The sequence below is a fragment of the Dyella monticola genome, assembly GCF_003363155.1.
GTDB classification, from domain to species: domain Bacteria; phylum Pseudomonadota; class Gammaproteobacteria; order Xanthomonadales; family Rhodanobacteraceae; genus Dyella_B; species Dyella_B monticola.
This window is the reverse complement of sequence record NZ_QRBE01000002.1, coordinates 1-57,671: the sequence shown is the minus strand read 5'-3', so window position 1 is coordinate 57,671 and position 57,671 is coordinate 1. Positions and strand designations below refer to the sequence as shown.

Annotated in this window: 49 protein-coding genes (1 of these 49 running past the window's edge); 25 read left to right on the top strand and 24 right to left on the bottom strand. The window is 59.8% G+C overall.

Annotated features, from left to right (window positions below):
• On the bottom strand, nt 1-1,891 hold the 5' portion of the coding sequence (locus DWU98_RS04135) for a M61 family metallopeptidase (protein ID WP_115494244.1). The gene continues 74 nt to the left of window position 1, outside the view; only the first 1,891 of its 1,965 coding nucleotides appear in the window; it begins with the start codon at nt 1,889-1,891; the stop codon falls past the left edge of the window.
• Nucleotides 1,892-1,980: 89 nt separating this feature from the next.
• Between DWU98_RS04135 and DWU98_RS04130 the strand changes: the two genes are divergently transcribed.
• Nucleotides 1,981-2,616: a helix-turn-helix transcriptional regulator gene (locus tag DWU98_RS04130; RefSeq protein ID WP_158544954.1), complete on the top strand. Its 636-nt coding sequence runs from the start codon at nt 1,981-1,983 to the stop codon at nt 2,614-2,616.
• A gap of 428 nt (nt 2,617-3,044) precedes the next feature.
• Complete coding sequence (locus DWU98_RS04125) at nt 3,045-4,226, top strand: right-handed parallel beta-helix repeat-containing protein (RefSeq protein ID WP_158544953.1); 1,182 nt, start codon at nt 3,045-3,047, stop codon at nt 4,224-4,226.
• Nucleotides 4,227-4,313: 87 nt separating this feature from the next.
• On the opposite strand, the gene DWU98_RS04120 is transcribed toward DWU98_RS04125, so the two are convergent.
• A complete protein-coding gene (locus DWU98_RS04120; RefSeq protein WP_230474670.1) occupies nt 4,314-5,876 on the bottom strand; it encodes a hypothetical protein in 1,563 nt (520 codons plus the stop codon).
• Nucleotides 5,877-6,273: 397 nt separating this feature from the next.
• Between DWU98_RS04120 and DWU98_RS04115 the strand changes: the two genes are divergently transcribed.
• The 3 genes from DWU98_RS04115 (at nt 6,274) to DWU98_RS04105 (ending at nt 10,769) form a co-directional block, all read left to right on the top strand.
• A complete protein-coding gene (locus tag DWU98_RS04115; protein ID WP_115494240.1) occupies nt 6,274-8,490 on the top strand; it encodes a TIR domain-containing protein in 2,217 nt (738 codons plus the stop codon).
• A gap of 70 nt (nt 8,491-8,560) precedes the next feature.
• Nucleotides 8,561-9,004 (top strand): hypothetical protein, encoded by a 444-nt coding sequence (locus DWU98_RS04110; protein WP_115494239.1) that lies wholly within the window; start codon nt 8,561-8,563, stop codon nt 9,002-9,004.
• Between the two features lie 13 nt (nt 9,005-9,017).
• Nucleotides 9,018-10,769, top strand: coding sequence for an MOSC and FAD-binding oxidoreductase domain-containing protein (locus DWU98_RS04105; protein ID WP_115494238.1), 1,752 nt, complete (start codon nt 9,018-9,020; stop codon nt 10,767-10,769).
• A gap of 33 nt (nt 10,770-10,802) precedes the next feature.
• Here the strand turns inward: DWU98_RS04105 and DWU98_RS04100 are convergent, their stop codons facing one another.
• Nucleotides 10,803-11,369: a DoxX family protein gene (locus DWU98_RS04100; protein ID WP_230474669.1), complete on the bottom strand. Its 567-nt coding sequence runs from the start codon at nt 11,367-11,369 to the stop codon at nt 10,803-10,805.
• A gap of 24 nt (nt 11,370-11,393) precedes the next feature.
• The gene (locus tag DWU98_RS04095) at nt 11,394-13,022 is read right to left on the bottom strand and encodes an alpha/beta hydrolase (protein WP_147293206.1); all 1,629 of its coding nucleotides are present in this window, start codon (nt 13,020-13,022) and stop codon (nt 11,394-11,396) included.
• 394 nt (nt 13,023-13,416) lie between these two features.
• On the opposite strand from DWU98_RS04095, the gene DWU98_RS04090 reads away from it, so the two are divergent.
• Nucleotides 13,417-14,625 carry a DUF2252 family protein gene (locus DWU98_RS04090; RefSeq protein ID WP_115494598.1) on the top strand — a complete coding sequence of 403 codons (1,209 nt, stop codon included), beginning with the start codon at nt 13,417-13,419 and terminating at the stop codon, nt 14,623-14,625.
• A gap of 387 nt (nt 14,626-15,012) precedes the next feature.
• Nucleotides 15,013-15,429, top strand: a complete 417-nt coding sequence (locus DWU98_RS04085; RefSeq protein WP_147293205.1) for a hypothetical protein — start codon at nt 15,013-15,015, stop codon at nt 15,427-15,429.
• Between the two features lie 50 nt (nt 15,430-15,479).
• Here the strand turns inward: DWU98_RS04085 and DWU98_RS04080 are convergent, their stop codons facing one another.
• Nucleotides 15,480-15,695: a hypervirulence associated TUDOR domain-containing protein gene (locus DWU98_RS04080; protein WP_115494234.1), complete on the bottom strand. Its 216-nt coding sequence runs from the start codon at nt 15,693-15,695 to the stop codon at nt 15,480-15,482.
• Between the two features lie 320 nt (nt 15,696-16,015).
• Between DWU98_RS04080 and galA the strand changes: the two genes are divergently transcribed.
• The gene (gene galA, locus DWU98_RS04075; protein ID WP_115494233.1) at nt 16,016-18,559 is read left to right on the top strand and encodes a beta-galactosidase GalA; all 2,544 of its coding nucleotides are present in this window, start codon (nt 16,016-16,018) and stop codon (nt 18,557-18,559) included.
• Between the two features lie 41 nt (nt 18,560-18,600).
• Here the strand turns inward: galA and DWU98_RS04070 are convergent, their stop codons facing one another.
• A complete protein-coding gene (locus DWU98_RS04070; protein ID WP_115494232.1) occupies nt 18,601-19,509 on the bottom strand; it encodes a LysR family transcriptional regulator in 909 nt (302 codons plus the stop codon).
• A 119-nt stretch (nt 19,510-19,628) separates the two neighbouring features.
• Here DWU98_RS04070 and DWU98_RS04065 point away from each other — a divergent pair, with 119 nt between their 5' ends.
• The 4 genes from DWU98_RS04065 to DWU98_RS04050 all read left to right on the top strand — a co-directional run bounded on the left by DWU98_RS04065 (nt 19,629) and on the right by DWU98_RS04050 (nt 21,960).
• Nucleotides 19,629-20,369, top strand: coding sequence for an SDR family oxidoreductase (locus tag DWU98_RS04065; RefSeq protein ID WP_115494231.1), 741 nt, complete (start codon nt 19,629-19,631; stop codon nt 20,367-20,369).
• A gap of 21 nt (nt 20,370-20,390) precedes the next feature.
• A complete protein-coding gene (locus tag DWU98_RS04060; RefSeq protein WP_115494230.1) occupies nt 20,391-21,296 on the top strand; it encodes an SDR family oxidoreductase in 906 nt (301 codons plus the stop codon).
• 48 nt (nt 21,297-21,344) lie between these two features.
• On the top strand, nt 21,345-21,563 hold the full coding sequence (locus DWU98_RS04055; protein WP_115494229.1) for a tautomerase family protein: 219 nt from the start codon (nt 21,345-21,347) through the stop codon (nt 21,561-21,563).
• Between the two features lie 85 nt (nt 21,564-21,648).
• Nucleotides 21,649-21,960 carry a DUF3861 domain-containing protein gene (locus DWU98_RS04050; protein WP_158544952.1) on the top strand — a complete coding sequence of 104 codons (312 nt, stop codon included), beginning with the start codon at nt 21,649-21,651 and terminating at the stop codon, nt 21,958-21,960.
• Nucleotides 21,961-22,014: 54 nt separating this feature from the next.
• Here the strand turns inward: DWU98_RS04050 and DWU98_RS04045 are convergent, their stop codons facing one another.
• The 7 genes from DWU98_RS04045 to DWU98_RS04015 all read right to left on the bottom strand — a co-directional run bounded on the left by DWU98_RS04045 (nt 22,015) and on the right by DWU98_RS04015 (nt 30,232).
• A complete protein-coding gene (locus DWU98_RS04045) occupies nt 22,015-23,199 on the bottom strand; it encodes a thiolase family protein (protein ID WP_115494227.1) in 1,185 nt (394 codons plus the stop codon).
• A gap of 27 nt (nt 23,200-23,226) precedes the next feature.
• Nucleotides 23,227-24,720 carry an efflux transporter outer membrane subunit gene (locus DWU98_RS04040; protein WP_115494226.1) on the bottom strand — a complete coding sequence of 498 codons (1,494 nt, stop codon included), beginning with the start codon at nt 24,718-24,720 and terminating at the stop codon, nt 23,227-23,229.
• An 11-nt stretch (nt 24,721-24,731) separates the two neighbouring features.
• The gene (locus DWU98_RS04035; RefSeq protein WP_115494225.1) at nt 24,732-26,309 is read right to left on the bottom strand and encodes a DHA2 family efflux MFS transporter permease subunit; all 1,578 of its coding nucleotides are present in this window, start codon (nt 26,307-26,309) and stop codon (nt 24,732-24,734) included.
• Entirely contained in the window at nt 26,306-27,415 is a 1,110-nt protein-coding gene (locus tag DWU98_RS04030; protein WP_115494224.1) for an HlyD family secretion protein, read from the bottom strand. Before DWU98_RS04030 ends, DWU98_RS04035 begins: the two co-directional genes overlap by 4 nt.
• A gap of 14 nt (nt 27,416-27,429) precedes the next feature.
• A complete protein-coding gene (locus DWU98_RS04025; protein ID WP_115494223.1) occupies nt 27,430-27,957 on the bottom strand; it encodes a winged helix-turn-helix transcriptional regulator in 528 nt (175 codons plus the stop codon).
• 167 nt (nt 27,958-28,124) lie between these two features.
• Nucleotides 28,125-29,510, bottom strand: coding sequence for a histidine kinase dimerization/phospho-acceptor domain-containing protein (locus DWU98_RS04020; RefSeq protein ID WP_158544951.1), 1,386 nt, complete (start codon nt 29,508-29,510; stop codon nt 28,125-28,127).
• A 29-nt stretch (nt 29,511-29,539) separates the two neighbouring features.
• Nucleotides 29,540-30,232 carry a response regulator transcription factor gene (locus DWU98_RS04015; RefSeq protein ID WP_230474716.1) on the bottom strand — a complete coding sequence of 231 codons (693 nt, stop codon included), beginning with the start codon at nt 30,230-30,232 and terminating at the stop codon, nt 29,540-29,542.
• Nucleotides 30,233-30,412: 180 nt separating this feature from the next.
• On the opposite strand from DWU98_RS04015, the gene DWU98_RS04010 reads away from it, so the two are divergent.
• Entirely contained in the window at nt 30,413-30,679 is a 267-nt protein-coding gene (locus tag DWU98_RS04010; RefSeq protein ID WP_115494221.1) for a hypothetical protein, read from the top strand.
• A gap of 127 nt (nt 30,680-30,806) precedes the next feature.
• On the opposite strand, the gene DWU98_RS04005 is transcribed toward DWU98_RS04010, so the two are convergent.
• Together DWU98_RS04005 and DWU98_RS04000 are read right to left on the bottom strand one after the other, a co-directional pair.
• Nucleotides 30,807-31,805, bottom strand: a complete 999-nt coding sequence (locus DWU98_RS04005; protein WP_230474668.1) for a YncE family protein — start codon at nt 31,803-31,805, stop codon at nt 30,807-30,809.
• Nucleotides 31,806-32,111: 306 nt separating this feature from the next.
• Entirely contained in the window at nt 32,112-33,992 is a 1,881-nt protein-coding gene (locus DWU98_RS04000) for an aspartyl protease family protein (RefSeq protein ID WP_115494220.1), read from the bottom strand.
• 331 nt (nt 33,993-34,323) lie between these two features.
• On the opposite strand from DWU98_RS04000, the gene DWU98_RS03995 reads away from it, so the two are divergent.
• On the top strand, nt 34,324-34,731 hold the full coding sequence (locus DWU98_RS03995; protein ID WP_147293204.1) for a hypothetical protein: 408 nt from the start codon (nt 34,324-34,326) through the stop codon (nt 34,729-34,731).
• Between the two features lie 39 nt (nt 34,732-34,770).
• On the opposite strand, the gene DWU98_RS03990 is transcribed toward DWU98_RS03995, so the two are convergent.
• The 6 genes from DWU98_RS03990 to DWU98_RS03960 form a co-directional block, all read right to left on the bottom strand.
• Nucleotides 34,771-35,103, bottom strand: coding sequence for a LytTR family DNA-binding domain-containing protein (locus DWU98_RS03990; protein WP_230474667.1), 333 nt, complete (start codon nt 35,101-35,103; stop codon nt 34,771-34,773).
• Between the two features lie 170 nt (nt 35,104-35,273).
• On the bottom strand, nt 35,274-35,840 hold the full coding sequence (locus tag DWU98_RS03985; RefSeq protein ID WP_115494217.1) for a c-type cytochrome: 567 nt from the start codon (nt 35,838-35,840) through the stop codon (nt 35,274-35,276).
• 14 nt (nt 35,841-35,854) lie between these two features.
• Nucleotides 35,855-36,721, bottom strand: a complete 867-nt coding sequence (locus DWU98_RS03980) for a copper resistance protein B (protein WP_230474666.1) — start codon at nt 36,719-36,721, stop codon at nt 35,855-35,857.
• 131 nt (nt 36,722-36,852) lie between these two features.
• Entirely contained in the window at nt 36,853-38,589 is a 1,737-nt protein-coding gene (locus DWU98_RS03975) for a copper resistance system multicopper oxidase (RefSeq protein WP_115494216.1), read from the bottom strand.
• 632 nt (nt 38,590-39,221) lie between these two features.
• Nucleotides 39,222-40,271, bottom strand: coding sequence for a tellurite resistance/C4-dicarboxylate transporter family protein (locus DWU98_RS03965; RefSeq protein WP_115494214.1), 1,050 nt, complete (start codon nt 40,269-40,271; stop codon nt 39,222-39,224).
• Nucleotides 40,272-40,388: 117 nt separating this feature from the next.
• Nucleotides 40,389-41,474 (bottom strand): GGDEF domain-containing protein, encoded by a 1,086-nt coding sequence (locus DWU98_RS03960; RefSeq protein ID WP_115494213.1) that lies wholly within the window; start codon nt 41,472-41,474, stop codon nt 40,389-40,391.
• A gap of 237 nt (nt 41,475-41,711) precedes the next feature.
• Here DWU98_RS03960 and DWU98_RS03955 point away from each other — a divergent pair, with 237 nt between their 5' ends.
• From DWU98_RS03955 to DWU98_RS03945, 3 genes are all read left to right on the top strand, one after another.
• Complete coding sequence (locus DWU98_RS03955; RefSeq protein ID WP_115494212.1) at nt 41,712-42,137, top strand: hypothetical protein; 426 nt, start codon at nt 41,712-41,714, stop codon at nt 42,135-42,137.
• Between the two features lie 96 nt (nt 42,138-42,233).
• Complete coding sequence (locus DWU98_RS03950; protein WP_115494211.1) at nt 42,234-43,709, top strand: hypothetical protein; 1,476 nt, start codon at nt 42,234-42,236, stop codon at nt 43,707-43,709.
• Complete coding sequence (locus DWU98_RS03945) at nt 43,702-45,555, top strand: right-handed parallel beta-helix repeat-containing protein (RefSeq protein ID WP_115494210.1); 1,854 nt, start codon at nt 43,702-43,704, stop codon at nt 45,553-45,555. The genes DWU98_RS03950 and DWU98_RS03945 overlap by 8 nt, the downstream gene beginning before the upstream one ends.
• Before the next feature lie 95 nt (nt 45,556-45,650).
• On the opposite strand, the gene DWU98_RS03940 is transcribed toward DWU98_RS03945, so the two are convergent.
• Nucleotides 45,651-46,178: a MarR family winged helix-turn-helix transcriptional regulator gene (locus tag DWU98_RS03940; protein WP_115494209.1), complete on the bottom strand. Its 528-nt coding sequence runs from the start codon at nt 46,176-46,178 to the stop codon at nt 45,651-45,653.
• Nucleotides 46,179-46,409: 231 nt separating this feature from the next.
• Between DWU98_RS03940 and DWU98_RS03935 the strand changes: the two genes are divergently transcribed.
• The 8 genes from DWU98_RS03935 (at nt 46,410) to DWU98_RS03905 (ending at nt 53,954) form a co-directional block, all read left to right on the top strand.
• Nucleotides 46,410-47,495 (top strand): HlyD family secretion protein, encoded by a 1,086-nt coding sequence (locus DWU98_RS03935; protein WP_158544950.1) that lies wholly within the window; start codon nt 46,410-46,412, stop codon nt 47,493-47,495.
• Nucleotides 47,492-49,069, top strand: a complete 1,578-nt coding sequence (locus tag DWU98_RS03930; RefSeq protein WP_115494207.1) for a DHA2 family efflux MFS transporter permease subunit — start codon at nt 47,492-47,494, stop codon at nt 49,067-49,069. Before DWU98_RS03935 ends, DWU98_RS03930 begins: the two co-directional genes overlap by 4 nt.
• 30 nt (nt 49,070-49,099) lie before the next feature.
• Nucleotides 49,100-50,668 carry an efflux transporter outer membrane subunit gene (locus tag DWU98_RS03925; protein ID WP_230474665.1) on the top strand — a complete coding sequence of 523 codons (1,569 nt, stop codon included), beginning with the start codon at nt 49,100-49,102 and terminating at the stop codon, nt 50,666-50,668.
• 23 nt (nt 50,669-50,691) lie between these two features.
• Entirely contained in the window at nt 50,692-51,204 is a 513-nt protein-coding gene (locus DWU98_RS03920; protein WP_115494206.1) for a MarR family winged helix-turn-helix transcriptional regulator, read from the top strand.
• Nucleotides 51,205-51,378: 174 nt separating this feature from the next.
• The gene (locus tag DWU98_RS03915) at nt 51,379-52,164 is read left to right on the top strand and encodes a COG4705 family protein (protein WP_115494205.1); all 786 of its coding nucleotides are present in this window, start codon (nt 51,379-51,381) and stop codon (nt 52,162-52,164) included.
• Nucleotides 52,161-52,940: a transporter gene (locus tag DWU98_RS03910; protein WP_115494204.1), complete on the top strand. Its 780-nt coding sequence runs from the start codon at nt 52,161-52,163 to the stop codon at nt 52,938-52,940. Before DWU98_RS03915 ends, DWU98_RS03910 begins: the two co-directional genes overlap by 4 nt.
• Nucleotides 52,941-52,959: 19 nt before the next feature.
• Entirely contained in the window at nt 52,960-53,268 is a 309-nt protein-coding gene (locus tag DWU98_RS21610; protein WP_147293202.1) for a hypothetical protein, read from the top strand.
• A gap of 14 nt (nt 53,269-53,282) precedes the next feature.
• On the top strand, nt 53,283-53,954 hold the full coding sequence (locus DWU98_RS03905; RefSeq protein WP_115494203.1) for a hypothetical protein: 672 nt from the start codon (nt 53,283-53,285) through the stop codon (nt 53,952-53,954).
• Nucleotides 53,955-53,984: 30 nt separating this feature from the next.
• On the opposite strand, the gene DWU98_RS03900 is transcribed toward DWU98_RS03905, so the two are convergent.
• Both DWU98_RS03900 and DWU98_RS21885 read right to left on the bottom strand, forming a co-directional pair.
• Nucleotides 53,985-55,694, bottom strand: coding sequence for a ShlB/FhaC/HecB family hemolysin secretion/activation protein (locus DWU98_RS03900; RefSeq protein ID WP_115494202.1), 1,710 nt, complete (start codon nt 55,692-55,694; stop codon nt 53,985-53,987).
• A gap of 53 nt (nt 55,695-55,747) precedes the next feature.
• Nucleotides 55,748-57,671: beta strand repeat-containing protein (locus tag DWU98_RS21885; RefSeq protein ID WP_230474664.1), on the bottom strand; the 1,924-nt coding region annotated here is incomplete at its 5' end.

Sequence of the window (57,671 nt, the reverse complement as noted above, 5' to 3'; positions counted from 1 at the left end):
GGGGATAGCGCAACCCTCCCCGATAGTCGATGGTGACGACGCGCTCGTTCCCATTGATATCGCCGCGGATATGTAGCGGTGTCGATCCGCCCGACTGGATCGCCGACAACAGCGCATGTGTCGAAAAGGGTTGCCCATTCACCTCGACCACGTGAGAACCCGGCGACAAACCCGCGCGGAAGGCGGGGCTGTTCCAGCGAACTGACTGAATATCTCCATCCGCACTGACCTGCAGACCGATCGAATAGTCGAGATTGATCACGCCGGCTTCTTCCTCATCCTGACGGAAGGTTTCGGTGGGCGTCGCGGTGTACACGAGTTTCCAGCCCGCACGCGCCAGGCCGGCAATCGCCTCATCCGTGCTGTGGGCGTGGAGATGCCGATCGAGGAACGCCGCCCAATCATCCGCAGCCACTTTATTCAGCGCATCACAGACATCCTGAAAAGTGTAGGTTCGTGTCGTTTGTGCACTGTCTTTGACAAAAAAAACGCGCGAGAAATCGTCCATACCATGTTGGCCGTGGCTCAGTTCGCGCAGCCGTGCGTCCACGTCCAGCCATAGCAGCACCCCTTCGGGGTAGTAGTCTTCGCGCCGCTGCCAATCGCGCCACGCGACATGATGCTTTGCCATGTAGATCGCATCATTCGTGCTGTCTTGCAAGTCTTTCCAGTGCCGCCCGCTACGGTTGGCGACGGTGGCGGCATCCAGCGCCAGTTTGTCCAGCGTCTGCTGGCGATCGCGCAAGCCTGCGCGGGCAGCCAACACGCGTCCCCAGAATTCAGTCTGCCCTTCATACACCCACAATAGCGATCCGCCGATCGGCTGATTGAAGGTGGGCGACCACAAATTGGCCGGCTGGCGCCAGCGGCCGTTCCATGCATGGACGAATTCGTGCGCGATCAGGTCGAGGTTGTTGAGCTGCTTGGCTGCATCGGTGAAGTAATTGGCGGGGAGATTGTTCTCCCCTTCTTCCAGATGTTCGACGCCGCCAGCATTGCCGTCGGGTGATAGGCTATCGCTGAGCGTGACGATCCCATCGTAGTGGCGATACGGCGGGGCACCAAACGTTTTCAGAGTCTGCGCGATGAGCGCTTTCATGCGCGTGATCTCAGGTGGAGTCACAGCAAGGTCGGCGTTCGCGTCGGCCAACAGATCCAGGGCCACCGGCCTGGTGGGATCGTCGTTGAGCAATATTCGACGTGTAAACGCGCCGGCATAGACGGGCGCATCGACCAATTGCTCCAGCGTGACAGGCCGGAAGTGCAGCGTACCGTCATCGACCGCGTAATAAGCCAGGGCCGTGTAAGGTGTCAGACGGTGCCGGAGCGCGAGCGTCGCGGCGATGGGAATATCCCGCACATACCAGCCGGCCGGATAAAGCAAAACGCGCTGCCACGGTACGATAACCATGTCGGGCCGCAACATGTGGGCCGACGCGGGCGCGAGAAACTGAAAATCCAGCACGATGGATTTGGCGCCCTTCGGTACGTCGATGTGGAAGGCATGCATATCCACCGGATCGCGCGTCCAATCCGACGGCTTGCCGTCAACGCGCACCATCAAACCCGCCAACTCCGTCACTGTGGCGGTCGGCGCGTGGCTGGCCGTTTCCCATTCGGGATACAACAAAACGATGTCGCCCGACGATTGAACGGGGATTGTCTCGTGGACGGAAAAAATCTGGTGATCGGTGTCGGTGGCATTGACCGCCAGTTCGATCGTGCCCTGGAACGGCCGATCCATGGGTGTGGGCGGCGGTGGCGGCAACGGGCTGGCGATCGGTCCCGAACCGACCTGTGCTGTGGCGGTCGCTGCCATCAAGAAGGACAACGCCATGGTTGCCAAGCCAATGCGCAAGTATCGGTCAATGCCCATGCGTGGAACGTTCATTGGTTGTGCCTGGACTTTGTGTTTAATCTGGACAATATATCCAGGTTGGCGTAAAAACAAGGCAACTTCGCTCCTCCATGCCAAACGTCATGGCCAAAACTGCAAAAACAAAACGCGCGGCGCTAACCCGTTTCTTCCCTGTCGCCGATGCTGTGGCTGCACTCTTCAAGCCACATGTCGAAGTAGTGATCCATGACCTGACCACCAACCAGATCGCTTACATCGTCAATGCCTTCTCCAAGCGACGTGTCGGCCAGTCATCTGCGGATGATCGATTCGACGAATCCACGCTGAAACGGGATGTCATCGGCCCCTACCGGAAAGTCAACCGCGATGGGCATAACTTGCGTTCGGTTACCGCCACGCTTCGCGACGATGAAGCGCGGCCGATGGCCATGATGTGCATCAATTTTGATGTGTCGGCACTGGAGCACATTGGCGAACAAGTTGCATCGCTGGCCTTCCTGCCAGGATCGCTGGAACCCCATGCGCCGTTCTTCCACGACAACTGGCGCCAGGCACTTGAGCGTGCCATCGGCAGTTTCGAAGCACGCGCAGGCGTCGCCGCGCCCTTGATGGACCCCGGCACACGGCGGCAGCTCATCAGCGAATTGGATGCGGCCGGGTTGTTGAATGTCCGCAACGCGCCCGCCGTTGTAGCCGAGCGTATGAGCATTTCGCGCGCAGGGTTATATGGCTACTTGAAAAGTATTCGCGAGCGTTAGTCCCTGGCGGTGTTCTGAAGTGGCAACATCACTTTTGATTCACTGATACACGCCTGCGATCAACACGTGCGGCGAGCCAAAGTTGCAGGGACGGCACGCACCCATCAGACCGTGCCGCCTGGGCGCGAGTCGTTGACGGCGACTCGCCTCAAACTTTCCAGAAAGGGGGTGATGGCTTTGTTATTTCAAAGCCTATTGAGGACCTTCATAAGCCGCAATTCCATTTTCTTAATAGACGTATAGGCGTCTATTCATAGATGAAGTTTAGACAAAAAGCGCCCCGCTCCAGCGGCACATTGTACAAAAAACACGATACGTATGCGGTGATTTGACAAACTTGAACCTAACCCAAACTTTCACGTTTGCAATTTCACACGTGGATGACGCACCTTTGTCCCGCCATCCACAGCAAAGAGGCATTTTCAGACGTGAAAAATAGGTCTGCGCTGAAAGGCGCACAGGGGCACTTCTTCCCGCATCAGGGTGTATCCATAGCGAACAAACTCAACCGCAAAATGTTGGTATCCGCAGCGTCGCTTGCACTATCGATGGTGACGTTTCCGGCTTTCGCAACCAATTGGTGGACACAGACACCTAGCGTGTCGATTGGCTCCACCGTCCTCAATGTCCGCAACTTCGGCGCCATGGGAAATGGCTCCACGGACGACACCAAGGCCATTCAGGCCGCCATCAATGCACTGCCATCCAGCGGTGGCACGATCGACGTGCCGGACGGCACATACATGATCAATGCGCTTGACGGGATCAGCTTGCGCTCACACACCCGCCTGTCACTGGCGAGCGGAGCCGCTCTCAAGGCGATCGGAAACAACGCCAGGCGCTACTGGGTTGTGAAGGTCTGGAACGCCAACAACGTCGAGATCGTCGGCGGAGGCATCATTGGCGATCGCTACAGCCATTACGGCAACAATGGCGGCGAATGGGGCTACGGCATCAACATTTCGTCTTCCGACAATGTCTACGTCCATGACATCACCGTGCAGGACTGCTGGGGTGACGGCCTGCTGATCGGCGCGCTCGGCTCAGGCAAAGGCATGGTGGAAGCCACCAACGTAACGCTCAACCGCGTCACGTCCAAAAACAATCGACGCCAGGGCATGTCGATCACACCTTCCAATCGCGTCTATGTTGTGAACAGCACGTTCACCGGCACCAACGGCACGGCGCCGCAGTCGGGCATCGACATCGAACCGCGAGCGCAAGGCTGGGCCTCGCAAATACGCCTGGAAAACACCAACCTCTCAGGCAATGACGGTAATGGCCTTGAGCTTCACCACAACGTGGACGCCCTGACGCTATACAAAGTCACGGCCGAGAACAACAAGGGCTTTGGCGTCTATTCCGGCGGTCCTAAAAACGTAAGCATCACCGACAGCACCTTGAGCCAGAACTACCTGTTCGGTGTGGACCTGGCCGTCGACACGACCTACGTAACGCTTGCCGACAACACCATCAACTATAACGGTGATGCGTGGTATTACGCGCACGGCAAGTCGATTTTCTCGAAGAGTACGACCCCGCGCGACATTGAGATCGCCCCGACGGCGACCAATATCACGCAGTCGAACAACATCATATCTCCGAAGTAACGCGCGAGGCCGCATGGGTCGACCGGAGGCGATCCATGCGGCTTTTTCTGGTGACTTCCTCGGGATGCGATGCTTGCAACAACACGATCAAAACTTACTGTGCTCGACCTGCCGCTCCCGCCGCATCAGTGTCCACTCTGCATGCTCGGTCAGTGCCGCATCGCCCAGCGAACGGAGGATGCTGCGTTTTTCGGTCGGATCATTCGTGCGGTCCAACGCGGTGCGCGCCCCGCTGAAAATGCGCTGCATGAAACGGTATTGCCGGATCAGTTCCTTGTCGGCTTTGCGATACGCATACGCCTCGCGGACAGCGGCCACAATGGAAAAGACGGCCATGATCATCACCAATGTCGTCTTGATGGCTTCTGGCAATTTGAGCGCGAACATGGCCAGAAATACGCTGATGGAAATACCCGTCCATAGGCTGATGGATCCGATGATTTCCGTAAGGTGATGCAGGCCTGCACAATCGGCGGTCTTTTTCTCGAAATAATGAAGTTGCCCTGATCGGCCCGATTCCCCCACCCATTCATTGATAACGCCAGTGAGCGCATCAGGCTCGGGTTTCTTGACGGGCTGCAAGCCCATGGCGCGCATCACATTTCGAATCCAACCCAATTCGACATTTTGTTTTTGGAGGAAATTGTCATGCGCGAACTCGTGATCGGTATCTTTCAAAATACCTGCTCGCCGCCAATAAAGCTGGACGCGCAAGCCTTCGGCCAACGCACGGTAGTCCAGATATTTCCTATGCCACTCGCGCCGGTGTGCAAGCGCGGCAACCAGTCCGCCGCAGGCGAACAGCAGCAGGAAGAAATAGATCATGTTGTCTTCCTGGGTGAGGTGGGCATAGAGCGTAAATGCAATGCCCATGAGCGCTGCGAGCGAGAACGTGATGCGCAGTGCAAGCAGGACTCGCTTCTGGAAATGCAAGGCCAGCCAATCGGCGGATCGAAATAGATGGTCTATGTCATGAATCGCGCTCTTGTCGGCGATTGCAAAGGCATCCGACGCGTCGATCTGTTCGATGTACTTGGCGCAGTCGCCGTTGAATTCGACCATGTGTTGAATCATCAGCTCGAATTCTTGCGGCATACGCTTGTTTGGCGATATGTCGTCTCCTGTGCGCCAGAGTGCCTGCAAAGGGCTCAACCCCTGAGCAACCGCGCCGTTTTCACCTTCGCGCGAACAAACGATGTGATAGAGCAGATGTTCGTCGCCGCCGCTGAGAATGTGCCGCGCCTGGCGAGAGCGTTCGGTGATGCCAGGCAATGAACCGTGGAGGTAATACTTGACGATCTGTCCGGTTCCACCAAGCCGCCCCAAATCTTTGCCATCCCAAATGGCGACGAGAATATGTGCGTGGCTGGCGATGAACACCCCCGCCTTTGCATATTGGCGGTTTCGCGCCTCGCCATGATGCTGCAGCTCCTCCCTCGATTGGCTCTTCAGCAGCGGCAGGCGGATCACATCGGCCCGTTGCAGCAGCTCCTCGAACTGTGCGCGAACCGCACGATCGGCAAAGTCCTCGACGTACATCTCCTTCGGCAGTGGTAGAGGCACCACCAGGCGGGCGCCCGTTGCCAATGCTTCGGCGGCGAAGAGCTGATCCCCACCTTCCGCCAGCGCGGAGAGCACAACCAGCGGCAAGGATGGAAACTCGCTTTTGAGCTGCGCCAGAAATGCGCGTACGCGTTCGCGAATCGGCGCTACCTCGGAGGTCGCGATGTTGCGGTGACTCGTGACGCCAATAACCAGGGGTGTCATGACAACCTCTGCGCAGCGAGGATCGAAAACCCCACCCAAGCGCAGCGCTGCCCGTGCTGGCACTGCACCCAGGAAATCCCGCGGGTGCTGGCCCTCCCCCGCCCTTGCGCAACTGCCCTGGAGCGCCCGCGGAGGCGAGCCTAGCACCAAAATGTGATGTGAATCACACTTTGGTGCTAGGCTCACGCGGTCGCTGAGGATGGGGCTGCACCAACGACTGCCCGGTCTTCCGTGACGTCCATGGCCAGGAAGGCCCAGCCTTCTCCTGGAGCGAGGCGTCATGACGCAGCCACTGGCGACACCGGATTATCGGTATCGCGCATTCATCAGCTATAGCCACCGGGATGCGTCCTGGGCTGCGTGGTTGCACAAGGCGCTGGAGACGTATCGCGTGCCGTCGCGCCTGGTCGGCAAACAGACGGCAGCCGGGAGCACACCGCGCCGGCTTGCTCCCATCTTCCGCGACCGTGACGAGTTGGCCAGCGCCACCGACCTGGGCAACAAGGTGCGCGAAGCCCTCGCGCAATCGGCCAATCTCATCGTCATTTGCTCGCCGTCTTCGGCAATATCCAGATGGGTACAGGAGGAAGTGCTCGCGTACAAACGACTCGGGCGCAGCGAACGTATTTTCTGTTTGATCGTCGATGGAGAACCGGGAGCAAGCGAACGCCCCGACGCTCAGCAACACGAATGCTTTGCGCCCGCGCTGCGCTCGCAGATCGACGCACTAGGAACACTGACGCACGCACCAGCCGAACCCATCGCCGCGGACGCCAGGGCCGGCAAAGATGGCCGGCGCAATGCCAAGCTGAAGTTGATTGCCGGCATGCTCGACCTCAGCTTCGACAGCCTCAAGCAGCGCGAGCTGCAGCGACGCAATCGTCGCTTGAGCATGATGACCGCCATGGCAATGAGCGTGGCTGCCATCACCGCATCACTGGCGATCGTAGCCATGCATGCGCGCAGCGCCGCCGAAGTGGCGCGCGCGGATGCCGAGCGCCGTCAGCGACAGGCCGAAGATCTGGTCGACTTCATGCTCGGCGACCTCAACGACAAGCTGCATCAAGCCGAGCGACTGGACATCATCCAGGATGTCGACAACAAGGCCATGACGTACTTTGCGTCGATGCCGACGACCGATGTTACCGATCAAGTGCTCGCACAGCGCGTCAAGATGCTGGAAAAAATCGGATCGGTGCAACAGGAGCAAGGCCATCTTCCCGAGGCGATCGCGTCATTCGATACCGCATCAACGCTCGCCTCGTCATTGGCAACCAAAGCGCCGCACGATATTGAACGGCAGGTGCAATGGGCGCGCATGCAAGCTTTCGTTGGCATGGCCCACTGGGACGAAGGGCGGCTCGATGCGGCACAGGACGCCTTCGAAAAAGCCCGCGGCATCTTGCTTAAGTCCGAACCGTATGCGCCACAAAATCTCCAATTGACGTTCGAACTTGAAATGGTCGACAACGACATGGGCCATGTGCTGGAAGCACGCGGCCAGCTCGACCTGGCGCGCGGGCCCTACACGAGCGCGCTGGCGTTGTCCCACAAGCTGGTCGCGGCGCAGCCCGAGCGAGCGGATTGGCAATCGGAATTGGGTGGCGCACATAACAATCTGGGCAAGCTGGCCCTGCTGCGCGGCGACCTGGCCGACGCACTAACCGAGTATCAAGCCGATTACGCCATCGAATCGATGCTTGCCGCGCAGCATCCGCAAGACATCAGCCAGCGTGAAACCGTGCTTACCGTGCAAGCCATTCTCGGGCGCACGCTCGCGCTGGCCGGGGCGGACGACGCGGGCATCCGCCGCATGCAGCAATCGGTGGACACGGCGAAAGAACTCGTCAAGAACAATCCGGATAACGGCGACTTCCAGCAGGACTTGGCTCGCTACTGTGGACAGTTGGCCCGTCTCAAGCGTCTGAACGGTGATCTGGATGCAGCAAAAGCGCTTACCGCGCAGTCACTCGCCGTCGTCAGCAATCTGGTTCGACAAAACCCCACGGACGCAGCCGTGCAGCGGCTTCATGGCGAGATACTGACAGAACAGTCGGCCGAGTCGCTGGCGTCGGGTCACGTGGACGACACGCGCGCGCAAGCACAGCTGGCGACGGATGCACTCCAGCCGTTGCTCGCCAAGCAACCGCATGAGCGCTCCATTGTGCTGATGAATATGGCGGCCCAATTGCTGCTGGCTGCCACCAGTTCCAATACAGACGAAGCCAGGCGCGGGTGGTTGGACGTGGTCGCGACCGCGCAGGACCAGCCCAGCGGCCAAGGTGATCCTCGTCTGCTGTCGATGGAAGCTCAGGCGCTCCTGGCGCTTGGCGACACAGCGAAGGTACACGCCTTGACCAAGCAGTTGTGGAATAGCGGCTATCGCGATGCCGAGTGGCTCGCCATCTTGCGGCGCGGGCATTGGGCTTATCCGGTCAACGCGGAGTTCCAGAAACGAATGCTGGCGCAGAGCCAGGGGAGCCAGATTTCCGACTGATCGGATCAGTCGAAGGCATGGAAGCTCGATCAGGTACGGAGCCCATAGATACCAGACTCGGGAGGTCTCCATGAAGCACGGCAATTCCAAAAACATCGACATGAACGTAGAGCTTTACCGCGACCCAACGGACGGATGGGAAGCGAACCTTCTGGTCGTCAATCGCGGTAAGCATCATCAGGAATTCGAGAAAATCACCGCTGGCGACGAACCCTACACCATTACCTGGACGCTGACGGGAAATGCGAGCAGCGGCGAGTTCTGCGCGCTGGATGATGCACAAAATCCAGGCTTCGCCTGGCTCGTCCGGCATCCTGGTGAAAAGGTGTTCCGGCAGCTTCGCCACCATGGCAAGGCGATCAGCATGCAAAACCATCACCATGACAGAAGCAGCGAGGGCATCTGGCATTACCAACTGTTCGCAACCTTTGGCAACAAGGTCTACGGCATCCCGCTGACCTTCAGTTGCGGCACCGGGATGGAGAGCCCGAACCCGACCATCAAGAACACCTGAGATCGATCAAACCATGGGCCGCGTCGTTTCCGTCAATGTTGGCCTTCCGGCCGACGTGGCGTGGCGGGGCAAGGTCGTTCGGACGGCTATCTGGAAACACCCGGTAAACCAGCGGGTGATGGTGCGGCATCTCAATATCGATGGTGATGCGCAAGGGGACCCTCAGAGCCATGGTGGCGTGCATCGGGCTGTCATGGTCTACCAGCTCGCTTCTTACCGCTATTGGGAGCAGGTGCTGCACCGGACGCTGAGCGAATACGGCATGTTCGGAGAGAATCTGACGGTCGAGGGCCTCGCTGACGACCAGGTGTGCGTCGGCGACAGATATCGCATCGGCAGCGCTCTGCTGGAAGTGTCGCAGCCGCGTGTCACGTGTTATCGCGTTGGCATACGGATGGACGAACCACGCATGCCCGCGCTACTCGTTTCGCATCGAAGGCCCGGGTTCTATCTTCGCGTCATTGAAGAGGGAGAGATCGGCGCGGGCGACGAAATCATTCGCACCGAGCAAGGCCGCGAAGGATTGACCGTCGCAGAAGTCGATGCCCTGCTCTATTTGCCCGAGCATCCCGCAGATCGCATCCGACGCGCCGCAAGCGAGCCATCGCTTGGTCCGGGATGGAGGCGTTCGTTCGAGGCGCTACTGGCGAACACGTCGGGATCGCCAGGTAACGCAGGACTCACGCCGGTGCTTGCGGCAGTGGCGTGGCAGGGTTTTCGTATGCTCAAGGTGGTCAAGGTCGTCAAGGAGAGCGACAGCGTTAAGTCGCTGCTCCTGACCGCAAACGAACCTCCTTATCTGTCCCCTCCTGCAGCCGGATCATTTGTGGTGATGCGTCTTCCCGGTGCCGTGGGCGGCGGGGTGGTCACTCGCAGCTACTCCATTTCCAACCTGGGCCAAGGAGGCATGTACCGCGTCAGCGTAAAGCTCGGTTCGGGCGATGGAAGCCGGTACATACACAGCAGCGTTCGTGCGGGCGATCTTATCGAAGTCAGTGCGCCGCGCGGAATATTTACGCTGCGAGACGATAAAAAGCCGGTTGCCTTGCTGAGCGCGGGCATCGGCATCACGCCAGTGCTTGGCATGCTTCATCAGCTGGTGGCGGACCAAACCATCGATCGTGATGTGTATTGGATCTATGGTGCACGCAATGGCGCAGAGCATCCCTTTGCCTCGGAAGTGCGTCATCTGCTCGACGCCCTGCCTCGTGTCCATGTTCTTGTCGCTTACAGTCAGCCACGCGCCGAAGATCGGCTTGGACGTGATTTCGATGTGTCAGAACGCATCAGCGTAGCAACGGTCCAGCGGCTGGGTATACCCATCACGGCCCAGTTTTATCTATGCGGCCCGTCGAGTTTCATCGCCGATCTCGTTACTGGGCTGAAGGATATGGGCGTAACGAGCGCAACTATTCATACGGAGATCTTCGGCAGCGTAGCGTCGATAACGCCAGGTATCGTTGCAGGGCCGGCTAGAAGCCCTCACGTACCCGAAGGGCCTCAAGGAGACGGGCCAATCGTTCGCTTCAGTCGAAGCGGTTTGGCCATACCATGGTCCGAAAAATTCCAAAACGTGCTTGAGTTCGCCGAAGCCTGCGACATTCCAGTCCGGTGGGCATGCCGTACCGGCGTGTGCCACACCTGCGAGACCGCGCTCATCGGCGGCCACATCAGCTACGACCCACAGCCGATCGACGCGCCCGTCAATGGCAATGTGCTCATATGCTGTGCGCGGCCCACGACCGATATCGAAATCGATCTTTGAATCCGGCCCATCGCCGATAAAAGCATCTGATCTCTATTTGGATCCGTTGATGCTCTTGCGACGCCTGCTGAGCCATCCATCCAGCGACAGCGGACCGGCACCGCCGATGCACAACGCAATTAAGGCAGCCAAATAGAGCATGTCGGTTTCGTAACCGGGCTGACCAAAATGGGCGCCCGCGGCGTCGTAAGACATGAGCTTGATAGAGCTGAATCCGTTGGGCAAGTGAACCGTGAATGTGGCAACCAACAGAACTACAATCATCGGAATAGTGGCTACCGGCACCAAAGCGCCCGCAAGAATCATCAAGCCACCCAGAAGCTCGATCACGATGGTCGCCCATCCAAAGAAGTCGGCAAAGGGCAAGCCGATAGCGTGAAGAATCCCAATAAAAACCCCGGGCCCATGCATAAGCTTCGCATAGCCGTGTTCCATGAACCCATAGCCCACGATAAGGCGAAGCGGCAGTGCGTACCAACCGCATGGAAGTGGTAACGGTGCAATGGCGAATTTACGGAGAAAGTTTGTCTTCGGCATGGACCTTACTGTGATGATGACTCCAAGAATATTCGCCGCGATAACGGCTTTGGTTACAGCCATCTTCCATTCGTTGAGGCGACTTTATCAAGGCGAGCCACCATCCTTTGTGGCAGCAGAGAGGCTTTCGGTCGAAGCGATTTGCTTGGCGTGCGCGCGCAGTATTTTCAGCACGTCAGCAATCGCCTCCGGCCTGTCTGGCACCTTGTGATCGGAGCGGATGATCAATGTTGTCGTGGAGCCCGGCAGCAGCGCGCTACTCAATGGCACGTAGCCGTCCCCGGGCGGCGTTATGCCTGGAAGTACGCCGGCGATCGTGTCGTAGCGCACGCCAGGTGCCGGCATCAGCTTTTCATCCGCGAGTGTCACGGGTTCGTCGGGACGCAGGCTGGTGATGCTGGTGATGTGGCCGACCTTGAACATCGCCTGGAGCGCGGGTTGGATGGCCTTTGGATTTTGGCCAACGATGCGCATGACGGCGGCCATCTCCTCGATGTTCCTCCAGGCCAGTAATCCCACCATGCGCCCGAGCAATCCTTCCGCTGCGGGGCTTCCGCGCTGCGGCGCAGCCATGAAGATGATTTCGTTGACGCCCGGGTACGGCTCGAACTCGAAAATGTCCTTGAGTGCACGCAGATCCGCCGCATCGGCATGCAGGCCTTCCAACGGTTCGGTAAAGGCGGCGCTCCATACCGCCGGCGTACTTTGTGCGCAAAGCAGTCGCGCAATCACACCGCCCATGCTGTGCCCGATCAGCACGACGCCTCGTCGTGCCGGGGCTTGATTACTTGGATCCAGAACACTCCACGCTTCATCGATGTAATGCTGCACACGGTAGCGCTCCACCAGCAGCGGTGCATTGCTCTGATAGACGATGTGCCAGATCTGATAGCGCCGATGCAGTTCGGGGTCGCCCATGATCGCGTTGCTCAATCGCGCCCAGATCAATGGGCTTCCGGCGACGCCGTGAATCATGATGATAGGGATTTTGTTTGGATCGTAGTCGTCCAGGAGAAACAGGCCAGACCGCTTGCCTACTTCCGCGCCGCCGATCATGCCCCACCATGCCAGTCGCTTCAGACGCGTTCTTTCCAACAATTGCGCGTAGGGCGCCGACGCATCTTCGGCTAGTTCATAGCGATTCGTACCCGCCGTATGCTCGGGCTGGAGCACCGGGTTCTGCAGCACAAGTACCGGCATGTCGTCATATGCGCCGGTGCCCGATGCCGCCTCCAGCCACAGGGTCGCCGGTCGAAAAACACCCTCTGGCGGATAAAGGCGGCAGATAGCCCGATCAGAGCACGGCAATGCAAACGCCACCAGCGGCACGCCAAAACCGGCATGGTGATAACGAACGTTAGCCAGAGGCAGCATCGAGACTTGATCGGCAGGTTCCAGGTAGGCGCTTTTTCCGAGGCTATCGGGCATGCCACGAAATTCGACGCGGACGGGAATGCCTTCGAGGGTTGTCCGCCCTTGCGCCACATCGATAGGGCCACCTTGCGCGACGAGATCGAAGAAGGCCCGACTGCATTGCGTCGCGAGTAGACCGGCTGCCGTTTCTTTCGCCGCTTCTGTGGCCCTCATCGCATCGTGCGCCAGTGTCGCGCACTGCAACCACGCATACGCCTGTGCCTGTGCCGACTGCGCGCGGATGGCATCGGTCTCCCATGATTGCGCCTTCTCCAGTAGCGCCTCCACAGAAAGCCCGAACAAGCCTCGCTCCCCAGTCGATGCACAACCGGACACATACGCCGCCATCCACACCATGCAACTCACGCACGCAAACGTTCGCATGACCGAAAGCCGGCGAGGTTTACGGTCATGCTTCGGACGACCCTCCACCATCTGATCTTCTCCGTTCCCGAAGAATGCGCATTCATAACGTGCGACTGTTGAGCGCTGCTTGATAACTGCCTTCTCTGCGGCAGCCCGGCGGCGTTGAACTGGCAGTCTACTCCGCTGCAGCATCAACCGGTTTTCATCAACCCGATGCGGCGATGACTGCTTGTTTCGGTAATGCGCCACCTCGTCGTCACGCATCCATCATGCTCGTCGATACATAGATGGCGTTATGGAAAACGGCCCGACGATTCGGCTAAGAAAGATCATGCCCAACAAGCGCATGGCGGCGCTTGAAGATCGTCGGCGCCGGAAAATGGCGCAATCGGCCCATGCATTCGTTCGCGGCACCACAGAGCGCTTCTATCAGTGGCTGGCCTCGAAAAAGGCCACGACACTTCCGGATGGCCCGGACATCTGGATCTGTGGCGACTGTCACCTTGGCAATATAGGACCTGTCGCGAACGATCAAGGTCGCGTCGACATACTGATGCGTGACTTCGACCAGGCGACGATAAGTAATCCGGCATTTGACCTATGCCGTCTGGCGTTGTCGCTCTCGGTGCTCGCGCGTAGCTCCGATCTCCCGGGCATCGCAACAGCCCGTATCCTGGAATGCATGCTGGATGGCTATGAGTCGGCTTTTCCGGATATTTCAACACCGGCTCCCGCGCTTCCTCATCTGCTGCGGATGAAAGTGCTCGACGCGCATCGTAGAACCTGGAAAGCGCTGGCACGCGAACGAACCGAAGGCAAAACTTTGAAATTGCCGGTGGGTCGGCAGTTCTGGCCGATCTCGGCCGCCGAGCATGAAGCGTTGAGGAGTCTCTTCAACGCACCAACCATGCAGGAACTCGTCACCCGCGTCGGGCACCGTCCATCCAAGGCATCTGTGTGTCTGCAAGACGCAGCCTTTTGGCGCAAAGGATGCAGTTCGCTGGGGTGCGTGCGTTACGCAGCGTTGCTTGACGTCGGCGACAAATCTGCCCGCGGCAGCGATCTGTGTCTTATCGACGTAAAGGAGGCCGGGCCCTCTCTGGCGCCCGCCCGCGCCGACGCCAACCTTCCGGCCGACCACGGCGCACGCATCGTACAGGCGGCAAGGCAGCTTTCGCCCCATTTGGGTGAACGCATGCGTTCGGCCCAGATGATGGGTAAATCATTCGCCATCCGCGAACTGATGCCGCAGGACATGAAGCTGGACATCCGCCATCTTCGTCCCGATTGGGCGGCGGAGCTCGCTGCCTATTTGGGCTACATCGTTGGGCATGCGCACGTGGGCCAGATGGAGCAAAGTGTGCGACGTTCGTGGTATGCGGAACTGCGGCATGCAAGACCCAAATCACTGGGTTCGCCGACATGGCTTTGGGAGGCCACAGTCGGGCTTCTCGCCGACCTCGAGGTCGCTTATCTCGAACACTGCCGCATGTATCTCATCGATCAATCCCGTAGCCGATCACCGCGGGTGCATGGCTAAAGACTGCTGCTGGGCAATCTCAGCAAGCACGCTGAGTTTGCTGAACGGACCGTCACGGGTGGGCCCACCTGTGACGCGAATGGGCGGCGATTCACCCTCCGTGACACCGACGGGGTCCCGCGCCAACCATATGAATTTCGGTGGTTAGAGCAGCTTGGCAGCGCCTGACGTGGCCTGGGGCGGGCTGCACCCGGCCTCCCGACCGCTGCCGGCGACGGGAGCATTGGCTGGCACGCCTGATGCTTGAAGAGGCCTATGACGCCCGTAATCTTCCCGATCGAATTGGAGCACAACGCTCCCAGCAATGTGATACCGCTTCGGCCTGCCAGGCACAAAGCGCAGGGGCCGAATGCGCGTCCGTGTCGATCATCCGATGCTCAAGTTCACTTGATCGACGTGAATGCGATAGAACAAGAGCCCACCGACGAGCGCCTGGCACGCCGAGTGGAACGTGTTCTGTGCGCCCTGCTCTATCACGCGGTGCTTGAACCCAGTGGCCGGCGCAGTTCGAAGTTTTTTTCCATCGAAAAACGAGTCGCCCAGCTGGTATCGCGCGATCAACTGGCGGCGATCGCACGAGCAGCCATCCGTCTTGATTTAACTGCCGATCTCACCCGGCTTGCCGCGGTGGCCATCATGTTTGAACTCAAAGCGCAGTCGCGCTGGTTGAACCGGATGCTGCGCTTGTTTTCGGCGCATCACCGCCAGATCAAGGCCGACACGCGGGCTATCGCCCAGTTGCTCACGTCGGACCTGGACGCACTGAAGGTCCGCCCGATCGACACGTTTGCCGGGATTCTTTAAATCCCTCTTGCGCTAACGCTCGTCCCTCGATCACACACGACCCAAGCGCATCACCGTTTTGCAAGGTGAAGCACGCGCCGTTTGTGTGCAGCGACATGATCGGTCTTGTCGCTTTTGATTTCGTACTGCGGATCGTCACGCGAGGCGTGGTGCGTGTGGCCTTTGTAGTCGAAATCCTGGGTATGAATAGCGATGATAGTCCCCGTCACCCATCCGGCCTCGGAATTCCAGCGTACGTGGTCACCGACCTTGAATGCCTGGGTCATCACGCATCTCCCACTCTCAGTTCCGATCGTCGCACGCGACTGTCGATCTGATCTATACCCTTGAGCAAAACGGGCGCGTGAATTGCGCCTAGAGAGACAGTTGCGCTTTATCAAAATGCGCGGTGCGCCGCACGCCACGAGCCTGCGGCCATGTTACGAACAGTGCATTCTTTGGTATGGTAAAACGCTGGAGGGTGCACATGCAGCGTGTCCTCCACTATCAACCCGCACGTGACGCGCGATCTAGCTCGGCCTGTCGTCACCGGCAGCCATCCTCGCCATGATGTCGGCCTGCTCTACGCTTGGAGAATGGGGTTCTCATGATTGATATCACACGCCGCACCTTTGTCATCTCAAGCATGGGATTGCTCGGCTCAGGGCTTGTGCCACGTTTCGTGTGGGCGGGTAGCGGAAATGGAACAGCACCCACGCAGCCATGGGCGCTATCGCAAAGCGGCATGGCGGTCGCACCGCGCGAGCAGTTGTTGCTCGATTTCGGCTGGCAATTCGCGTTTGGCAACGGCAATGATCCGACCAAGGATTTTGGCTTTGGATTTGGCCAGGGCGATTTTTCGAAGACGGGCACCTTCAAGATTGCCACCGCCGAGTTCGATGCGTCCAACTGGCGCCGCTTGAATCTGCCGCATGACTGGGCCGTTGAACTTCCTTTCGTGCACGACGACAGCGGCGACGAAGACGATCGATTGACCTCGCATGGTTACAAGCCGCTTGGCCGACGCTATCCCGCCACCAGCGTGGGCTGGTATCGGCGCGAGTTCGATATTCCCGAGAGCGATCGTGGAAGCCGTATCTGCATAGAATTTGACGGTGCAATGCGCGACGTGATGCTGTTCGTCAATGGCTGCTACATCGGTCGCCATGACGACGGCTACACGTCGTTCCGTTTCGACCTCACTGATTTCCTTACGTACGGCAGCAAGAATCATATCGCCCTGCGCGTCGATGCCCGTTTTGGTGACGGATGGTTTTACGAGGGTGCCGGTATCTATCGCCACGTCTGGTTGGCTAAAACCGACCCCGTGCACCTGGGCCAATGGGAAAGCGTCGTGCGCTCGACCATCACTGACGATGCGGCCACGCTCGATCTGGCCACCCTGATCGAGAATGAGAGCGAGCATCCGGTGCATGCCTCGCTGGAATGGACCATCGTCGATGCGGGCGGTCACACGGTTGCTCAGGCAGTATCGCCCGCGCAGGTGGTTGCTCCGAATGCATCGACGCCTTACCAGGCCACAGCCACCGTCACTCATCCCACGCTGTGGTCGCCGGATGAGCCGCACCTCTATACGGCGCTCGTCAAAGTGCTCGTAGACGGGAGCCTGCGCGATGCCGAGCAGGTTTCATTTGGCATTCGTACGGCCGTATTCGATGCCGATCGCGGTTTCTTTCTCAATGGCAAGCCGCTCAAGATTCAAGGCACGTGCAACCACCAGGACCACGCCGGTGTCGGCGCCGCCCTGCCCGACCGGCTGCAAGCAGTCCGCATCTCGGTGCTGCAAAGCATGGGCTGCAACGCGGTGCGCACTTCGCACAATATGCCCACGCCCGAATGGGTCGCTGCATGCGACCGGATGGGCATGCTGATGATGTGCGAAACGCGCCATATGAGCGCCAGCCCGGGCGCCTTGCAACAGCTCGAAACCATGGTGAAGCGCTATCGCAACTCACCTTCGATCATTATCTGGTCGATTGGAAACGAGGAGTGGAAACTGCAAAAGGGCGATATGGCGCCCCAGGGCGCCCGCATCGCCGCCACCATGGTCGAGCGCTGTCATGCGCTCGATCCTACCCGCGTGGTTTCTGCGGCCGTCAATGGCGATAACGAGCAAGGCGTATCCGATGCGCTCGATATCATCGGCTTCAATTATCAGACCCAGTTTCCCGATGCTTTCCACCAGCGGCATCCGAAGCGGGCTGTGTTCGGGTCGGAAACGTCCAGCGCCATCTCTACACGCGGCGAATACACCTCGGACCCGACAAAGAATACGGTCAATAGCTATAACGGGGTGGTGCCATGGGGTCAGACGCCAGAGCAATGGTGGACTTTTTACGGCACGCGCGAATGGTTGGCGGGTGGTTTCGCCTGGACCGGCTTCGATTACCGTGGCGAACCGACGCCGTATGGCTGGCCTTCGATCAGTTCGCAATTCGGGATTGTCGATTTATGTGGCTTTCCCAAGGATTATTATTACTACTACAAAGCCTGGTGGCGGAAAGAACCGAGTCTGCATGTATTTCCGCATTGGAATTGGCAAGGAAAAGAAGGCCAGGAGATTGCGGTCTGGGTCTACACCAATCTCGATGAGGTCGAATTGCTGCTCAACGGCAAGAGTCTTGGCAGCAAGAAAGTGCCTCACCTTGGACACGTAGAGTGGACGGTCGCCTACGCACCCGGGGTCATCGAAGCGCGCGGCCGTCTTAACGGCCAAACCGTCTTGACCGAACGGCGCGAAACCACCGGACCTGCGCAAAAACTTCGCTTGACCGCCGATCGCTCGGAAATCGCCGCAGACGGACAAGACCTGGCCATCGTTACCGTCGAAGCGCTTGATCAGCACGGTCGACGAGTACCCACTGCCGACAACAAGCTCGCCTTCCGGATCACTGGCAAGGGCCAACTCATCGGTGTTGGCAATGGAAATCCCAACTGCCTGGAGAGCGACAAGGAGCCCAAGCGATCGCTGTTCAACGGACTGGCGCAGATCATCATTCAATCGACAGACGAACCGGGCGCGGTGCTCATTGATGCGATGGAGGAAGACACAAGCGGGCATGCATTACGCACTGCCTCACTGGTAATCAGGACCCGAAAGGCGGTGTCTGGAACTCGGCGCGTTAGTTGATTGGCTTCTTGGCGCTCGCGTTTTTCAGCCCATCGGCACGCTTAAGCCAACTCGCCAAACGTGTCTTTATACACATCGCCCAGCCAATCGATAAACACGCGCACACGTCGCGATAGCTGTCGTCGGTAGGGATAAAGCGCAGAAAGGGGTAAATCCGGACTGCGCCATTCGCCCAATATTTCCACCAGCCGCCCGGTTCGCAATGCATCTTCGACGTGAAAGCGGGGCAGCTGGATCATTCCACAACCGCGCAGTGCGCTGACGACATAGTTCTCAGCGTCATTGACGGCCATCCAGCCGCCGAGCGCAAACCGGTTGAGCTTGCCATCCACGATTAACTCGAGTGTGTCATCGATGCCGGTACCGCTGGAGAAGAACTTCACCACCTGATGATTGGACAACTCACTGGGGTCGTGTGGGACACCGAAAAACGCAAGGTATTCCGGGCTGGCGCAGATCACCTGAGGCATGCTGGCCAATTGGCGGGCCACCAGCGTGGAGTCGCGCGGCGTGCCCGCGCGGATGACGCAATCGACTCCTTCGCGCACCAGATCGACCAGGCGATCGCCACTGCTGATCACCAGATCGATGTTGGGGTAGCGACTGCGAAAGTCGTCGATCCTTGGTAGCACGATATGCGTGGCATGCGTGGTCGCCATATCCACGCGTAACGTGCCGCGCGGGTTGGAAGCAATGTTCTTTAGCGAGGACTCGGCGTCTTCCAGATCGCTGAGGATATGCACGCAACGTTCGTAGAACGCCTGCCCGTCCAAAGTAGGGCGCACTTGGCGTGTGGTGCGCTCCAGTAGCCGAACCCCGAGCCGCGCCTCCAGCTGCTGGATGGCATAGGTGGCCGTGGGGCGTGGCATATCGAGCACGTCCGCGGCGCGGCTGAAGCTCCCGGTTTCCACGATTCGGGTGAATAACTGAAGGGTTTCGAGGCGGTCCATGGCTCTATTATTAATTCATATTGAATTACGTTGTCACGTTTCTGTGATTTATCCATGTAGCCTAAATGATCAAACTCGCTTCCAAGGGCACTCCCGCCCTTCCACCCCAGGAGCGAACCATGAACTCGAACCAAGCCAAGAGCGCCATCGTGACGGGCGGCTCGCGCGGAATCGGACAAGCTATCGCCATGCGTCTGGCGGCCGACGGCTTTGCCGTCACCGTCAATTACGCTGGCAATGCAGCCAAGGCACAGGAAACGGTTGCCGCCATCGAGGCCGCCGGCGGTAAAGCCATCGCGGTACAGGGCGATGTCGGCAATCCCCAGGATGTGGCGCATCTGTTCGCCGCCACCAGGGACGCTTTCGGCCGTGTCGACGTGGTCGTCAACAGTGCGGGCGTCATGCCGATGACGAACATCGTCCAGAACAATCTGGACATCTTCGACAAGGTCATCGCCACCAATTTGCGCGGCGCGTTCGTGGTCATGGCGCAGGCAGCGCAGCATCTGGAAAAAGACGGCCGCATCATCGCCTTGTCCAGCAGCGTCCTGGCGAAATCCTTCCCTGCATACGGCCCCTACATCGCCAGCAAGGCCGGCGTGGAAGGCTTGGTGCATGTGCTGGCGAACGAGTTGCGGGGTCGCGACATCACCGTCAACGCCATCGCGCCAGGGCCAGTCGCCACGGAGCTGTTTTTCGACGGCAAGAGCGACGACCAGGTGACCCAGATCGCCAAGATGGCGCCGCTGGAACGCATCGGCACCCCCGAAGAAATTGCCGCCGCCGTGTCGTTTCTGGCCGGACCCGATGGTCGCTGGGTGAACTCCCAGGTCATCCGTGTCAACGGCGGTTTCGCCTAATTTCCGAGCGAGGAGATCATCATGAAACAGGTCATTCTGGTTACCGGCGCATCCAGCGGTTTTGGCGCGATGAGCGCACGCGCGCTCGCCGATGCCGGCCATATCGTGTACGCCACCATGCGCGATACCGCAGGGCGCAATGCTCCCCAGGTGGCGGCGGCGCGCGAGTACGCGGCACAGCACAAAGTTGAGCTGCATACCGCGGAACTGGATGTTCAATCGCAAGACTCCGCCGACGCTGCGATCGCGCAGATCCTCGCCGAGCAAGGCCGCATCGATGTAGTGATGCATAACGCCGGTCACATGGTATTTGGCCCGGCAGAAGCCTTTACGCCCGAGCAATTCGCGCAGCTTTATGACGTCAACGTGCTGGGCACCCAACGCGTCAACCGTGCCGTGCTGCCGCACTTGCGCGAGCGTGGCAGGGGCATGCTGTTGTGGGTGGGAAGCTCCAGCCATCGCGGTGGCACGCCACCGTATCTGGCACCCTATTTCGCCGCGAAGGCAGCCATGGACTCGGTCGCCGTGAGCTATGCCGCTGAACTGGCGCGCTGGGGCATCGAAACCACCATCGTGGTGCCCGGTGCATTTACCAAGGGCACCAATCACTTCCTGCACGCTGCAGCGCCCGCCGACAAAGAGCGACACGCCGCTTACGATAAGGGCGCCAATCAAGGCCTGACCGACGACATTCTCAAAAACCTGGCCGCCTGCGAGCCGCCGGATGCCGATCCGCAAAGTGTCGCTACCGCCATCGTCGATGTGGTCAACATACCTTCGGGCCGTCGCCCGTTCCGTGTTCACGTCGATCCCGCCAGCGATGGATGCGAAGTCGTCGACACCGTGGCCGACCGCGTTCGTGCGGAGTTTCTTCGTCGCATCCAGCTAGGCGATCTGCTTTCGCCCCACGTGCATCAGGCAACCTGACCAAGCCGCTTGCCACACTTTGCTCATCCGTTACTGAAGGAGAATTCCATGCCATTCGCTAATTTTAAATTCCCTGAAGGCGTCGTTGACACTGCCCGCAAGGAAGAAATCATCCACCGCACCACGGCGATGTTTGTCGAATACTTCGGCGAAGCTGCGCGCCCCTACTCCATGGTGCTTGTGGAAGAAGTCGCCGATGGCGGCTGGGGCCGAGCGGATGAAACACTCACACTCGAAAAAATGGGCTTGCCACCCACGTCGAAATAACGACGCGCCGGGCGCCTTGGGCGCGGCTTGTGCACCCCATGCAAGGCCGTGCCGTCTTGAGCGCCGCAGACCCAGGAAACTCGCCATGAACAACGCCCAACACCACCATTTCCGCATCCAGGTCGAGCGCGTGGACGACGCCACCTCAGCGCCGCTCGTCTTCGAGGTAATCCACCATGACGATATCTTCGCCATGGTGGAACGCGTGCATGCTGGGACGGCATTTGCTGCCAGCGATGCGACGGCCCTCGCGGTGGGCCTGAAGCTTTTCACCGGCGTGATGCTGAATCAGCCTAACGATCCTCTTTTTGCCGATGTGCAGCCGGTCATGCGCGTGTTTATCGGCAACCTGAAATCGCGTATCGCTGCAACCATGCAAAAGCGCAACAACGCCTGATTTCGAGGCTCGCCAGCCTGCGGGCGTTACCTGCCGGACGCCAGAAACCGAAGTTCAGAAAACGGCTTCCAGAGCGAGTGCAATGCCTTGCCCGCCGCCAATGCAAAGGGTCACCACGCCGCGGCGCAATCTTTCGTTCTGCATTGCATACAGCAGGCGTGTCGTGAGTATGGCGCCGGTGGCTCCGATGGGATGGCCATGCGCGACGGCGCCGCCTTCCACATTGACGCGTGCTTCATCCAGACCCAGCTCGCGCGCCACGATGATCGCGATGGCTGCATAGGCTTCATTGATCTCGAAGCGATCGACATCATCCAGTTGCCAGCCTGCACGCGCCACCGCCAGCTTTACCGCTGACACCGGTGCGATGCCGAACATGCCCGGCTCAACGGCTGTCACGGCATGGCCGGCAAGCCGTGCGACCGGTGCCAGACCTCGCGCTTCAGCGACGCCACGCGTGGCGACCAGCATCGCTGCGGCGCCGCTGTTCAAGCCAGGCGCATTGCCCGCGGTGATGGTGCCGCCCTCTCGGAACGCAGGCTTCAGGCGCATGAGCCCTTCGAGTGTGGTGTCCGGCCGCGGCGCCTCGTCGCGGTCGAACCGCTCGCTACCTTTGCGCGTGGGAATATCCACCGGCACGATCTCGGCATCGAAGCGTCCGGCATCGCGCAAAGCGACGAAACGCTGCTGCGAGCGCACGGCCCAGCGATCCTGCGCATCGCGATCCACGCACTGCTGCGCAATCAGATCCTCGGTATGCCAGCCGGAATGCTTCTGCGAAAAAGCATCATGCAGGCCATCCAGCAGCATGCTGTCGTAGAGCTGCGCGTGGCCCATGCGATTACCCCAGCGACCGTTGCTCATCAGATACGGCGCGCGATCCATATTTTCCATACCACCCGCAAGCATCAACTCGCCGTGTCCGGCGAGGATGTCCTGCGCGGCAGAAACAATCGCCTGTGCACCGGAACCGCACACACGGTTCACCGTCAGCGCGGGCACCGATACGTCGAGGCCACCGTGGATTGCTGCTTGTCGGGCCGGATTCATGCCGCTACCGGCTTGTACCACCTGCCCCATCACCACGCCGTCGATGGCATTCGGGCGCAGACCCGCGCGCTCCATCACCGCACGGATCACCGTCGCACCCAATGTGGTGGCCGGCACGTCGCGCAGAGCACCGTTGAAGCCGCCGATCGCCGTGCGAAGGGGATGGCAAAGTACGATTTCGTGTTGCATGAGGGAACTCCTGCGGATAAAGAAGTATCAGCGGCGTGCGGTGCGCACATCCGGAGCAGGCACCCAGCCTCCACCGAGCGCACGGAACGTGGCGACGGCGGCGCGCGCGTCATCGGCATGCACGCGTGCGAGCTCATCGCGCGATGCGAGCAACTGGCGATCCTCATCCAGCACGTCGAGCAGGCTGACCGCGCCGCCCTTGTAGGCATCTTCGGCGGCCGCACGCGCTCGCTCGTGCGCGTCGACCTCCTTGACCAGCACATCGTGCTGATGTTCAAGCTCGCTCAAGGCCACGATGGCATTTTCCACATCTTCAGTGGCGCCCAGCATGGCTTGTCGATAGGTCGCCAGCGCTTCGGCATTCGCACCCCTGGCTTGTGCGACTTCCGCATCCACGCGGCCGAAATCGAACAAGCGCCAGTGCAAGCCAAGCGCCGCCTGCGGCTCAAACGCACTGGATGTGAGCAACGCCCCCGTGTGCATGCTATCCACACCCAACAGTGCGCCTAGCGATACCTTCGGGTAGTACTGTGCAATCGCCTCGCCGATGCGCGCGTTTGACGCCGCCAGCTGCCGCTCCGCCGCGATCACGTCCGGGCGCCGGCGCAGCAACATGGCGGGGCCACCGTCGGTGTCGATCGAAGGCACGACAAAATGCTGCGCGCCGGCCAGCACTTCATCGCGGTACGTGCCCGGCGATGCACCCATCAGCACATCAAGACGATTGAGTTGCTGCTCCAACTCGATCTGCAACGGTGGCACCGTGGCGCGTGCCTCCAGCAGCAGCGCTTCTGCCTGCGCCTGCTCACGCTCGGTAGCCAGGCCGCCGGTGAGACGCAGGTGTACGAGGTCGAGCAAGCGCTGCTCCGTACCGATCTGCTGCTGCGCCAGGGCAATACGTGCCTGTGCACCACGCACGCGAAAATATGCATCGGCGGCTTCCGCGGCGAGCGAGATGCGCACACCCATGCCAGAGGCTTGTGCCGCCTGCGCTTGTGCCTGCGCCGCTTCGGCCCCACGGTGCAACCCGCCGGCCACATCGAGTTCCCAGCTGGCACCTGCACCCAGCGTTTCGAGCGTCTGGTTACGCCGATAGCCCGGCAATGCACTGCCGACTTCGCCGAGCGGCCCTTCGATCGATTGATACTGACGTACCACCTGCGCATCCAGGCTGCTTTGTGGCAGCAGCGCGGCGCCCGCTTCCCGCGCGGCTGCGCGTGCCTGATCGATGCGCGCCATGGCAGCGGCGAGATCGAGATTCTGCGCGGTCACGCGAGTAATGATGCGCGTGAGTTCTGGATCATCGAATCCCTTCCACCACGTATCAAGCTTCGGTGCAGGCTGGCTGGTATTGCGCTGGGCAAGCAACTGCTGCTCAACAAAGTGCTTGTTCGAAGGTACCGTCGGCCTGGTGTAGTCAGGACCGACGACGCAGCCAGCAAGACTTGCGACGGTCGCTGCCAACACAATGTGTGCCGTCGATCGGCGCACATCCGCAAATGATGGAAATGGCGAACGCATGGAAACCCTCCTCAGTGCGCGTCGGCCGAAGGCGCAGCGGGTGGTGCCACCTTACGCATCAGCGGCACCAGCACCGTAGCGATCACGAAGCAGACGGCGATGGCGAGAAACGCATCGGCGTAGGAAAGCGTTTGCGCCTCACGGAAGGTGAGTTGCCATAACGCGTGCAGCTCGCCGTTGGGGTCACCCACGTCGTAAAAATGTCCGGCGCCTTGCGCCAACCACTGATTCATCGCCTCATTGCTGCTGTTGAGATGCTCGGCCAAGCGATAGAAATGCAAATTGGTGCGATCGTTGAGAATCGTCGCGCAGACGGCGATGCCGATAGCGCCGCCGAGATTGCGCATCAGATTGAACAACCCGGAGGCGAGTTTCAGGCGTGCCGGCGCCAGGCCACCAAGCGTCAATATCACCACCGGCGGCACCGCCAGTTGTTGCGCTGCACCGCGCAGCGCCTGTGGCAGCAGTAACTGATGCGCACCCCAGTCATGCGTGATGGGTGTGAAATCCCACATCGATAGCGCAAAGACGGCAAGACCTAGCATCAGTATCCAGCGCAAGTCATAGCGATGCGCCAGGTACGAATACAGTGGAATCGTGAGAATCTGGAACACCCCGGTGGAAAACACCGCCTCGCCGATCTGCAAGGCACTGTAGCCCTCCACGCGGGCCAGAAAGATCGGCGTGAGATAAATGGTGGAGAAGATACCGACGCCCGTAACAAACGAGAACACGCAACCCAGCGCAAAGTTGAGATCGCGCAACGCGCGCAAGTCGACGACAGGATGATCGTACGTGAGGCTGCGCGCGACGAACGCGATGCCGCACAAACCCGAAAGCCACGCGGTGGTGGTGATGGTACTGTCCGTCAGCCAGTTCCAGCGCGGCCCTTCTTCCAGCGTGTATTCCAGGCAACCCAGGAACACCGCCAGTAGCAGCATGCCCAGGTAGTCGGCGCGACGCAGTAGAGAAATATCCGGCGTATCGATATTCACCCGCGTCGGCACCGCCACGGTGACGAACAGGCCCGGCACCAAATTGATGAAGAACAGCCAGTGCCACGACCAGTGATCGGTAATCCAGCCACCCAGCGTAGGGCCGAGGGTCGGTGCCAGCGAGGCGATTGCACCAATCGTCGCCGCTGCCGCCACGCGTTGCTTGCCCTGAAAGAATACGAAGGCGGTCGTGTATACCGTGGGGATCATCGAGCCGCCGAGAAAACCCTGCAGCGCGCGGAACACGATCATGCTCTGGATGTTCCACGCGATGCCGCACAAAAGGCTGGTGAGCGTGAAACCGGCAGCGGAGACCGCAAATAGCCAACGCGTGGAGAACACGCGCGATAGCCAGCCGGAGAGCGGAATGACTACGATCTCGGCAATCAGGTAGCTGGTCTGCACCCATGCCGTTTCATCCACGCCGGCCGAGAGGCCCCCGCCGATGTCGCGCAGCGAGGCCGACACGATCTGGATGTCGAGCAACGCGATGAACATGCCGACGCACATGCTGGCAAAGGCGAAGATCTTTTGCGCGTTACTCCATCTGGCCGGATCGGCCGGTGGCGCGAACAGGACAGCACGAATGTTCATGGTGCGTTGTTGCTGGGTGCACGCGTATCGACAACCGCAACCACGGACAGGCCGGGGCGCAACAATCCAAGCGCGTCATCTTTCTCGTCCAAGGCAACACGCACCGGCACGCGCTGCACGATCTTGGTGAAATTGCCGGTGGCGTTTTCCGGCGGCAATACACTGAATTCGGCGCCGGTAGCCGGTGCCAGGCTGAGCACGCGCCCATGGAAGCTGCGACCAGGCAGCACGTCCGCATGGATAATGACCGCTTGCCCTGGTTGCATGCGGGCCAGTTGGTCTTCCTTGAAATTGGCATCCACCCACAAGCCGTGCGCCGGCACCACGCTGAGCAATTGGGTACCCGCAGCCGCATACGCACCAACGCGTGCGCGCCGATTGCCGATGACGCCATCCACCGGTGCGCGCAGTTCGGTGTAGCTCACGTTCAAGGCGGCCAGATCGCGCTCTGCTTCGGCCTGTGCCAGCGCCGCGCGCGCCTGTTGTTTCTGCGAAGCAATCACATTGAGCTGACGTTGCGCGGCGATCCATGCGGCCTGTACTTTTTGCAGGGTTGCCTGCGCGACCTTGTCTGTTGCATCCGCAGTCTGCGCACTCTCTATCGACACCGCTGCGCGCCCTGCCAGATTCCGGTAGCGCACGTCATCATCGTGTGCGCGCGTCGCTTCGGCGTTGGCAGCGGCGATGCCCGCCTTGGCTTCCGTGATGATGGCCTGTTGCAGTTGCTCGGTTGCATCGAGATTGGCCAGCAATGCCTGCTGCGCGGCGACCGCACCCTGAGCCTTCGCCAGTGCGGCACGGTAGTCGCGATCGTCGATCTTTATCAGCACGTCGCCAGCATGTACCCGCTGATTGTCGGTGACATTCAAGGCCGTGATATAGCCCGATACCTTGGGTCCGATCACAGTGATGTCGCCACCGACGTAGGCGTCGTCGGTATCCTCGATGAACCGGCCGCTTGTCCACCAGTGGATGCCGTAAAGGATCCCAAGCAGGAATGCCGCGCCGATGGCGATACGAAACGCCAGCTTGCGACCGGATTTTGTGGGCGCCGCTTCGGCGACGTCGGGGAGATCAAGCCGCTTATCGGCTGCGACGGTATTCATAATGCGGCCCGCCGTTACGGCGAAGAAGTGTCCGATGCGGCGCGCTGTAGCGCGCGATGTTGTGCGTAGGTTTCGACGCGGGCACGGGTGCGCTCGTCGGCGGCTGGACCTGCGTGGAGGGTGTGGCGCGAGCGGTCGATCGGCACGCCTGTTTTGGCATCTACCATCACCGGCTCGACCACTTCACCGGTGATTTCATCAATTAACTGCATGGCCTCGCCTTCAACGGCGAACTGACGGTTACCCCATGCCATCAAGGCCACCAGGACCGGACGGAAATCGCGCCCGCGCGGTGTGAGCACGTATTCGTACCGTGGTGGTTTGTCGCTGTAGCGGCGACGCTCCAGCATGCCGGCTTCGACCAATGCGCGCAGCCGGCGCGTAAGCATGTTTGGCGCAATGCCAAGGCTGGCCTGGAGATCATCGAAACGCGTGATGCCGAGAAAGGCGTCGCGCAGGATCAGGATGCTCCACCACTCCCCTACGCGTTCCAGGCTGCGCGCGACGGGACATCGCATATCACTAAAGCTGGTTCGTTGCATGACGCCTTATCACCCACGCATGGATGGCATGGCTGCGCATCATCCGCCAGTTACTATCATTATGCAAGTTACTAACTAAACCGCGGCCATCCGTGACGAAAAAAAACCGCCGTAAGTATTTGAAATAAAACGCTTCGATGAGCATAAGGCGCCGCATCAGCACCGGCTTATGCCTGCACCAGCACCTCGGTCCTGAGATAACCGTCCTGCAAAAGGAGCTTCATTTGCAGCGATTGCGCGTGAGCGACAGAAGCCGCCAGCGCCAAACCTAGCCCGGTATGCACGCCGGCATCCCTACCCTTACGCCAGAACCGCTGCTTCATACGGGCGACGTCTTCGTCGGTGAGGTCAGGCGCTGCATTGGTGACAGACCAACTAAGCGGCGCGCATCGCAACGCGATGGTGCTGCCGGAAGGCGCATAGGCGACCGCGTTGCTCAGTAAGTTCCCGAGCAACACATCCAGCAATGTGGAATCAGCCATCCATATCACGGAAGAGGCAATGTCCAGCTGCAGCTGCAAGGCACGTTCCTGCAGCCGAAGTGCGTAACGCGTTGCCAGCGCCCGTGTCAGCGCGCTCACATCCACGTTTTGCAAAGACAATTGCTCGATGCCCGCCTCGATGCGCGTCAGCAATAGCAAAGCCGTCACGATGCGTTCCATCTTTCCACCGATCTCACCTAAGTCCGCCAGCAACGCTTGCCGGTCGCGACCGCTGGGATAGCGCAACTCCACTTCAATACCCGTGCGCAATTCGGCCAGGGGTGTACGCAACTCGTGTGCCACGCCGCTGGCGAATTGACGCTCCCGCATCAAGCCCTCCTCCATGCGCGACAAGAGCGCATTGAAGCGCGCAATCAGTGGCGATAGCTCGCGAATGGGGCTGCTTTGCAAACGCATGCTCGGCGTCTCCGGGCCGATCTTGTCCATCGCTTCGGCCAAACCGGCCAGCGGACGCAGGCTGCGCGTGACCAGCAATGGCGTAAGAATGGCCACGACCAAAAAGCCCAGCACCACGCACCCGAATTCGATGTGATCCATGGAGTGCTGGAAGGCCAGCACCTCGCTGTAGTCCACCGCCAATCCGAGCAGGCATTCGGGTACTCCGGCCGCGAGGTTTGCAGCATCAGAAGGCGCATCGTGCATGGCATCGAGATCAGGCCGAAAGTGCAACGCGATGGCACGCAGTTTGGTGCCGCGCCGATCGGTCATATCCGCGAACGCCATGGATTGCTGCTGCGCCAGCATCGGCCAGGGAAGCGAGCCGGCTTCATCGGACGATACGACAGGTTGGCCGCCACAATCGATGTGAAAATAGTTGATGCCATCGTCCGCCAGGAACGAAGGCGTCCACTGCGAAGGAAACGCTTGCGTGGATGCCCTTGTCCGCGCCACAAAAACATCCGCCAGTGCTTGCGCATGTTCCAGTAGATCGGCGTCCGCACGTTGCGCAACTTCATTGTCCACGCGGATGTCTATCACTATCGTGGCCGTGCCGAGCACCACCACGATGGCCGCAATAACCAGCAACGTGGTGCGGATGCGCAACGACATGGCACGCCGGCTTGACGACATGAGCGCCGTCAGCCGTTTTTAGGAATCAGATAACCGAAGCCGCGGCGTGTATGCACTAGCTCACCGATACCGGCGTGCTCAAGCTTGCGTCGAAGGCTAAATACCAGCACCTCCACGCTCCGGTCGGAGACGGTGGAATCGCAGCCGGCCAAACGCTCAAGAATCTCGGCACGGGAAAACGCGCGGCCGCGGTGCCGCATCAGCAGTTCAAGCAGAGAAAACTCACGCGGTGTAAGCATCAGCCATTCGTCTTCTACGCATACCGTGCGCTCGACCGGATCGAGTGTAAGTGCGCCGATGCTCAGCCGCGGGGTGTGTGCATCTTTCGAGCGGCGTGCCAGTGCATGCAGCCGCGCGACCAGTTCATCGAAGGAAAAAGGCTTGACCAGATAATCGTCCGCACCGCGGTTGAGCGCATCGACACGGTCGGAAATCTGGTCACGCGCCGACAGAACCAGCACGCGGGGACGTGTCGTGCGCCCCTGGATATGGCGCAGCACACCCAGACCATCCATGCCGGGCAAGCCGAGATCCAGCACGATCAATTCGTACTCATAGGTATCCAGATGCTGGCACGCCACCATGCCGTTAGCCGCGCTGTCCACGGTAAGGCCGGACGCCGTAAGGCCACGTCCTAGCGAATCGCGCAGCCGCGCGGAATCTTCGACGATAAGAACGTTCAGAGCAGCTCCCCCTCGCACGCGCCGCAAGGGACTTGGCCGTCAAGCGCGCCCCAGCAACGTCGAGCCGACTATAGCAGGGGGTGGTGCAGAGCCGATGAAAGCTCCCTTGAGCAGATCACGAACTCATAACGCACGGGTAAGTCCCGACTAAGTTTGGTCATACACACTGTTTGCGCCGGTCCGCACGGGGAACAGTTGATGGATAAAGTGGCTTTTTTTCAGCGTGCGGTGCGGGCACTAAAAGAAAATGCGACCTATTCGCAGCACGATGATTCCTGGACGATTGGCATCCCCCAGTTACGCATGATCATTGCGGATTTGCTGAAGCAACAGCCTGAAGAAATGCTTCCTTCCTATATCCTTATTCTGGAGGAAGGCGTGCGGCGAGGCTTTTGGAAAATCGACTACGACCACGAATATGTCACGGACATCGTGGTGATTCGTCAGCTCAACGACCATAGATAACATGGCACGCTCTGGAGCGAGAGTGCCGCTGCCTTTTGGTTTTTATATCTCCCCGCATAAAACAGACACGCAGCGCTTTAACGAAAAACGTCTGCCGACCTGCGTGTCTCCAGCCTGGAAAAACAGGCTACTTGCCGCTTACCACCACTAGCGTAAACCCGCTTACCGGCTTGCCTCGTTCGGCGACTTTCGCACCCACCAGGTAGATCTTGTTTGCCGTCGAATCGAGCGCCATGGTACGCGCGCTTTTCATGGTCGGCACGTCCGCGAGCTTTGAATAGCTGTCAGGCGAATCCTGGCGCACGATATTCAATACACCTTCACGACTGGAGCTGAAGACCTCGTGCCGTTGCGCGTCGTAGCGTGCCGCATCGGGTTTTTTATCAACAGCTATTTTGGCCACCTGATGTCCGTCGGTGGCGTCGGTAACGATCATCCAGCCGTTTGCGCACACGGAAAATATGCGCTTATCGGCGGCGTCCACCGCCAGTCCCGTAGGGCCTTCGCACGGAGCGAGTGACCAGGTGTTAACCACTTTGCCTTCCTTGACGTCGACGCGCGCCAACTCGGCCTTGTCTTCAATGTTGAGGTACACATGGCCTTCGCCATCGCTACCGGCGAATTCCGGATTGCCATCCAGCGGGATGGTCGACAGCTCTTTCCCTTGCATCGGATCGATAACGCTGATGTTGTTGCTGTCCCCGTTCATGGTCAGCACACGCCGCGTGGCGGGATCGTAAATGATGGCGTCGGGATCCTTGCCGCTAACAGGTATCGTGCTGACCACCTTGAAAGTGTTCAGATCAATGACGCTGACGTCATTGCCATGGCCGTTGCTCGCGTAAGCGCGGTGCAGATCGCTCACTAACGCAACACCGTGCACGTGCTTCATCCCAGGGATTTCCTGCAATACCTTGCCGCTTGTGGTATCGACAACCATGACCTGGTCGTTGCGTGCGATGAAAAGGTGATGAGCTGGTGCGTCCAGAGTCAGGTAATCCCAGCCGTCCGTTCCCCCGAGCGCGTACTGTTCGGTGACCTTGTAGCTGCCCGATGCTTGCGTGGCACACCAGGCAGATGTGCTCAGCAAGCCGGTCGCGATCAAAGCCCATGCGAGTTTCTTCATGTTATTGCCCCTTCGATTTTTAGTTATTCAGCTATCGATACCGAAACACGCATGGCGAAGTGTGCGCCGCCAGGCGCTTGGCTGTTCTGTATGCGTCTCACTGCGAACATAATCCAGTCCAGCATCACCGAAGGTCAATACAATTTCATGAAAACCGGACATCACTCCGTGCATCTTATTTCTAAGCCAAAACTAAGCATGTTGCGGTATTGAATGCCGGTTGTGCACGGATAATCAAAATAGCCACCCTGGACGACTGGCCGAAATCACTGCGCCAATATCCTATGCGCTCGCCTTTGCCATGCGCTAATGAGGCGCGATGTCACGCAGTTTCATCTTGAGAATATGGCCGTTACTCAAGGTCAACGTCAGCAACACACCTTCGGGTCGTAGCGATATAAGGTCCCATAGCTGGCCGACGCCGAGCGCGGATGCTTTCTGGCCGTCGATCGCCATGATGGCGTCGCCTTTCTTCAGCCCGGCTTGTTCAGCGGGACTGCCAGGGATCACTGCCGTAACCTGATAGCGATCCGGTTGATCCTCATGTTTTTCGGCGCGGAAGCCGGCCATGGCGTAATGCCATATCGGCGTCTTCGCGCGCGGCATGAGCACGATTTCCGCGCGGCGATAATCGACATGCACGTTGAAGCCCGCCAGCACGTCCTGCCCGATATTGCCCGCTTCCGTGGGATTGCCGGTGGCGCCGGCATCGGCACGCGTGAGTAGCGCCAACACGTCGCTCAACGTCGTGCCGCCAAGCTCAAGCGAGTGCGCATGTGCAAGGTGCGCGGTGTAAAGGCCGCCAACTCCACCGGTCAGATAAGGGGCACCATGCTCGTAATGCGACAGCAAGCCTTGCTGCTCGGCCCATTGCGGAAATAGCAAGGTATAACCGGAATTACCCGTGTCCACGCCGAAAATACCGCTCTTGCCATCCAGCTTCGCGCGAATCAATGGAATATCGGCGGTGAAATGGATCGGCAAGATATCGCCCTTCCTCGCAGCGGGCGCGTTGCCGTGATCGAACGGCTGCAAAATCAATTGCCGATGATCGTAGTCGAAGGTCACCGCAAAGCGCTGAAAGATTTCCAAGCCCAACAGCCCGGCAATCGGTTCGCGTCCAACGCCGCGTTGATAGAAACTGTAGGGAAAGGGAATGATCAGGAAAGCTTGATTGCGAATGTCGGCATTGCCGAGTGTGAGGTGAGCGACCTTGGTGTAAGCCGTGGTCATCGAGCCGGGGCCTGAGCCGGCGCTTACGCCGCTCCCCGTTGCCTGCAGCCCCAGCTTCTTGGCAGCTTCGCGGGTGAACAAGGCTTGGCCGCCAGTGTCGAGAATGAAAGGCATGGGGCCTTTTCCGTTGATCTTGGCCTCGATGAGTAGCGCGCCGCCTTCCAAGTGCATCGGCACCACGGCTTCCCTGGCGCCATGGGCCATGGTGACATCGCGCACCGTATTGGAAGGACGTGCCAGCGCACCAGCAGAGACCTCGGGCAGCGCCTGAATGTGTTCGGCAACATCGAGCGTCGTGCCGTGCAACGTGCCATTTGTCATCACTGACGTGGTGGTGATGCGAAATGGCAGTTGCAGGCCGTCGACAGCATGGTAATCGGCGTAACGCTGGGACCACAGAAGATAAGAGCCTTTCCATGCCACGTGGTCCAGTAGAAACGTGGACGGGTCGATCCAGAGCGTCAGCGTGCGGCCGCCGGTGGGGGTTGCTTGCAGACGAAAATAGCGGCGCCCATGTTCTTCGCTGTCGGTGAGCAGCTGAAACGAGGCGTCGGGTTGCACTGCGAGAAAACCAAAGCGCCGTAGCCAGCTCTCGCTGATGGCAAGCGCCTTCGCCTCATCGGAATCGTAGGGGCCGATCATGCCCGAAACACCCTGATGCCAGCGGCCCTGAGCATCGATACCATCGGCCGCGGAAAACATCTCATTGCGCCAACGGCTGATGTAATAGCCGTGATGAAGTTCCGCCAGCGATTGCCACGCACCACTCAGACCATCGCCGGTTTCGGTCCCTTCGCTTTGCAGCGCAGACACATGGTTCCAATGATCGCCACCGTAAGCCTGGCGCATCTCGCGCAGCAACGAATCAGCAGGATTGCTCGAAGGGACGCTGCCGGCCATACCGGGTGCCAACACAATGAATAAGCCGAGCAACAGACGCGAAATGATTGGCATGCCTGATAAACCCAAACAGAACAAGGACTGGACCACCAACGTACCACGCCACCCCACCCTTGCCGTGCTTCGGTTTCAATAAAGAGCCCGGCAGGTCGTGTCGTACCACGCGCCACATTCAAGTGAACCCCGTCGATGGCCGATAGCCCTTCCATGGACGTTGACGAGCACGTCCGATTGACTGGAAAGCGCGATGACCATCCCCCATTCCCGGGCCAAATCTCAGGACACCGGCTCAAGTAACGTGGTACCGTTTCGGCCGGTCAGAGACAACCGCCACGGTTCAGGTGACCCCCTCGTTCGATCGTGGGGTCCGGGACGACCCGCCAGCGTGAACGCGCTGGAAAGGGAGCCGACCGAGCGACGCCTGGCACGACGCATAGAGAGGGTTCTGGAGGCCATTCTTTATCATGCAGTGCTCGAGGCGGGCGAGCTTCGAGGTTCAGCACACTTATCCATCGAAAAACGCGTGAGCCGGCTGGTGTCGCGCGATCGATTGACGGCGATTGCGCACGCGGCAATCAACCTCGACGTGACAGCCGACCTCACTCGCCTGGCTGCCGCGGTGATCGTGTTTGAGCTTAAGGCGCAGTCTCGCTGGTCGAACAGAATGCTGCGTGCGTTCTCGGCCCACCATCGGCAAATCAATGACGACACGCTGGCTATCGCGCGCCTGCTCGCCTGGGATCTGGAAGCCCTGAACGTTCGACCCATCGACACGTTCGCCAGTTTCCTTTGATTGGCAGTATCACGCACAGCGACGATGCGTGGCAGCGTGTTATTTGAGCGCGGCCTGAAGCTTGTCGACATACGTGCGACTTGCGCGCAACGGCGTGCCATCGCGCAAACGCAGGAGGTAGTCGCGGTTTGGAAGCGCTTCCAGTTCGGCGACACGATCGATGCGCACGATCGCCGAGCGGTGGATGCGAAGAAATTTCCGAGGATCAAGCCGCAGACTTAGCTGGTAAAGCGTCTCGCGCAACAGGTACACCTGCTGGCCTGCGTGCAGGGCAGCGTCATCGCCATCGGCCTCGATCCAATCGACATCGTCGGCTTCGACGACCGCCAAACGCTGCCCCACGCGCACCGTAAAGCGCTCGACCCATGCCACGGTGGCGCCATGGCCGACGTGGCTAAAGTCAGGGCGAGCAATGCGGTTTTCATGAGCGACTCCATCTTGGTTGAATGGTTCGCTCGATTGACTCAGACCCCTGACGGTCGACGCCAGCCCTGTGCGCCAGGGCGTGCACCGGATGCGGCAGACCGTTTCGGCGATCGGCCTCACGGCTTATCGCCGGATGCATGATCATGGTCGCCGCTCATGTCCATATCCATGTCCTCGTCCGGCGGCGCCTTGGCAACGATGGCTTTGTATTGCGCAGGCGTCATGCCTGGCAGTTTTTGCAGGAACGCCACCATGCTCCAGATCGTGGCGTCATCGTGACTGAATCCCCACGCCGGCATCGCGCTCATTTTGATGCCATGCTTGATGGCCCAGAAAGCCACCCTGGGATCGACACGCTGTCGCGAAAGATCTGGCGGCTGCGGATATAAGCCTGGGCGGATTTCCGAATCGCGCATGCCCGGCGCCAGATGACAGCCGGTACACATGGCCGCGTACTGCCCTGCCCCTTTGAGAACGACCTTCGGGTCATTGAGATTTGGGATGGGCAGGTCCTCGGCACGTACGGCGATCGATCGGTTACGGATGGTCTGCATCAGGGCATAGGTGATGGGCCAATGCGGCTCGTCGGCACCCACGTTGTAGGCACCGAACCAGACCAAGCCAGTGGCGCCTGCGATCAAGACGGCAAATATCAATACGGCAGCGATAAAGCGCTTTTTCATGGATGCGTCTCTCATCAAAACCAAAATCGAAGACCAGCAACGATCTGCTGATCGAATACCGGCTCGCGATCGCCTGGCAGATTCGAAGCCGTCGCGCCGAAGCGACGCACCCATACCAGACCGACGTAGGGGGCAAACTGCCGATTGAATTCATAACGCAAGCGCAGGCCCAATTGCATGTCGGACATGTCGTCGACGATACGCCCTTGCGCACCATGCTTGCTGTACAGGTTGGTTTCGAATTCCGGCTGCAAAATCAGTCTCTGCGTGAACCGTAGCTCGTATTCGATCCGTAGCCGCGCCGCGGTGCGCCCCGCGTTGCTCACGTAACCGGTGGCCTCCACCTGAAACCAGTACGGAGCAAGCCCCTGGATACCGAACGCGGCCCACGTGCGATCGGAACCCACACCCACATCATGGCGAACGCCAAGTTGCGTATCCCAATGGGCCGTTATCGCGTGCGCCCACAATGCCTCCATATCGGCATTTTCCAATCGCCCGGCATTAAGCTCACCCTCGGTACGGAACCATGCCTTGTCGGTATCCGTACCGTACCAACCTTCGGCATCCCATGCCGCGCCATTAGCATCACGCCCAAGAAAGTATTCAAGCTGATCGACCAGCAGCAGATGTTGTGCAGCGTTGTCCTGCATGCCCATGCCCGTCATGGGGCTGGTTGTGAGGCCGTCCGAGTAATCCGGATTTCGCATATCGCCGGATGGCTTGCTACCGTGCAAGGCTCCCATGCTGTCATGGTGCATGTCCATGTTGGGCATGGATGAGGTGATCGGGACCGCTTGAGGCGCTCCATGGGTCGACGTCGCCGGAGCGGGCATGGGCATGCCGCCATGGTTCATGCCCATGTCAGGCATCGCGCTCATGTCCACGCACGGTGAGGTGCTGGATGACACAGGCACGGTTTGCGCGGCGTGCGTCAGTGGCGCCACGCAGAGAAGCCCCAAACATACCACCGGAAGACAGTACCCCGTCACGTGGCGACCGGCGCGCCAGGTCATGACACCACCACTTCGCGGAACATGCCCGCCTCCATGTGATACAGGAGGTGGCAGTGGTACGCCCAGCGCCCAAGCGCATCGGCGCTCACTCCATAGGCGATGCGTTGCGCGGGTTGCACGTTGATGGTGTGCTTGCGTACCTGGAACGCGCCAGACGGATTTTCCAGTTCGCTCCACATACCGTGCAGATGAATCGGGTGATTCATCATCGTGTCGTTGACCAATACGATTCGCAGGCGTTCGCCCGCGCGGAAATGCATGGGCTTTGCATCGCTGAACTTCACTCCGTCGAACGACCACATGTAACGTCCCATGTTGCCGGTCAAGTGCAACTCGATATCGCGCGACGGCTCACGCGTATCGATGGCGCCACCGATGGTATGCAGATCGGCATACGCCAATACGCGGCGTCCATTGTCGCGCAGCCCTACCCCAGGATCGTTCAAGTTGGTGCGTGGCATGCCTACCCGCATGTCCACGCCGGGGCTGTATTCGGTGCGCGCATGATGAACCGTGGGTGTTGCCTGCATCGGCATCCCTTGCATGGACGCCATGTCATGCATGCCAGTGTTATCGCCATCCATCGCCATGGCACCTCCCATGTCAACCATGCTCAATGGTTCGCGCGGATCCATGGCAGGCACTTCTGCCGCCATGCCGCCGCGCGGCGCCAAGGTGCCACGCGCATAACCCGAGCGATCGATGGCTTGGGCGAACAAGGTGTAAGCGCGCTCGTCCAGCGGTTCCACGACCACGTCATAGGTCTCAGCCACTGAGATGCGAAATTCGTCCACTGTCACGGGATCCACGTCCTGACCGTCCGCGCTGACCACGGTCATCTTCAGCCCGGGAATGCGCACATCGAAGATCGTCATGGACGAACCATTGATGAAACGCAGACGCACACGCTCACCGCGTCGGAACAAGCCCGTCCAGTTACCTGCCGGCGCATGGCCGTTCATGAGATACGTGTAGGTGTAGCCGGAAACATCGCCCAGATCGGTCGGGTTCATACGCATGCGGTTCCACATGCGTCGTTCCGCCAGCGCTTCATGCAGCCCCTTCTCGCGTACATCGCGAAAGAAATCCAGCGCCGTCGGCATGGCATGGTTGTAGTAATCGCTCTGCCGATTGAGTAGAGCGAAAATATGTGCGGGATCATCGTCAGTCCAGTCGTTGAGCATCACGACATAGTCGCGATCCGCGTGCACACGGTCCTTTGCCGCCGGCTCGATGATGAGCGCGCCATACAACCCGGTCTGCTCCTGATAGGCCGAATGGCTGTGATACCAATACGTGCCAGCCTGGCGAACCGGAAAGCGATACACAAACGTTTCGCCGGGTGCGATACCGGCGAAGCTGATGCCCGGCACGCCATCCATGTCAAACGGCAACAGGATGCCGTGCCAATGGATGGACGTCGGAACGCTCAGGCGATTGGTCACACGTAACGTGACCGTACTGCCCTGTTTCCAGCGCAGGGTTGGTCCCGGGACGCTTCCGTTGACCGTAGTGGCCAGTCGCGGCCGACCCGTGTAATTGACGGGTATCTGACCTATCTCAAGCGCAAAATCGGTGCCTTGCAGTACAGGCTGCTGGATCAGGCGCGATTGCGCGCATGCACGTGCCGAAGGCCAAAGCCCCAGCCCCGCCGCAACACCGCCCATAGCCAAACCTTCAACGAAACGCCGCCGCGACATATCTGCCGTCGGCGTGGTAATGATCCGTGTCATGAGAAAACCGCTCAATAGTCGAGGCGTATCCGCGAGAACCGCCCAAAACGCATCCGCACACGGTTATGGAACCGGGCACTCTGGATGCACAAAAAAACGTGGGGAGGTTCAGGCCACGGGGGGTCGCAGGGGTGGACTCAGCATTCGCGATGACACACGGTGCATGTCATGGCTGACATAGATCGGCGCCATGGACCACACAAGCAAAGCGTATCCAGGCAGCGCGATAACGGCCATGCCGCACAGCGAATCGCAATGACACGCAACGCTGGCCTGCCCTTGACAGCATCCGTCGCCGCCATCATGGCCGTGCCTGGTGGTGACCACCGTCACATGCGAGCCGCCATGGCAACAATGGTCAAGCTGGTACGCAACCGTTTTAGCGTGCCCATGGCTCTGGCCAAGACCTGAAGAAGGCACGGGTGAAGCGAACAACGATGTCGTCACGAACAGTAACCATGCCACGGCGTTCAGCACCCATAAGGTGCGAGAACGAGCGGCGTGGCGTAACGAAAAAGTCATTGGGCGCGAGCTTAGCGTCGCCGTTTGACACTCACAACTCTGGAGTTGGGTATAGGTAAGCGCCCACGCGGACGCGACAGATGCATTTTCCTACACGCACACGCGCTCAATCAGCGATGGCCGCTGCCAGCCCCTTTTCGGACGCTCTTGCGATACAGACGTTGCAATCCGATAACAGCAATCAGCAGCCACGTGAGCAGGCTCACATAGACGCCTATGGTGGGGATGATCAGCAGAAACGGCGTGTTCAGCGCATGCGCCAATTCGTACGTGCCGACGGTGTACATGCCGATCGGGAAAACGATATCCCAATCGTCTGTTTCGTAGCGCAGCGGCACATGCCGCCAACCGTGTCGCCAGACCTCAAGAATCACCAGCAGCGGTATCCACCAGCTCGCCGTGGCCCAGAAAAAGAGGGTGAAGCCTTTTACGAACGGCAGTAAATCGGTTAACGGACCTGTCGCTGGCGACTGCTCCACAACCAGGCTTCCGGCCAGCGTGGTGACGGCCAGGGCACCCATGTCGATCCAATACGGAGGTGTAAATTCATACGCACGCAGCGGAAAAAACACCATCCGATAGACCACCAGCGTGATGATCAGCAGATAAAGCGCCGCGCCCAAGAGATACAGGCATAGCGACGAAAACAACCATGTTGTGTAGCCGCCTGATAGCAAAGCCAGCAATGCGGCCAACGACTGCGTTGCCACGATGGCTACCAGCCACCCGCCGTTGATGCTGCGGGTGAAGCCGGGTTTGATGCGGGCCGTGATGGTGGCAGCGAAGAACAGATAGATCAGCGCCAGCCACAACGCCGCACCTGCCACCGCCAATACGATCGCCACCTTCGGCAGCGGCATCACCGTCACGCATTGAGTGCCGAGGATGCAGGTGGCGGCGGCTACGGTGAGAAAACCCGCGCCACGCGAAGGATCGATGAAATCCGCGGTCATCTCGCTGCGAAAGCGCGCAAGGCGCAGTCCGCTCAACGCCAATAGCCATACGTAAATGACCAGGTTCAACCAGAACAGGCACTGCGCCACGCTGGGCATGCCATGCTGATCGGCGGCAACGGAGACGATGCCCGTGGCCATGACCAGCGCGAAACAATCCGGGGAGAGTCGCCGCACCCATCCTCGCGCCGTTTCGACGTTGAGCATCGCGTCCTCCCTTTGGCAGGGAACGGCGCCATTATCCGCAGATGGGCGGCTGGATGAGTATGCGGATAATGAAATTCGTCGCTGAAAGCCACCTTTTTACCGGCGGCTTGATGGTACTCACTCAATGACCGGCCACTTGTAGCGAATGATGGCTCTGCCGGTTGGCATCGGCGCAATCTTCTCTTTGTTTTTGCGCGCTCGCTTGGCCGTATCCATCGCCGCGTTGGCTTTGTTGAGAAGTGCCTGGGCGCTGGAACTATCGGCTTCGGCCACGATGACGCCCACGCTCGCCCCTTCATAATCGATAAGCGCCGTATCCAGCTTGAAGCGCCCACGTGTGGCACCTTCCAGCCGTCGGGACAGCGCGATGGCGGCCTCGGCGGCCTTGATGCGCTGCTCCGCGGCCAGCACGGCAAATTCATCATTGCCGATGCGTGCGGCCATGTCGCCATTGCGCAGCATGCGTCGCAGCCGCTTGGCGATGGTCTGCAGGAGTTGATCGCCGGCTTCGTGCCCAAATCGGTCGTTGATGGGCCTGAAGTCGTCCAAATCGATGTGCGCCACGATCAATGCCCGGTCGTCTTGATGCGAAGCAAGGCGGCGCTCCATTTCTTCCAATAGCGCCCGGCGATTGGGTAATTGCGTTACCGCATCGGTGAGGGCGGTCATGGCCAGCGAGCTGTTGGCTTGCTGCAAGGCTGCTAGCAGCCGCTCACGATCGATCTGTTGACCGATCAATTGGGCGAACAACGCCAGATAGTTAATCGCAGCTTCCGTAAGCGGTTTGCGTTCGTCGCTTGCCGCGCACAAGCTGCCAAACAGTTCTCCGCCTTTGCCACGCACCGGAGCGCTCAGGTAGGTGACGATGCCTAGCGACCGCGCGATTTTACAATCCTCCCAGCAACTGCCGACGTCATCGGTATAGAACCGTCCCGCATCCAGTGCGTGCTTGCTGAGCGTGGTCTCCCACGGCGCGGACAACCCTTCCGGGATGGTCAGGCGGCGGGTATTGCGCGCGTATTGAATAGCCAGAACACCCGCCGGCTCGTCCAGGCGGGTCAGGTAGGTCGACTCCAGCCCGGTGGCGGTCTGCAGGAGTTCCAGCAGCGGCCGGGCCAGCGCCTCCAGCGTATGTGCGTGGGCGATGCTGGCGACCAGTGCACCGAGGAGGCTGGATGGGGCGATACGAGTAAGGTGGTTCATATGCCTGGATATCGGCAGCTTGCGTGCGGCCCTGAACCCCCCGCTGTAACAGCACACACGTGCCCTCGCCCGCCGCGCCCATGCAAACGCCATCCATGCATCCTTGTCACACTTTGAGCACGCAGGGGTCGTAACGATGCGCCCGTAAGACCATGGGCGGCGATCGCAGTGAGAGGGCCGGCAGGCCGCGTTTCCTCCTGACCGCTTCGACGCCACGCGTGATGGAGAGGCGCTCGCATGGCGTTCGAACCGGAGTTTCACTTAAACCCCACTGTCAAAGCCGCACTGACTGCCCTCCAAGCGGGCGACGCGCTCGCGTGGCTGGGATGCTTCACAGCCAAGGCGAAGTTGTTCGAAGACGGCAAACGGGCCGATCTTTACCGTTTCACGCGCGAGAAGGTCGGTTGGGCGTATTTCACCTCGCTCGACCATGTGCGCGAGGACGGCCGCCACGTTTACGGGCGCCTGCATGTGCGCCAGAGGGGCGTCGACCGGGTCTATTTTAAGTTTCGACTGGACAGCACCGCGATGTGCAGCCGGTTGGACGTGGGTCACTGGGATGGCAATGTCCCCCATGCCGCGCCGCATGCGTCGGCGGCTTATCTGTCCGAAGACGAGCTGTGGTGGCTGGATGCAGGCGGGACACGGCATAACCACCCTTGATGGCGTCTGGGCGCCATGGCATGACTTTCGATATATTTCTTTTACTTTCGTTTATGGCGACATTGGTCAGGTTCGCACCAAATACGGAGCAGAAACATGACGACCTTCGAGTCCGCCAGACGGAATCTGCTGAAAGCCTCCCTGTTGCTACCCGTGGCAGGCACCTTCATCACTGCGCGCGCGGCCACCTCTGAATCCAGCAACGCCGCGGCAGCACAGGCCAGCTTCACCGTCAAACCCGAAGGCAAAGGGCGCATCGTCAGCGATTCGCTCGCCAGTCTCAGCTATGAAACCGGACAATTGGCCGATCCAAGGTTCTTCTCGCCGGATAACCATTCCTTGATCGCGTTGCTGCGCGAATTGAATCCCAACGGTGTCTTGCGCATCGGCGGAAACACCAGCGACATCACAACCTGGAGCGAATACCACGGCACCTTGCCGGCACAGCCATCGCACACGACGGGTCCGCAGCATCCGGTGACGTTGCGGCCCGAATCGTTGCGCAATCTCTCCGGCTTTCTGCGCGCAACGGGTTGGAAGCTGGTATTTGGCGTGAACCTGCGCGCGGGTTCACCCGCCATGGCCGTGGCGCTCTCGCACGCAGTACGCGATGCAGTGGGCGACAGTCTGCTGGCCATTCAAATCGGTAATGAAGCGAACAACTACGAAAAGGACTACGCCGATTTCGACACGGCATGGCAACCCTACGCGCGCGCCCTGCGTGCGGCGGGCATGCCATTGGCCGGCCCCGATACGGGCGCCAATACCGACTGGGTCATCGCTTACGCACGCGAGCATGGCGCGGAAAATTGTTTTCTTAGCCGGCATTACTACCGCGACGCAGCGCAACGGGGCTCCGTCGGCGACCTGCTTGGCGGCGATCCGGGTCTATTGGAATACATGGAACGACTCGTCGATGTAGGCGATGAGGTTCACTTGCCAGTACGCCTGACGGAAGCCAATTCCTATTACTTCGGTGGCCGCGATGGTGTCAGCAATGTTTTCGCGGCGGCATTGTGGGGCGCGGATTTTATGCTTGGGCTGGCAAGCCTTGGCGTAAGCGGCATCCACTTCCACGGCGGCACGCTGACTTCGGTCGAAGCCTCCTTGGGGCGCGAAGTGCACGCGACCACCGACGCCAGCTCCCTGTCCCTGCAACGCGATGCAGCCAGCGCACACTACGCACCGATCGCCGGCGATGTTGCGCTGGGTTTCCAGCCGCGGCCGCTCTATCACGGCATGGTGCTGGCCCAACGCTTCGCAGGCGCGCGCATGCTGTATGGAAAGCTCGACACCGGCGGCGCCAACCTCGCTGCGTATGCCGGCAAACGCGACGATGAAATGCTGCTTGCACTGATCAATAAGGATGTCCTGCTGGACGCGGATATGTCGATAGACGTCGAAGACTTTTTCATCGACAGCGCCGAGCAGTTGCGCGCCGCATCGCTGGATAGTCGCGACACGGCCGGACTGGTTGCCACGGCGTGGCAAGGCGATACCGCCCAGGGCCTGCGCATTCGCGTGCCACGGGCAAGCGCGCTATTGGTACACATGAAAAAGCAGCATGTCTGAAAAACGCATGGGGCACGTCATCGCCTTGCTGGTGCTGGCATGCATGCTCATGTCGCCGTGCCTTCGTGCCCAAACGCTCTATGCGTCGCCGGCCGGCACGCAAAATACGCTTTGCAGTAGCCAGTCACCCTGTTCCCTGCTTGCGGTCCAGACGGCGATACGCGCACATCGTGATGCCGGCGCGATCACGACCGATGTGATCCTGCTTGACGGTATCTACCGTCTTTCTCACACCATGCATTTGGACAACCGCGACAGCGGCGCGCCGGGCCATCCGATCTGTTGGCATGCCGCAGCACGTGCTCACCCCGTGCTGATTGGTAGCCGGCATGTCACTGGAGCACGCGAAGGTCAATACTGGGAGTTTGCATTGCAGCCTGACGAAGAGGCGGCATCGAGCATCTATCTCCACGGACAACGCCGCCTTCCCGATGCGACCGACGCATGCCCCGATTGCAAGGTCGACGAAAACGGCCTCTTCAACATTCCGCCCGCGGTGATGCAACGATTGCAAGCCGGTTCGCTCGCCCGTGTGCATGTACGCTGGCGCGATTTCCATTGCCGTATCACCGCGTTGGGCAATGATCAAGTCAGCCTGGCGCAGCCGTGCTGGCACAACACCGCCATCGACTCGCGCAACGATTGGAAAGTCGCCAGCCCATTCGGCAAGTATTACCACGCCATGGATGGCTTCGATGATTTGGGTGGCATGCCGCGCGAGCCGGGAACGTACACCGTGGATACGGCACGCCATCGACTGCATTACCTGCCGCACGCCGATGAATTGCCCCAGACGCCCACCATCGACATACCGGTGCTCGAAACACTATTGAGCGTGGCCGGAACGCATGAAAAACCCGTGCATGATCTCGTTTTCGAAGGTATCGATTTCGCCAATACCTCATGGCACCAGGCACGCACCGACGATGGCTACGTCAGCCTGCAGGCCGGCTACCTCGTGCAAGGGCGTGGACGGCAAACCTTGCCGGACAACGGCGAAGGGATGACCCGCATCAACAGCGCGGTATCCATTCGGGCCGGGCGCAACATCGTGTTCGATCACGACACCTTCCACCATCTTGCGGCAGCCGGCATCGCCTTTGTCGACGACAGCCATGGTGTTGCCATCACGCATTCGCGCTTCACCGATATCGGCGGCGGCGCGATTTTCGTTGGCGATATCACCGCGCACCCACCCGATGCCGATGCAAAAACATCAGATGTGCTGATCGCCGATAACCAGATCGACCATGTCGCACTAACCTACCGCGATAACGTCGCGATCATGGCCGGCTTCGTCAACGGACTGGATCTGCTGCACAACACGATCACCGACCTGCCCTATAGCGGCATTTCCGTTGGCTGGGGTTGGAATTTCGAAGGCACGGGACCGGTACAGTCCGCCATCCACATCGTCGGTAATCGTGTTGAACGCGTGATGCTGCAACTGGCCGATGGCGGCGCCATCTACACGCAGGGTGAATCAACACCGGGTACGTCTTGCATCACACGCAATGCCATCGACATGCATCACAGTGGTGAAGGCAACGGTATCTACCTGGACGAGCACAGTTTCAACTTCGACGTGGAACGCAATGTCGTTCTCGGCGCATGGATCAGCGCCTGGGCCGATTGGAGCGGCAATTTGCGCATCGCCCACAACTGGACCGACAGCAAAGGCACTCCGCACAATCCGGGCCCGACCAAGATCTGGGCACCGAACGTTACCGATCTGGCTACGCTACCGGCCGATGCCGTCGACGTGCAGCGCGCTGCCGGTGCACATGTCGATGGCGCGCTACCGACGATGCCCATATCTATCGCTGCGACCTGTCCTCGCGATTGATTCCCATAGAGATGCCTGCAATCAGGCACGCTATGCGCCTATACGGCAACGATGGCATCGCTGTGATGCGATGTGCCGATCGTGTCCAGGCGGTTTCACGATTTGGCTTCGTCTTCAGCCACGGTCAAAAAGCCATCTTTAGTGCGTGTCAACAGGTTTTGCAGCACGACAAGCTCTTCCGGTTGAAGGCTGGCGAACGCTTTTTCGAGCCGACTCGCATTGAGGTCGATCGCGCGCGTGAAAATGTCCCTGCCCTTCTCGGTGAGCGTGGCGAGCAAGCGACGGCGATCCTGCTGATCGCCTACCGATTGCACTAAGCCCTCCTGTTCCAGCGAAAACATCATCGCGGAAACGGTTGCGCGTTTGACTTGCAACGCCGCAATGATTTCCTGATGCGGAACGGCGCGATCACCCGCGCCCCACAACAGTGCAAGTGTCTGGAACCGCGCGGGCGAACCCGCTGTGCTCTCCAACCACGCGTTCAGCACGTTGGTGATCTGCTGGGTGGCCGACTTGAGCGTGAAGACGGTTTCCATCCGCTGCGCCGCCGCCGCGGGAAAACGCCGCACGTAGGCCTCGCGCAGATAGGGCGTCGGGAAGCCGGATTGCTCGTTGGACTCCATATCTTTCAAAGGCTTATCCCTCTCGAATGGTCCAGGGGTGGATTGTATGTCGGCCGACGAACGCCCCTTCGTGCGCTAAAGGTAGCAAAAACAGTGGCATAGAAAATATTACGTCTCCTAACTGTATGGCACTTTACATGTTTGTCAACTTACATTATTGTTTGCCGCCATACAAATACGGCAATGGCCTGCGGTCGGCGCACGCCAGCCAGAGACTGGGAGCAGCTGGACATGAGCACCACCGAAACAAAGGAAGAGGCAGCACCCGCACCTGCGCGGCGGCCGCTGCCGCGCAAAACCCGCGTCGCGCTGTCGCTGGCTGCGATCGCGCTACTGGTCAGCGGCGTTGCCTACGCCGTGATGTCAGGCCGCGACGTTTCGACCGACGATGCCTATACCGACGGCCGCGCGATCGTCGTCGCCCCGCACGTGGCCGGATACGTTTCCGACCTGGACGTTACCGACAACCAGTTCGTCCATCAGGGCCAGGTGCTCGTGCGCATTCAATGCTCGGATTATCTCGCCGCGCGCGAGCACGCTCAGGGTGCGCTGCAGTCGGCGCAAGGACAGTTGGCGGTCGCCCAGGCGGATCTCGAGCTGGCGAAGATCACTTACCCTGCCAAATACGCCGCAACGAAGGCTGCGCTGACCACCGAACGCGCCAATCTTTTCAAAGCGCAATCGGAATTCATTCGCCAGCACGATATTCCGAAGGAAGCCACCACCTCGCACGACATCGATTTCGCTACCGCCAGCCGTAACGCAGCCGAAGGCGACGTGGCACAGGCAGAAGCCGAATCACGCATGGCCAAGCCGGTCGACCTCGACATCGCCCAGGCCCAGGCACATGTGGAGCAATTGCAGGGCGCAGTGAAGGGCGCTCAAGGCGATCTCGATCAAGCCAGGCTCAATGTGGGTTGGTGCGATGTGACCGCCCCTCAGGACGGCTGGATCACCAAGCGCGGTGTTGAAAAAGGCGATTACGTCCAGGTCGGCCAGCAGCTGTTCGCCATCGTCAGTCCGCAGGTGTGGGTTACCGCCAACTTCAAGGAGACGCAGCTGACGCACATGCACCCGGGACAACACGTATCGATCGCCATCGACGCGTATCCGAACCTTGAGCTCAAAGGTCACGTCGATAGCATCCAGGCCGGTTCGGGCGGCAAGTTCACGGCATTCCCGGCTGAAAACGCCACCGGCAACTTTGTGAAGATCGTGCAGCGCGTGCCGGTGAAGATCGTGATCGATTCGGGTTTGAATCCCAAGCAGCCGCTGCCGCTCAATCTTTCTGTCGAACCCACGGTTGAGCTGCAATGAGCATCGCGCTCGACGCCCATGACGCGACGTGGCGGCCACGTGCCAATCCGTGGCTGATCGCGGTGGTGGTGACGCTCGCCGCGTTCATGGAAATTCTCGACACCACCATCGTCAACGTCGCGTTGCCGCATATCGCCGGCAGCCTTTCGAGCAGTCCCGACGATGCAACGTGGACGTTGACCTCCTACCTGGTCGCCAACGGCATCGTGCTCACCATCTCCGGATGGCTGGGCGCGGTGATCGGGCGCAAGCGCTACTTCCTGATCTGCATCGCGATGTTCACGGTGTGCTCGCTGCTGTGTGGATTGGCACAGAGCCTGCCGCAGCTGATCGTGTTCCGTTTGTTGCAAGGTTTCTTTGGCGGTGGCTTGCAACCCAATCAACAGGCCATCGTGGTGGATTCGTTTGAGCCGCGCAAACGCGGTGCGGCGTTTGCCATCACGGCGATTGCCACGGTGGTGGCGCCGGTGCTCGGCCCCGTACTCGGCGGCTTTATCACCGACAACGTGTCGTGGCGCTGGATCTTCTTCATCAATATTCCGGTCGGCATTTTCGCGTGCTTTGCTGTTGCCGCGTTGGTCGACGATCCGCCGTGGGCCGGCAAGCAGAAGCGGTCGGTCGACTACATTGGGCTGGGTTTGATCACGCTCGGCCTTGGCTGCATGCAGGTGATGATGGATCGCGGTGAGGATGAAGGTTGGTTTCAATCATCCTTCATCGTTCACATGGCCATTCTGGCGGCGGTGGGTATCGCCGGTGCGGTGGCGTGGCTGTTGATCGCCAAGAAACCCATCGTAAATCTGCGCGTTTTCAAGGATCGCAATTTCGCCGTCAGCTGCGTGCTGATCATGGGCATGGGCTTCATTCTCTATGGTGCGGCCGTGCTCATTCCACAGTTTACGCAGACGACGATCGGTTACACCGCCACCTGGGCCGGACTCGTGCTCGCACCTGGCGGGGTCGTGGTCATCTTGCTGATTCCGCCAGTTGGGCGGCTGATGAAAGTGGTGCAGCTGCGTTATCTGATCGCCGTAGGTTTCAGTGTCATGGTGGCTGCGTTCTGGTATTCGAGCAGGCTGGTGCCGGATATCGATTTCCATACGCTCACGATCATGCGCGGCTTCCAGACGGCGGGGCTCGGGTTCCTGTTCGTGCCGATCAGCATCATGGCGTACCACAGCCTGCCGCGTTCGCTGGGCGCTGACGCTTCCGCGCTTTTTGTGATGTTCCGCAACGTCTCAGGCTCGGTCGGCATCTCCGTTTCCACCGCGATGGTTTCGGAGCGCACGCAAGCCCGACAGGCGCATCTGTCGACGTGGCTGACGCCGTTCAATCAATCGTTCAACGCGCTTGTCGCGCAAAACGAAGCGGCGCTGCGATCGCTGGGACGCGCTGCAAGCACGCTGCACGAAACAGCCATCGGATATGCGTTCGAGACGTTGAAGCAACAGTCGGCCATCCTGGCCTACTCCGATACCTTCATGTACTTCACCGTACTTGCTGCAGTCATGGTTCCGCTGGCGATCTTGCTTTCGCCCGTCAAAGACGGCCATGCCGCCGCGCCCATGCATTAATCGCATTCTGGATTGTCGAGGACAAACCCCATGAACATGATCAAGCCGTCCATCGCGCTCGCTGCCGTACTTTTGGCCGGCTGCACGGTAGGCCCGAACTTCACACGGCCCGATGCCAAGCTGCCGACCGCGTGGTGTGCGGCGCAGTGTCAGGCAAAACCAACGGTCCCGAGCCAAACGACGCCTGCGCCGATCAACGCGGTCTGGTGGACATCGTTCAATGACCCGGAATTGGTCAAACTGGAAGAGCGCGTGGCCGATGCCAACCTGGATCTCAAGGTCGCATCGCTGCGGCTGGCCGAAAGCCGCGCCGAGCGCTCGATTACCGCTGCCGACCAATACCCGACCGTCGACGGTAACGCGAGCGCCGTGCGCGAACGTGCCAGCGCCAATGGCGTGATGGGCCTGACCGGTGCACTTGCCCAGCCAACCGATGCGGCAACGGCCGCCAACGGCACCGGCAGTGGTGTAGTGGCGCTTCCTTCGGGCCTTAAAGGATCGTCGGGCCCCGCGCCGTTCAATCTGTTCCAGGCGGGTTTCGATGCCTCCTGGGAGCTGGATTTATGGGGTCGCGTCCGTCGCGAAGTCGAAGCGTCGGATGCGTCGGTCGATGCGCAAGCGGAAGCGCGCCGTGATCTTCTGATGTCCACCATGGCCGAAGTCGCGCGCGACTACATTCAACTGCGCGGCACCCAGACTGATTACGCCATTACGCTCGATAACCTCACGGCAGCCAAGGACGCCGAACGTGTCACGCGCGAACGCATGGCCAACGGGTTGGCCAGCGAACTCGATGTGACGGAGGCCGCCTCGCAGGTATCTGCCGAGAAAGCGATCCTGCCGCAGCTGGCGCAGCAGGAAGACGAAACCATCAACCGTTTGAGCTTCCTCCTTGGCCAGGCGCCCGGCGCGTTGCGCGCCGAGCTTGAAGAAAGCAAACCCGTGCCGCCCACCCCGCCGCTGGTGCCCGTTGGCATGCCTTCGGATCTGGCGCGTCGCCGCCCGGATATTCGCGAGGCGGAGGCCCGCTTGCATCAGGCGACAGCTGAAATTGGCGTAGCCAAGGCCGATTTCTACCCCAGCATCACACTCTCAGCTAGCAGCAGTCTTCAAGCTTTGCAGTTCAGTCAGCTCGGCAATTGGGGATCGCGCCAGTTTTCCATCGGACCATCGATCAGCCTGCCTATCTTTGAAGGCGGCCGGTTGAAAGCCACGCTCAATCTGCGCAAGGAACAACAGCAGGAGGCCGCCGTGAATTACCAGCGTGTCGTGCTGTCGGCATGGCATGAGATCGACAATTCACTGACTCAATACTCCTCCCAGCAACAACGCCACGACGAACTTGCGGCCGAAGTACAGGACAACCGGCGATCGCTGGTTCTGGCAAAGGCGCAATACGCGGCCGGCACGGGATCGTTCCTGCAGGTGCTCGATGCGGAGCGTCGCCTGCTATCGGCTCAGCAGGATCTCACCGATAACACCACGCAGATTTCCACCACGCTGGTTTCCCTGTACAAAGCGCTGGGCGGCGGCTGGGAATCGACATATCCGGATAGCACCGACAAGGTTGCGATATCCACACAGGCACCACGCTCCTAGAGCGCTCACGTGAGCGGCGATTCATGAACAAGCATCTCGTGGATGATTTGAGCAACGGAACGCCAAATTCGAATTCAACTGAACCCAACGCTATCGATACGGCGGATGTCGATGCCCTCTACAAAATGGCGCAGGTCAGTCGCACGCTGAAGAGCGTGACCTGCGCGATCGAAAAACTTCTGCACGTAGCGTCAGGAGCGAGCGATCTGACACTGATGCACTGTCTCGTGCTGGTTCATCTATCAAAGACGGCCACCTGCCAGCAAGCAGACCTGAAAGAGGCAACCGGTGCCGCCGCACCTCATTTGACGAAGTTGATGGATGAACTCGTGCATCGTGATCTCGTCTGTCGCAATCGTTCGTCATGGGATCGCCGGCAAGTCATCGTGGCATTGACGGCGCCAGGGCGGGAAACTGCCCTGCGCCTTCTGGCGGCACTGCATGGTGTTATCGACAAAGCGCAGATCAACGCCATCGCACAGCTCGGCTCCTCACTGGAGCGGTTTGTTTCAACCCGCGAAAACAACCAGGCATAGCCCTATCGCAAGGAATTGCCACCCATCAAAGTGTCGTCAACGAAGCAGGAATGGGTGATACCTTCACCTCGCAGTGGAAGCTCGAGTGACAACATCGCTAACATGTACCGGAAGTCATGTTTACCCGATGCTTGTCCTTGGCCTATTTAGATAGTCGCTTCGTTCGAATAACCCATGAAACCCATGACACTTACCGCAGACAACAAAGCATTGCTGAGCAAGGTCCCTGAGGTCACCCTGACCTTCTGGATCATCAAGATCGCCGCCACGACGCTGGGCGAGACCGGCGGTGATACGGTCAGCATGACCATGAATCTGGGCTACCTCGTCAGCACCCTTATTTTCGCTTCACTGCTGGTGGTCTTCGTCATCTGGCAGGTGTCAGCCAAGCGCTTTCATCCCTTTCTCTACTGGACGACCATCATTGCCTCGACCACGGCCGGCACGACAATGGCTGATTTCGCGGATCGCTCGCTCGGCATCGGTTATGCGGGCGGATCGATCCTGCTGCTCGCCTGCGTGCTTGCATCGCTTGCTGTCTGGTATGTGACGATGGGCACCATCGCGGTGGAAACCGTGCGTTCGCCCAAGGCCGAGATCTTTTACTGGATTACGATCACGTTCTCGCAGACGCTCGGCACGGCGCTTGGCGATTGGGCTGCCGACAGTGGCCTGGGTTTCGGCGGCGGCGCCGGTGTCTTCGGTATCGCGCTGCTCGTGCTCCTGGCGCTCTACTGGTGGACGCATGTCTCGCATGTCGTGCTGTTCTGGCTTGCCTTCATTCTTACCCGGCCGTTGGGCGCCACCTTGGGCGATCTGTTCGACAAACCAGTCGCCCAGGGCGGCTTTGATGTCAGTCGGCCGCTGGCCTCTGCCATTCTTGCGGTCTTCATCGTCCTTTGCATCCTCGTGCTGCCGCAACGCGCAGGCCGCCATCCTGGTGTAGTCGCCGACACATGATGCGGCGACCAAGGCGGGTCGCGGTATGGGCATGTACGACGATAGCGGCGCTTTCCAGCGCACCCGCCTTCGCCGGACCGCCCTATCTCACCGACGATCCTGAGCCGACCGACTTGAGCAAATGGGAGATCTATTCCTATGGGTTGGGCACGCTCTTTTATCGTGGCGGCGATTGGGAAAGCGGGCTGGACATCAACTATGGTGGCGCGAAGAACCTTCAGCTGAGCGTCGTCATTGCCGATGACTATTCCAATCAGAACAACCAGCCCGCGCACGTCGGCATGCCTAATACCGAGCTGGGTCTCAAATACCGATTTCTGCAGCAGAGCGACGGAAGCTGGATACCGGATGTGAGCCTGTTTCCGAAAATCGAGCTGCCGAGCGCGAACAAATACTTCGGCTCCACCAAGCCGGGCTTTTCACTTCCGCTCTGGGCGCAGAAGGATTTCGGCCCATGGTCGCTGTTCGGCGGCGGTGGATGGACGTTCAATCCCGGCCCCGGCAACCATAACTACAGCTTTGGCGGCGTGGGGCTCACGCGGCAAGTGACAGACAATCTGTCACTCGGTGTCGAGGCCTACTACCAGACGGCGTCGGAAGTCGGCGTGCTGGCCGAGGGCGCCATCGACACGCATGCCGGCCTCGCCTTTCGGTTGGGGGCAAGCTGGAAGTTCGCGCCTAAATGGTCATTGATCGGCTCCGCAGGCCCCTTGATCGGCCAACACAGCTCGATTGGTGATTCCGGCTTCTACGTGGCGGTCGAATTCAATAACTGAAGCACGCCACGCGTTGCGCGTGAACGAGCCGCTGGGCATTTCATCCAGGGTGAGCGGCATCTGGAACCGTAATGGAAACGTGACGAATGCCGATGTCATTCGTCACAAGGGTTTAGCGGTTGCGCAATGGGCCGCCTGTAGCGGCAACGCAGCCGACTATTTTGTGATGCAACGTGCGCCGCTCCTCCATGGGGGGCGTATCGTCGGCGGCAGGGAGTGTTTGCGGGAACGGCTTCTGAAACAACCCGCCGAAAATGACCCTTCCGTAGCGGGACGCTCACGGAAGCCCTTGTTGCCGATGCCGGTTCTCCAAAACCCGGCCACGTGATCAGGGAGCATGGCATGCGAACCTTCATGCGCACAGCGATGCTTTTAGTGCTTGTCATCCCTGCATGGGCATCGTCCCAAGCAGTCGATCCGCCGGCGCGCGATGTACTGCATATTTCCGGCTCCATCTATCCGTCCCTCATACGCCCCGCGCCGGTGTCTGTGCCCAAGCCCACGGGGCTGCACCCGTTCACGGCGATATCGAACGCACAGGGTATTACCGCGGTATGCCTGACCTCGCAGGACAATGCCAGTCAGTGCGAGGCGACCATGGATAGCGCCTCGGCACAGCGCTCGGCGTGTCATGGCAACGCATCTTATGACAGCGAAGCGGCATCGATGGATGAACCCAACAGCCTGTGCCATGGCCAGTACGAGCCACGCTTCGCGCACGCCACGCACATGGGCTTTTGCGATGTAGAAGACACCGGCATGGCCGGTTGTCTGTCCCACTACGCGAGCATGCTGGTGAAGCAGCCGGCCCTACCCGCTTCGCGCGTGCTGAGCCTTGTCATCCGTGACGGGCGCGGCATGTTGAGCACGGTGATCGTACTGGCGACGGCAATACAAACGGACGACGACGTCGCCGCGATGGCGCTGGAAGGAAAGCCAGGATCGAGCATCGTTTCCTTCAACACGGCGATACCGACCTCGCCTGCGCGCACGGTCGCGTCATCCGTCAACTGATCGCGGCACGCGGGACTTACCGCAGGCCGCTCAGTAAAAACCCTTCTGCACCTGCAACCAAAAGCGTGCCGAGGTACTGGTAGTGGGCCCAATCAGCACGGGCCGGTTGCCGATCGGATTGGCGACGCTGGCGGAAACCACCCAATCGTGCGCCGCATTCCAGCGCAGTCCAACGCCAACGCTATTCAAACGTGCACTGTTGGGCCCCGGAATAAAGGGATCCTTGTAGACCTGGATATGTCCGCTATCGAGGAATGCAGACGCCTGCCAAGGCCCGGGTAGCACGGAAATGCTGAAGTCGTGGCGAAATTCGACCGTGGCAAGATTGCCTTGCGCACCGGACACGACGCCCACGTCATAGCCGCGAACCGTGTTGGGGCCGCCGAGATAGAACTGCTCGGACGTATCCAGGTTTTTATTCGCATGCTGCCCGGAGAAGCCGAAGTACAGCGCGTTGGTTGGCGTGAACTGTTGCAGGCGCGATACCGAGTAGTCGATCTTCTCGAATGTTCCCTCAGTGCGCGCGCCGAAATAATCGTCGAACAGCGTCTGGAAATTATCCATGTACAGCCGACCATAGGTACCACTGACATTGAAGTTGGTGACACCGGTCGCGTCGCGTTGATCGCCGGCTACCGTCAGCACCCAGTTGTTGGCGTGGCGATGGTTTTCCAGCTCAGCCAGGTCGATATCGTCATACAGCCGCTTATGATCGAATTCGAGCTGCGCGTAAAGGTTGCCGGCGGTATTGCGGATGAACGGCTGCGAGAGGTTTACGCTCTGCGTGGTGGCCGTGCCGTGCGCATGCAGATCGGAAAGCCCGTTGCCGAGCTTATACATAAGTCCCGAATCGGCGAGCCCGAGTGTGGTGCCCTCCCCGTCCAGCAGATAGCGATAGCCCAGATGGCCGTAGCTCATCCCAGCGCCGGAGCTTGTGCCGCTGAAATCGAGCACATCGCCTTGGTGGAACAAGCCGTTGACGGCGAACGTGCCGTTAAGGCGCACGCGATCGGTGTAGGCGTTGCCATAATCGTCCACGCCCAACGTGCCGGTATAACGCGGCGCCGATGTTACGTTAACGACCAGATCCGACGTGCCTTCTACGTCACCCGGCCGCATCACGGAACGGGTGATGGCGCCGGGAATATCCGAAAGCAACAGCAGGCTGCGCTCCAACCCGTATTCGCCCACGGGCTGACCCGATTGCAGCGACGACAGGGCCGCATTAAGCGGATGATCGGAAACGGCGCTCTGGTTTTGCAGGATGACTTTGCCGTAACGCGCCTCCACCACGGCGATGCGTACGTTTCCGTTTTGCAACCTCTGCGCAGGCACGTATGCTGTCGCCAAGGGATAACCGTGATCGTGGTAATAGTCGCTGATCTTTTCCGCCAGGACGTCCAGGTCGTTCAGGCTAAGCTCCTGCCCTTCGCCCGACGTCACCAATGCATGCAGTGCATCGGTCGGCAACAAGGTATTGCCGGTGATCTGGATCGCATGCACGTAGAATTTCGTCCTGTCCTGGGAACGCGCGCCATTGGGCTTTTGCACGTTCAAATCAAGGTCCGACGATGGCGCTGGCGCCTGGTTCTGCTGCATCTGTTGCATCAGCTGGCCGCTGTTGGTTTGCGGCAATGCTTCATGCGTCTGGGCGTGTAGCGTCCTCGCGCACAACGCCAGCGAAAGCGCTACGCACAGAGCCGAAACGCGGGGAAGCGTCGAATGTTTTGCAGTATTCATCGGGAGACCGGGACAGATGGACAACGTGGACGTGGACAACTTGGAGGCTTTTCTCATGGGGACGCGTCTGACGGCAGGCGAACGCCACCGTTCTGCAGTTGCAAGGACAAGCCGGAACGGAAGTCCGAACGCGTGCGATTGCGCTCGATCGGACGATGTTTCAATTTCTGATTACCGGTGAACACACCCACCGCATCCGTATCCGAAGAACCGTACGGCGTCGCGATGGCCATCGGCTGCAGGCTGCCTTGCAAGCTTGCTATCCAGCTTCCCTGCACGCCGCTTCCATTGAAGCCGACACTGGTGATATCGGCCGTCGTGGTGGTGATGGGGTCGACGATCAAATAATTCGCAGCGCCGACGCCGGTCGCCGTGATGCCACTGACCGTAACGACCTTGGTGTTGCCAACATACGGATTGGCAAAATTGGCCGAGCCGTAGGCGAGGGCCACCTGATCGCCCTGCAACACGCCAGTCGTATCCAATTTCACCACATCGCTCACGTTGCCGTTGTAGATGCGGTTGGTACCAGTGGCTGTGACGACGATAGGCAGCGGCGTGACGTCAGCGGCCAAGCCGGTAGGTTGCATCAGGATGTAGTTGCCCGCGTCCCCGCCGCTAATGGTCATCGCGGTACTGACCGCCTTGTTGTCGCCAACATTCTTGTTGCCGAACACCCCAGTGGTGTCGTTGCCAAGCACCACATTGTCGCCACCCAGCACACCGCTTAGCGACGCGCCATTGAGGGTATCGATGGTGGTGCCGTCGTAGACACGATTCGTGGCGATCGTGCCGATGACTGCCAGCGTGGCGGGAGTGATTGTCAGCCAATCGGTGCCTCCGGTCAGCGTGTAATTGCTCGCCAGACCCGTACCGTTGTTCAACGCGAGCGTGCCCAGATTGGCGAACACCCGCTCCGTGCCCACATTCTTCGAGACCAGCACGCCCGAGCCACCGAGATCGATCGTCTGCCCATTGATACCGGTGAGCACGCCGTTGCTGCCAAACAGGTTGGCATCAGCGCCGGTAGTGGCGTCGTACACGCGCGTGCCGGTGAGATTGAGCACGTAGGGATTGATCGTCGCGCTCGTTGTAGCCGTCGTGTTGAACGTGTAATTGCCGGCGTCAGCGCCCGCAGCCGTAATGCCCGTCACTGAAATGGAAATCGCAGAACCGACATTGGCCGTGCTGAAATTGGCCGCGCCATCGCCGAATACCACCGTGTCGCCAGTGAGCACGCCACTGGAAGCAAGGCCCACGCCGGCGGTTGTATTGCCGTCGTAGGTCTTGTTCTGGCCGGTCGCAGCGACGGTGATGGCCAGCGGAGTGATCGCCAACGTGTCGACACTGCCGCCCAGCGTGTAGTTGCTGGCCAGACCCGTGCCGTTACTCAAGATGAGTGTGCCGAGGGCAAAGTCGCCGCCCGTGTAGCTGCCTACGTTCTTGCTGGACACGACACCCGAACCGCTGAGGTTCAGCGTGTCGCCGTTGATGCCGGTCAAGACTCCGCCGGTACCGAACAAATTGGCATTCGCATCGGTGTTGGCATCGTACACGCGCGTACCGGCGAGATTGAGAACGTAGGGGGTGATGTTGGCCGTGATGCCGCTGGGTTGCGACGGCAAATAATAATTGCCGGCATCTGCGCCGCTGATGCCCATCGTGGTGCTGACGGCGATGCCATTGGCCGCATTGGCCGAGACGAACGTACCGGTCGTGTCGTTGGTCAGTGTGACAGTGTCGCCGCCGAATACACCGCTCAAGCTCGCGCCGCTCAGTGATGCCGCAGTGGTGCCGTCGTACACCTTGTTGGCAGCGACAGTGCCGATGATCGTCAATGGAGCTGCCGTGATGGCCAGCGTATCGGCACCACCGGCCAAGGTGTAATTGCCGGCCAGCGCCGAACCGTTGCCGGTCAGCGCCAGATTGTTGAGATTGAAATCCGCGCCCGTGTAACTGCCCACGTTCTTGCTGGAC

Coding starts and splice junctions, on each gene's coding strand:
- DWU98_RS04130 (WP_158544954.1), top strand. CDS start 1,981: ATGGCCAAAACTGCAAAAACAAAACGCGCGGCGCTAACCCGTTTCTTC.
- DWU98_RS04115 (WP_115494240.1), top strand. CDS start 6,274: ATGACGCAGCCACTGGCGACACCGGATTATCGGTATCGCGCATTCATC.
- DWU98_RS04110 (WP_115494239.1), top strand. CDS start 8,561: ATGAAGCACGGCAATTCCAAAAACATCGACATGAACGTAGAGCTTTAC.
- DWU98_RS04105 (WP_115494238.1), top strand. CDS start 9,018: ATGGGCCGCGTCGTTTCCGTCAATGTTGGCCTTCCGGCCGACGTGGCG.
- DWU98_RS04100 (WP_230474669.1), bottom strand. CDS start 11,369: ATGGCTGTAACCAAAGCCGTTATCGCGGCGAATATTCTTGGAGTCATC.
- DWU98_RS04090 (WP_115494598.1), top strand. CDS start 13,417: ATGCCCAACAAGCGCATGGCGGCGCTTGAAGATCGTCGGCGCCGGAAA.
- DWU98_RS04080 (WP_115494234.1), bottom strand. CDS start 15,695: ATGACCCAGGCATTCAAGGTCGGTGACCACGTACGCTGGAATTCCGAG.
- galA (WP_115494233.1), top strand. CDS start 16,016: ATGATTGATATCACACGCCGCACCTTTGTCATCTCAAGCATGGGATTG.
- DWU98_RS04070 (WP_115494232.1), bottom strand. CDS start 19,509: ATGGACCGCCTCGAAACCCTTCAGTTATTCACCCGAATCGTGGAAACC.
- DWU98_RS04065 (WP_115494231.1), top strand. CDS start 19,629: ATGAACTCGAACCAAGCCAAGAGCGCCATCGTGACGGGCGGCTCGCGC.
- DWU98_RS04060 (WP_115494230.1), top strand. CDS start 20,391: ATGAAACAGGTCATTCTGGTTACCGGCGCATCCAGCGGTTTTGGCGCG.
- DWU98_RS04055 (WP_115494229.1), top strand. CDS start 21,345: ATGCCATTCGCTAATTTTAAATTCCCTGAAGGCGTCGTTGACACTGCC.
- DWU98_RS04050 (WP_158544952.1), top strand. CDS start 21,649: ATGAACAACGCCCAACACCACCATTTCCGCATCCAGGTCGAGCGCGTG.
- DWU98_RS04045 (WP_115494227.1), bottom strand. CDS start 23,199: ATGCAACACGAAATCGTACTTTGCCATCCCCTTCGCACGGCGATCGGC.
- DWU98_RS04040 (WP_115494226.1), bottom strand. CDS start 24,720: ATGCGTTCGCCATTTCCATCATTTGCGGATGTGCGCCGATCGACGGCA.
- DWU98_RS04035 (WP_115494225.1), bottom strand. CDS start 26,309: ATGAACATTCGTGCTGTCCTGTTCGCGCCACCGGCCGATCCGGCCAGA.
- DWU98_RS04030 (WP_115494224.1), bottom strand. CDS start 27,415: ATGAATACCGTCGCAGCCGATAAGCGGCTTGATCTCCCCGACGTCGCC.
- DWU98_RS04025 (WP_115494223.1), bottom strand. CDS start 27,957: ATGCAACGAACCAGCTTTAGTGATATGCGATGTCCCGTCGCGCGCAGC.
- DWU98_RS04020 (WP_158544951.1), bottom strand. CDS start 29,510: ATGTCGTTGCGCATCCGCACCACGTTGCTGGTTATTGCGGCCATCGTG.
- DWU98_RS04010 (WP_115494221.1), top strand. CDS start 30,413: ATGGATAAAGTGGCTTTTTTTCAGCGTGCGGTGCGGGCACTAAAAGAA.
- DWU98_RS04005 (WP_230474668.1), bottom strand. CDS start 31,805: ATGAAGAAACTCGCATGGGCTTTGATCGCGACCGGCTTGCTGAGCACA.
- DWU98_RS04000 (WP_115494220.1), bottom strand. CDS start 33,992: ATGCCAATCATTTCGCGTCTGTTGCTCGGCTTATTCATTGTGTTGGCA.
- DWU98_RS03985 (WP_115494217.1), bottom strand. CDS start 35,840: ATGAAAAAGCGCTTTATCGCTGCCGTATTGATATTTGCCGTCTTGATC.
- DWU98_RS03980 (WP_230474666.1), bottom strand. CDS start 36,721: ATGAGCGCGATGCCTGACATGGGCATGAACCATGGCGGCATGCCCATG.
- DWU98_RS03975 (WP_115494216.1), bottom strand. CDS start 38,589: ATGACACGGATCATTACCACGCCGACGGCAGATATGTCGCGGCGGCGT.
- DWU98_RS03965 (WP_115494214.1), bottom strand. CDS start 40,271: ATGCTCAACGTCGAAACGGCGCGAGGATGGGTGCGGCGACTCTCCCCG.
- DWU98_RS03960 (WP_115494213.1), bottom strand. CDS start 41,474: ATGAACCACCTTACTCGTATCGCCCCATCCAGCCTCCTCGGTGCACTG.
- DWU98_RS03955 (WP_115494212.1), top strand. CDS start 41,712: ATGGCGTTCGAACCGGAGTTTCACTTAAACCCCACTGTCAAAGCCGCA.
- DWU98_RS03950 (WP_115494211.1), top strand. CDS start 42,234: ATGACGACCTTCGAGTCCGCCAGACGGAATCTGCTGAAAGCCTCCCTG.
- DWU98_RS03945 (WP_115494210.1), top strand. CDS start 43,702: ATGTCTGAAAAACGCATGGGGCACGTCATCGCCTTGCTGGTGCTGGCA.
- DWU98_RS03940 (WP_115494209.1), bottom strand. CDS start 46,178: ATGGAGTCCAACGAGCAATCCGGCTTCCCGACGCCCTATCTGCGCGAG.
- DWU98_RS03935 (WP_158544950.1), top strand. CDS start 46,410: ATGAGCACCACCGAAACAAAGGAAGAGGCAGCACCCGCACCTGCGCGG.
- DWU98_RS03930 (WP_115494207.1), top strand. CDS start 47,492: ATGAGCATCGCGCTCGACGCCCATGACGCGACGTGGCGGCCACGTGCC.
- DWU98_RS03925 (WP_230474665.1), top strand. CDS start 49,100: ATGAACATGATCAAGCCGTCCATCGCGCTCGCTGCCGTACTTTTGGCC.
- DWU98_RS03920 (WP_115494206.1), top strand. CDS start 50,692: ATGAACAAGCATCTCGTGGATGATTTGAGCAACGGAACGCCAAATTCG.
- DWU98_RS03915 (WP_115494205.1), top strand. CDS start 51,379: ATGAAACCCATGACACTTACCGCAGACAACAAAGCATTGCTGAGCAAG.
- DWU98_RS03910 (WP_115494204.1), top strand. CDS start 52,161: ATGATGCGGCGACCAAGGCGGGTCGCGGTATGGGCATGTACGACGATA.
- DWU98_RS03905 (WP_115494203.1), top strand. CDS start 53,283: ATGCGAACCTTCATGCGCACAGCGATGCTTTTAGTGCTTGTCATCCCT.
- DWU98_RS03900 (WP_115494202.1), bottom strand. CDS start 55,694: ATGAATACTGCAAAACATTCGACGCTTCCCCGCGTTTCGGCTCTGTGC.